At 65.0% G+C, this 51,456-nt stretch carries 43 protein-coding genes and 1 pseudogene; 22 read left to right on the top strand and 22 right to left on the bottom strand.

Annotated elements, in window-relative coordinates; genetic code table 11:
- Positions 1 to 37: 37 nt before the first annotated feature.
- From ligD to LB515_RS26400, 5 genes are all read right to left on the bottom strand, one after another.
- A complete protein-coding gene (gene ligD, locus LB515_RS26380; protein ID WP_224709450.1) occupies positions 38 to 2,530 on the bottom strand; it encodes a DNA ligase D in 2,493 nt (830 codons plus the stop codon).
- A gap of 262 nt (positions 2,531 to 2,792) precedes the next feature.
- The gene (locus tag LB515_RS26385) at positions 2,793 to 3,017 is read right to left on the bottom strand and encodes a hypothetical protein (protein WP_027165877.1); all 225 of its coding nucleotides are present in this window, start codon (positions 3,015 to 3,017) and stop codon (positions 2,793 to 2,795) included.
- Between the two features lie 96 nt (positions 3,018 to 3,113).
- On the bottom strand, positions 3,114 to 4,334 hold the full coding sequence (locus LB515_RS26390) for a GNAT family N-acetyltransferase (RefSeq protein WP_224709451.1): 1,221 nt from the start codon (positions 4,332 to 4,334) through the stop codon (positions 3,114 to 3,116).
- 9 nt (positions 4,335 to 4,343) lie between these two features.
- The gene (locus LB515_RS26395) at positions 4,344 to 5,651 is read right to left on the bottom strand and encodes a hypothetical protein (RefSeq protein ID WP_224709452.1); all 1,308 of its coding nucleotides are present in this window, start codon (positions 5,649 to 5,651) and stop codon (positions 4,344 to 4,346) included.
- Complete coding sequence (locus LB515_RS26400) at positions 5,648 to 6,832, bottom strand: glycosyltransferase family 4 protein (protein WP_224709453.1); 1,185 nt, start codon at positions 6,830 to 6,832, stop codon at positions 5,648 to 5,650. Before LB515_RS26400 ends, LB515_RS26395 begins: the two co-directional genes overlap by 4 nt.
- Before the next feature lie 356 nt (positions 6,833 to 7,188).
- Here LB515_RS26400 and LB515_RS26405 point away from each other — a divergent pair, with 356 nt between their 5' ends.
- Together LB515_RS26405 and LB515_RS26410 are read left to right on the top strand one after the other, a co-directional pair.
- Entirely contained in the window at positions 7,189 to 8,376 is a 1,188-nt protein-coding gene (locus LB515_RS26405; protein ID WP_224601360.1) for a DUF1972 domain-containing protein, read from the top strand.
- On the top strand, positions 8,373 to 9,644 hold the full coding sequence (locus LB515_RS26410; RefSeq protein ID WP_224630188.1) for a glycoside hydrolase family 5 protein: 1,272 nt from the start codon (positions 8,373 to 8,375) through the stop codon (positions 9,642 to 9,644). Before LB515_RS26405 ends, LB515_RS26410 begins: the two co-directional genes overlap by 4 nt.
- A gap of 22 nt (positions 9,645 to 9,666) precedes the next feature.
- On the opposite strand, the gene LB515_RS26415 is transcribed toward LB515_RS26410, so the two are convergent.
- Positions 9,667 to 11,040, bottom strand: a complete 1,374-nt coding sequence (locus tag LB515_RS26415) for a VpsF family polysaccharide biosynthesis protein (RefSeq protein ID WP_224709454.1) — start codon at positions 11,038 to 11,040, stop codon at positions 9,667 to 9,669.
- A gap of 1 nt (position 11,041) precedes the next feature.
- On the bottom strand, positions 11,042 to 13,135 hold the full coding sequence (locus LB515_RS26420) for a GumC family protein (RefSeq protein WP_224709455.1): 2,094 nt from the start codon (positions 13,133 to 13,135) through the stop codon (positions 11,042 to 11,044).
- A gap of 239 nt (positions 13,136 to 13,374) precedes the next feature.
- Between LB515_RS26420 and LB515_RS26425 the strand changes: the two genes are divergently transcribed.
- The 3 genes from LB515_RS26425 (at position 13,375) to LB515_RS26435 (ending at position 17,168) form a co-directional block, all read left to right on the top strand.
- Complete coding sequence (locus tag LB515_RS26425; protein ID WP_224709456.1) at positions 13,375 to 14,907, top strand: formyl transferase; 1,533 nt, start codon at positions 13,375 to 13,377, stop codon at positions 14,905 to 14,907.
- Positions 14,904 to 16,166 carry an FAD-dependent oxidoreductase gene (locus LB515_RS26430; protein WP_224709457.1) on the top strand — a complete coding sequence of 421 codons (1,263 nt, stop codon included), beginning with the start codon at positions 14,904 to 14,906 and terminating at the stop codon, positions 16,164 to 16,166. The genes LB515_RS26425 and LB515_RS26430 overlap by 4 nt, the downstream gene beginning before the upstream one ends.
- A 504-nt stretch (positions 16,167 to 16,670) precedes the next feature.
- Positions 16,671 to 17,168 carry a GNAT family N-acetyltransferase gene (locus LB515_RS26435; protein ID WP_224610244.1) on the top strand — a complete coding sequence of 166 codons (498 nt, stop codon included), beginning with the start codon at positions 16,671 to 16,673 and terminating at the stop codon, positions 17,166 to 17,168.
- 68 nt (positions 17,169 to 17,236) lie between these two features.
- On the opposite strand, the gene LB515_RS26440 is transcribed toward LB515_RS26435, so the two are convergent.
- Together LB515_RS26440 and LB515_RS26445 are read right to left on the bottom strand one after the other, a co-directional pair.
- A complete protein-coding gene (locus tag LB515_RS26440) occupies positions 17,237 to 17,989 on the bottom strand; it encodes an ATP-binding cassette domain-containing protein (protein WP_224709458.1) in 753 nt (250 codons plus the stop codon).
- Positions 17,982 to 19,133: a hypothetical protein gene (locus tag LB515_RS26445; protein WP_224709459.1), complete on the bottom strand. Its 1,152-nt coding sequence runs from the start codon at positions 19,131 to 19,133 to the stop codon at positions 17,982 to 17,984. The genes LB515_RS26440 and LB515_RS26445 overlap by 8 nt, the downstream gene beginning before the upstream one ends.
- Before the next feature lie 131 nt (positions 19,134 to 19,264).
- On the opposite strand from LB515_RS26445, the gene LB515_RS26450 reads away from it, so the two are divergent.
- A complete protein-coding gene (locus LB515_RS26450; protein ID WP_224630194.1) occupies positions 19,265 to 20,266 on the top strand; it encodes an aldo/keto reductase in 1,002 nt (333 codons plus the stop codon).
- A 39-nt stretch (positions 20,267 to 20,305) separates the two neighbouring features.
- On the opposite strand, the gene LB515_RS26455 is transcribed toward LB515_RS26450, so the two are convergent.
- The 4 genes from LB515_RS26455 to LB515_RS26470 all read right to left on the bottom strand — a co-directional run bounded on the left by LB515_RS26455 (position 20,306) and on the right by LB515_RS26470 (position 22,836).
- Positions 20,306 to 20,533, bottom strand: a complete 228-nt coding sequence (locus LB515_RS26455; RefSeq protein WP_140631530.1) for a hypothetical protein — start codon at positions 20,531 to 20,533, stop codon at positions 20,306 to 20,308.
- Between the two features lie 115 nt (positions 20,534 to 20,648).
- A complete protein-coding gene (locus tag LB515_RS26460) occupies positions 20,649 to 21,278 on the bottom strand; it encodes a glutathione S-transferase family protein (RefSeq protein WP_224709460.1) in 630 nt (209 codons plus the stop codon).
- 137 nt (positions 21,279 to 21,415) lie between these two features.
- On the bottom strand, positions 21,416 to 22,516 hold the full coding sequence (locus LB515_RS26465; RefSeq protein WP_224709461.1) for a flavin-containing monooxygenase: 1,101 nt from the start codon (positions 22,514 to 22,516) through the stop codon (positions 21,416 to 21,418).
- A gap of 86 nt (positions 22,517 to 22,602) precedes the next feature.
- Positions 22,603 to 22,836 carry a hypothetical protein gene (locus LB515_RS26470; RefSeq protein ID WP_224610248.1) on the bottom strand — a complete coding sequence of 78 codons (234 nt, stop codon included), beginning with the start codon at positions 22,834 to 22,836 and terminating at the stop codon, positions 22,603 to 22,605.
- Positions 22,837 to 22,948: 112 nt separating this feature from the next.
- Between LB515_RS26470 and LB515_RS26475 the strand changes: the two genes are divergently transcribed.
- The 5 genes from LB515_RS26475 to LB515_RS26495 all read left to right on the top strand — a co-directional run bounded on the left by LB515_RS26475 (position 22,949) and on the right by LB515_RS26495 (position 28,374).
- Positions 22,949 to 23,548, top strand: coding sequence for a DUF922 domain-containing Zn-dependent protease (locus LB515_RS26475; protein ID WP_224709462.1), 600 nt, complete (start codon positions 22,949 to 22,951; stop codon positions 23,546 to 23,548).
- Between the two features lie 455 nt (positions 23,549 to 24,003).
- Positions 24,004 to 25,080, top strand: a complete 1,077-nt coding sequence (locus LB515_RS26480; protein ID WP_224637241.1) for an ABC transporter ATP-binding protein — start codon at positions 24,004 to 24,006, stop codon at positions 25,078 to 25,080.
- Positions 25,081 to 25,116: 36 nt separating this feature from the next.
- Positions 25,117 to 26,442, top strand: coding sequence for an ABC transporter substrate-binding protein (locus LB515_RS26485; RefSeq protein WP_095768332.1), 1,326 nt, complete (start codon positions 25,117 to 25,119; stop codon positions 26,440 to 26,442).
- Between the two features lie 185 nt (positions 26,443 to 26,627).
- A complete protein-coding gene (locus LB515_RS26490; protein ID WP_411969169.1) occupies positions 26,628 to 27,479 on the top strand; it encodes a carbohydrate ABC transporter permease in 852 nt (283 codons plus the stop codon).
- Position 27,480: 1 nt separating this feature from the next.
- Complete coding sequence (locus LB515_RS26495) at positions 27,481 to 28,374, top strand: carbohydrate ABC transporter permease (protein WP_224709464.1); 894 nt, start codon at positions 27,481 to 27,483, stop codon at positions 28,372 to 28,374.
- Positions 28,375 to 28,419: 45 nt separating this feature from the next.
- Here the strand turns inward: LB515_RS26495 and LB515_RS26500 are convergent, their stop codons facing one another.
- The gene (locus tag LB515_RS26500) at positions 28,420 to 29,862 is read right to left on the bottom strand and encodes a LuxR C-terminal-related transcriptional regulator (RefSeq protein WP_224709465.1); all 1,443 of its coding nucleotides are present in this window, start codon (positions 29,860 to 29,862) and stop codon (positions 28,420 to 28,422) included.
- Between the two features lie 166 nt (positions 29,863 to 30,028).
- Here LB515_RS26500 and LB515_RS26505 point away from each other — a divergent pair, with 166 nt between their 5' ends.
- Positions 30,029 to 30,280 (top strand): DUF1127 domain-containing protein, encoded by a 252-nt coding sequence (locus tag LB515_RS26505; RefSeq protein ID WP_224610260.1) that lies wholly within the window; start codon positions 30,029 to 30,031, stop codon positions 30,278 to 30,280.
- A gap of 3 nt (positions 30,281 to 30,283) precedes the next feature.
- Here LB515_RS26505 and LB515_RS26510 read toward each other — a convergent pair whose 3' ends face one another.
- Positions 30,284 to 30,703: a VOC family protein gene (locus tag LB515_RS26510; protein ID WP_224709466.1), complete on the bottom strand. Its 420-nt coding sequence runs from the start codon at positions 30,701 to 30,703 to the stop codon at positions 30,284 to 30,286.
- 259 nt (positions 30,704 to 30,962) lie between these two features.
- Here LB515_RS26510 and LB515_RS26515 point away from each other — a divergent pair, with 259 nt between their 5' ends.
- Positions 30,963 to 32,171: an MFS transporter gene (locus LB515_RS26515; RefSeq protein ID WP_224709467.1), complete on the top strand. Its 1,209-nt coding sequence runs from the start codon at positions 30,963 to 30,965 to the stop codon at positions 32,169 to 32,171.
- A gap of 47 nt (positions 32,172 to 32,218) precedes the next feature.
- On the opposite strand, the gene LB515_RS26520 is transcribed toward LB515_RS26515, so the two are convergent.
- Positions 32,219 to 34,450, bottom strand: coding sequence for a cation:proton antiporter (locus LB515_RS26520; RefSeq protein WP_224709475.1), 2,232 nt, complete (start codon positions 34,448 to 34,450; stop codon positions 32,219 to 32,221).
- 431 nt (positions 34,451 to 34,881) lie between these two features.
- Between LB515_RS26520 and LB515_RS26525 the strand changes: the two genes are divergently transcribed.
- Complete coding sequence (locus tag LB515_RS26525) at positions 34,882 to 35,100, top strand: hypothetical protein (RefSeq protein ID WP_140840561.1); 219 nt, start codon at positions 34,882 to 34,884, stop codon at positions 35,098 to 35,100.
- 103 nt (positions 35,101 to 35,203) lie between these two features.
- The gene (locus LB515_RS26530; protein WP_095768325.1) at positions 35,204 to 35,986 is read left to right on the top strand and encodes a DUF2270 domain-containing protein; all 783 of its coding nucleotides are present in this window, start codon (positions 35,204 to 35,206) and stop codon (positions 35,984 to 35,986) included.
- 102 nt (positions 35,987 to 36,088) lie between these two features.
- On the opposite strand, the gene LB515_RS26535 is transcribed toward LB515_RS26530, so the two are convergent.
- Both LB515_RS26535 and LB515_RS26540 read right to left on the bottom strand, forming a co-directional pair.
- Positions 36,089 to 36,688, bottom strand: a complete 600-nt coding sequence (locus LB515_RS26535) for a sulfotransferase family protein (protein WP_140845458.1) — start codon at positions 36,686 to 36,688, stop codon at positions 36,089 to 36,091.
- A 22-nt stretch (positions 36,689 to 36,710) separates the two neighbouring features.
- The gene (locus tag LB515_RS26540) at positions 36,711 to 37,610 is read right to left on the bottom strand and encodes a VOC family protein (RefSeq protein ID WP_224709468.1); all 900 of its coding nucleotides are present in this window, start codon (positions 37,608 to 37,610) and stop codon (positions 36,711 to 36,713) included.
- Between the two features lie 145 nt (positions 37,611 to 37,755).
- Here LB515_RS26540 and LB515_RS26545 point away from each other — a divergent pair, with 145 nt between their 5' ends.
- Together LB515_RS26545 and LB515_RS26550 are read left to right on the top strand one after the other, a co-directional pair.
- Positions 37,756 to 38,055 (top strand): hypothetical protein, encoded by a 300-nt coding sequence (locus tag LB515_RS26545; RefSeq protein ID WP_095768322.1) that lies wholly within the window; start codon positions 37,756 to 37,758, stop codon positions 38,053 to 38,055.
- A gap of 460 nt (positions 38,056 to 38,515) precedes the next feature.
- A complete protein-coding gene (locus LB515_RS26550) occupies positions 38,516 to 40,201 on the top strand; it encodes an alpha/beta fold hydrolase (RefSeq protein ID WP_224709469.1) in 1,686 nt (561 codons plus the stop codon).
- A gap of 86 nt (positions 40,202 to 40,287) precedes the next feature.
- On the opposite strand, the gene LB515_RS26555 is transcribed toward LB515_RS26550, so the two are convergent.
- Complete coding sequence (locus LB515_RS26555) at positions 40,288 to 41,118, bottom strand: aldo/keto reductase (protein ID WP_224709470.1); 831 nt, start codon at positions 41,116 to 41,118, stop codon at positions 40,288 to 40,290.
- Between the two features lie 147 nt (positions 41,119 to 41,265).
- Positions 41,266 to 41,862 (bottom strand): TetR/AcrR family transcriptional regulator, encoded by a 597-nt coding sequence (locus tag LB515_RS26560; protein ID WP_095768319.1) that lies wholly within the window; start codon positions 41,860 to 41,862, stop codon positions 41,266 to 41,268.
- 486 nt (positions 41,863 to 42,348) lie between these two features.
- Between LB515_RS26560 and LB515_RS26565 the strand changes: the two genes are divergently transcribed.
- From LB515_RS26565 to LB515_RS26575, 3 genes are read left to right on the top strand one after another with little or no spacing between them, the layout of a single operon-like run.
- Positions 42,349 to 42,849, top strand: coding sequence for a (2Fe-2S)-binding protein (locus LB515_RS26565; RefSeq protein ID WP_176477075.1), 501 nt, complete (start codon positions 42,349 to 42,351; stop codon positions 42,847 to 42,849).
- Complete coding sequence (locus LB515_RS26570) at positions 42,846 to 43,829, top strand: FAD binding domain-containing protein (protein WP_224709471.1); 984 nt, start codon at positions 42,846 to 42,848, stop codon at positions 43,827 to 43,829. The genes LB515_RS26565 and LB515_RS26570 overlap by 4 nt, the downstream gene beginning before the upstream one ends.
- A complete protein-coding gene (locus tag LB515_RS26575; protein WP_224709472.1) occupies positions 43,826 to 46,120 on the top strand; it encodes a xanthine dehydrogenase family protein molybdopterin-binding subunit in 2,295 nt (764 codons plus the stop codon). Before LB515_RS26570 ends, LB515_RS26575 begins: the two co-directional genes overlap by 4 nt.
- 159 nt (positions 46,121 to 46,279) lie before the next feature.
- On the opposite strand, the gene LB515_RS26580 is transcribed toward LB515_RS26575, so the two are convergent.
- Both LB515_RS26580 and LB515_RS26585 read right to left on the bottom strand, forming a co-directional pair.
- Complete coding sequence (locus LB515_RS26580) at positions 46,280 to 46,969, bottom strand: outer membrane protein (protein ID WP_224709473.1); 690 nt, start codon at positions 46,967 to 46,969, stop codon at positions 46,280 to 46,282.
- 251 nt (positions 46,970 to 47,220) lie between these two features.
- Positions 47,221 to 48,393, bottom strand: a complete 1,173-nt coding sequence (locus tag LB515_RS26585; RefSeq protein ID WP_224529526.1) for a helix-turn-helix transcriptional regulator — start codon at positions 48,391 to 48,393, stop codon at positions 47,221 to 47,223.
- A 152-nt stretch (positions 48,394 to 48,545) separates the two neighbouring features.
- On the opposite strand from LB515_RS26585, the gene LB515_RS26590 reads away from it, so the two are divergent.
- Positions 48,546 to 49,613 carry an AraC family transcriptional regulator gene (locus LB515_RS26590; RefSeq protein WP_224709474.1) on the top strand — a complete coding sequence of 356 codons (1,068 nt, stop codon included), beginning with the start codon at positions 48,546 to 48,548 and terminating at the stop codon, positions 49,611 to 49,613.
- Positions 49,614 to 49,837: 224 nt separating this feature from the next.
- Positions 49,838 to 51,456 (top strand): annotated as a pseudogene (locus LB515_RS26595) (hypothetical protein); the annotation flags it as partial.

The following is a 51,456-nucleotide window of genomic DNA, read 5'->3' on the forward strand; positions in this document are numbered from 1 at the left end:
CGCGGCCACCTCTCCCCCACTTTGTGGGGGCGAGGAACTAGCGCTCAAACACAGGCAAATCCCGCGCCGCCTCGTCGATCTCCGCCCAGGGATCGCCGGATGTCTCCAACAGCCCCGGCAGCGAGGCGTAATTCAGGTCCTCCGGCGCGTCGATCGTCTCCAGGTCGATCCAGCTCACCGGCGTCGAGGCCGGCAGATTGGTGCGGGCCCGCAGCGAATAGGGCGCGGCGGAGGTGTGACCGCGGGCGTTGCGGTGGAAGTCGATGAAGATGCGCTTCTTGCGGTTTTCCTTGCCCATCGTGGTGGTGAAGGTGTCGGGCGCGCTTGCCGCCAGCAAAGTGGAAATCGCGCTCGAAGCTTGGTGCAGCTTCTTCCAGTTCTGCTTTCGGGTCACCGGCACGGTGATGTGGATGCCCTTGCCGCCGGAGGTTTTGGCGAATGGGACCAGTCCCAGGCTCTCCAGCCCGGTCTTGATGTGGACCGCGGCTTCAACCACCTCGCGCCAGGAAATCCCCTCGCCCGGGTCGAGGTCGAAGACGATCTGGTCGGGCTTGTCGAGTTTTGACCGGTGCGTGCCCCAGGTGTGGAATTCCACCACGCCGAATTGCGCCAGCGCCAGATAGCCCTTGGCGTCCTCGACCGAGAGATAGGTTTTTGTCTCGCCTTCCGAATTGATCGACTCGAACACGGCAACTGAAGGCGGCATGCCGGTGAAGGCGTGGCGCTGGAAGAAGCAGTCCTGCGGCTTGCCGGTCGGGCAGCGCACCAGTGACACCGGTCGGCCGATGATATGCGGCAGCATGAAATCGCCGACCAGCGCGTAATACACCGCGATGTCGAGTTTTGTTGGCCCGGTCCTGCCGAATAGCCGCCGCTCCGGATTGGTGACCCAGATGGTGGCGAGGTCGGATTCGGCGATCAGCCGTTTTCGCTTGACCGGCACCGGCGTGGTCAGCCCGCCGATATCGCGCAACCCGCGGAAGACGCCGTGCCGGATCGCATTATCGGCGGTGCGGTTCGAATAGCGGACGCGTGCCGACAGCAGCGGCTTCACCCAATGCATCTCGCGCATGATCTCGCGCGGCACGCCTTCGGGCGGGGTCGCGCCGGCGGTCAGCCGCTCCAGACGGGCGAGCAGGTCCGTCGCCATGTCTGCGTCGAAACCGGTGCCGACCTTGCCGCGATAGTGCAGTTCACCATTTTCGAACTCAGCCATGCCGAGCGCCGCCAGCCCTTCCGCTTGGTCGGAGACGGTATAGCCGGCGATGACGAAATCATCCGTCTTCTGCGCCTTGGCCTTGGTCCAGTTCTTGGTGCGGCCGCTCTGGTAGATGGCGTCGGCGCGCTTGGAGACGACACCTTCCAGCCCAAGGTCCGAAGCCTGATCGTACAGGCCTTGGCCGTCGCCCTCGACATGATCGCTGTACTGGATGGCGGAATTGGCGGGCTGACCGGCGAGCAGCTCGGCGAGCAGGGCTTTGCGCTTCTGCAGCGGCACCTTGCGCAGATCCCAGCCGTCGAGATGGAGCAGGTCGAAGGCGTAGAAATGCAACTTGGAGCCGGCGCCCTCGGCCAGCGCGTCCTGCAGCAGCGCAAAGCGCGAGATGCCCTTGTCGTCGAGCACCATGATCTCGCCGTCGATGATTGCTTGGCCGATCGGCAGCCGCGAAAAGGCCTGCGGCAGATCGCCATAGCGTTTCGTCCAGTCGATGCCGCCGCGGGTGATCAACCGCACCTCGCCGCCTACGACATGTGCCATGGTACGGTAGCCGTCGAACTTTATCTCATGCAACCAGAGCTCGCCCGTGTCCTCGGCAACGCTCGTGCCGCCCGGCGGCTTAGGCACCTGGCTGGCGAGTTGCGGCTCGACGCGGGCGGGTGGCTCAGCCCTAATTGCGCCGGGCAGCACGCCCGGTTTGAGCGAGCCGGCTTTCGGCGGCAGGCGCTCGCGCTTCCTCGGCTGCGCCGCCAGTTCCTCGATGCGGCGGCCGGTCTTCACGCTTTCTGGGCGCGCCTCGAGAATGTCGAGCTTTGTATCGGAGGCGAGGTCGCGCTCTTTGAAGAGCAGCCAGTTCTTCTTGTTCTCATCCTCGCCCGGCCTCGGCTTCAGCCGGGTCAGCATCCAGCCGCCATTGAGTTTTTGCCCGGCCAGCCGGAACTTGAACGCGCCGGTCCTGAGGCTTTTCTCGACATCCTCCATCGGCGCCCAGGTACCGGTGTCCCAAACGATCATCGGCCCGCCGCCATATTCGCCCTCGGGGATGACGCCCTCGAAATCGATATATTCGATCGGATGGTCCTCGGTCTCGACGGCGAGGCGCTTGTCGGCCGGATTGAGCGAGGGCCCGCGCGGCACCGCCCAGCTTTTGAGCACGCCGCCGACTTCCAGGCGCAGATCGTAATGGTCGGCGGTGGCGTGGTGCTTGTGAACGACAAAGCGGTTGCCGGCACCGGCGGACAGGGTGCCTGCCGGTTCGGGGGTGCGGGAGAATTCGCGCTTCGCGCGGTAGGGTTTGAGATTGGCGGGCATGAGTCAGACGCCGAGGCGCAGAGCGGACAGTGGCAACCGCCTCGTTCCTTCGCGCCCCCCTCTGTCCTGCCGGACATCTCCCCCTCCAGGGAGATTAGCAGACCGCGCGTTCGCGCTTCCCTTACAACGTCGGCGATTGGCGAAAGCCGGCGTGACAGCCAATCTCCCCCCTAGAGGGGGAGATGTCCGGCAGGACAGAGGGGGGTGCTGTCCCGCCAGCATCTCGGATTTTTCTACATCGATGCGGAGCAAGGGAGCGGGATCAATCGTCGGCGGCTGGCGTCAGCTCCAGCTCCGCCGGCGTCAGCCCTTGCCTCAGTTGCGAAAGCCGGAACTCGTCGACCCAGTAGGCCTCGCCGTCGACCAGCACGCGGGCGCTGTAGGAGCCGCCGGAGAAGCGCTGCGCGGTGACATAGACCTTGTGGCGCTCAAGCGCGGTCTTCACCGCGGCGCGGCGGGACTTTTCTCTGGCGACGGGACTGGCCATGGCCTCACTCGAGCACGCTGCCGCTCCGATAGCGGCTGCCCATAAGGATGGCGGAGAGCGGGATGTGAGTCAATTTGCCGGGTGAAGGCGGCCCATTCACCGCCCCGCACGCAGCCGTCGCCAGCGCTGCATCGCCTCCTGCGCGACCTTGAACAGGCGCGGGTTGGCGCGCACGAAAGCCACGCCCCAGCCACGGTATTTGATGGCCTCGCTCGCCGCCATGCCCTTCGGCGTGATGCCGTAGCAAAGTTCGGACAGAACCGACTTCACTGCGCCCATATGTTCCTTGTAGCTCTGGTTGCCGACCGACAGGTCGAAATAGTCGAACCCCTGCCCGCGCCCCCATCTGATCAGCTCGCCCATGATGCAAAGTCCCGGCGAGACATTGGGAACCGCACCCTGGTCGATCGCGACCAGCAGCGCGTGCAGGGTGCCCAGATGGACCGCCAGATATTGGACCGCGACCATCACGTCGCCAGCGCGCAGGCCAAAGATCCGCACCGAACCGTCGGTCAGGCCGCGATGCGCGGCCTTGCGGTAGAAATCGATGACCGGCGGCTGCGCCAGCAGATCGAAGCGGCCGAGCTCGCGAAAACGGCTGAGCCGCATCTCGACCAGCTTGTCGAAGGTGGAATCCACCAGGGCTGGCGTGTCGGCCTCGACCAGGGCCAGGCCGCCATTGCGATCGAGCCGGCGCAGGTCCTTGTTGAGCGCCTTGACGAAGGACGGGCGACAGATGCGCTTGACGACGGTTTCGGCATCGCCATCCATGGCGATGCCGTAGTGGGAATGTATGGAATCGCGCGCCGGAGAAAGCAGCGCCAGGGGATTGGCGATGCCGCCGATCTGTTTCGGGATACCGACGATGTGGATGCGGTCGGCCGGCGGCAGCACGGCAAGCACCGCCGCCCATGCGGCCTCGGCTGATTGCCTGGTCCAGGGCGTCGCGTCGGCGAGCAATGGCGCGGAATAATCGCACACCCCGCAGCTCAGCCACTCGATCACCCAATGCTGGAATGCGCGGCGCCGCATCAACGGCACCAGCATCCTCGGCTCGCCCGTGGCGGCGTCCCTCACCTCGACGATGGCGAGATCGGCTTTTGGCGGCACAAGCCCTTCGACGATCCCTTCGGCCCAGGCGAAATGCTGGTGGCCGGTGCACACGCCCTCTGTCTCGAGACGCCGCCAGAGCGGCTTGACCGCTTGGAGGCTGGTGTGCAGCTGCGCCACATATGCGCCGCCGGCGGCGTGCACCGCGGCCTCATCGCCGGCCAAGCCGGTCGTCATCGCGGCCATCGGCATTGCCTGGCTTGCCACATCATTCTCCTATCGTCTCTGGACTGCCAGCGTGGCCGCATGGCGCCAGGCGCCGAACACGGTGGGGCGCTGCTCGTTCGGGTGCTTGGAGTTCCACATACGGTGAGCAGCGAAATACCATGAGGCCACAAGCACGAAGATCTCGGAGACCGCGGCGCCGGCCAGCGACCATGTCGACGGGGCGACGGCCAACAGAATCCCGATCGTCGCCAGCCCGATAATCGCGCCGGCCATGGTGATGAAGGCGACGATGCGGAAATCGCCAAGGATCTCGAGGACCACGCGCGGCATGATATAGGCCATGATCGGCACGAAGTTGGCGATGGCGAAAAGCCCGATCAACCCGACCGAGGCATGCTGCAGTGCCTGGGATTTGATCATCGGCAGGATGAACAGGATGCCGCAACCATAGGCCAGGCTGCCGAGCCCCATGACGAGCGCCCAGATCTTGGCCTGCGTCCACACGCGGTCGAACTCCTTGTTGCGCACCAGCTTTGCGAGTTCCGGCTGGGTCATGTTGGAGAAGGCAAGGCTGGAGATGCGCAGCGGCGCAAACAGCACCAGCACCGCCGCCAGCGGCGCATAGGCCGCGGGTCCGGCGATGCCCGCGACCAGCAGGGCCAGGCATTGCCCCTGGATGTTGGTGGTTGTGGCGCTGAACCCCGACCAGCGAAGCTGCGGCCAGAGCTTTGCATAGCGCCGCAGGGTCGACGCACGAAAGGAGATGCGCAGCCTGCGGCGCGCCAGCCTCACCAGCACGGCGATGCCGACCACATTGGCCACGGCAAGCGCGTAGAAGGTGACCTGAAGCGCGTCCGCGAAGAACCAGATCGCCGCTCCTGCGAGCAGTATGCCCGCAATCGTGAACGCGGCGTCGCTGATGGAGACGACGAGCTGCATGCGGCGCGCGAAGAAGGCGGTGCGCATATGGCTGCGCAGCGACCAGGCCCCGACGAAGCAGGCGGCGCCGATGCCGCTCGGGTCGCCCAGGAGGCGCATCAGCAGCCCGGTGCCCAATCCCATCAGCAGCGCCACCACAAGCGCCGCCGATCCGAAGGTCACGTCGTAGGCGTCGACGCCGGCGCTGTTGGCGCTTTTGCTCATCCATATGGTGGCGGGAACGGCGGTGAGCGAGCGGATATAGGACAAGCCGACGCCGCCCATCACCATGGCCAGCGCGAAGAGCCCATAACCTTCGGCCGACAAAAGATGCAGCAGCGCGATGTTCAGGGCGAAATGGAAACCGCTCTGCATCGCCTCGCCGCCGATCATCAACATGAGGCGCCGCACCAGATGGGCCGGGAAGGTGAACTTCACGGGCTCGTCTCCGCCTCGCGGGCGACACGCGCCCGCCCCTGCCGCGGCGGCGTCGCCTTCAGCTTGTCGGCCACGATCGCCACGATCGCGGCGGCGGCGATCGGCTCGCTGAAGAGCGCCTCGTAGCGCGCGCGACCGGCGGCGGCGAAGCCGCGCCACAGATCCGGCCGCAGGATGATCTCGCCGAGCTTGCCGGCGAGGGCGGCCGCGTCGCCCGGCGGCACATGCCAGCCGGTCTCGCGGTCGGCCACCACTTCCACCAGCCCGCCGATCGCCGAGACCAGCGGCGGCCGTCCCCAGCCCATCGCCTCGATGGCCACGCGGCCGAGCGATTCCGGGCGGCGCGACGGCACCGCGACGATGTCGGCCCAGCGATAATGGTTAGTTGGGTCGGAGACGAAAGGCAGCACCTCGACATGCCCTGTCAGGCCCATGCGCCCAACCAGCTCGGCCAACGCCTGCTCGCGCTCGACGCTTTCGAAGGCGCCACCGACGAGGCGGACCTCGACACGGTCGCGCAACGCAGCGGGGAGCGAGGCGACGGCTTCGAGCAGCACCTCCTGCCCCTTTATGCGGTTGACGCGGCCAAGCAGCAGGACCTTGAGCGGCCGGTTGCCGTCATAAGTCATCGGCAGTGCCGCGACGGGACCGGCAACGCCGTTATAGACGACATGCGTGCGCCTCCCCTTGGCATCGAGGGCCGGCGGATCGCCGAAGGTGGCGCGCGTTGCGCGCGAGTTGAAGATGAGATCCGCCTTGCTCCAGCGCATCAAGGCGACAAGCACCTTGCGCAGGACGCCCTCGGGAATCTCGTGGATGTGCAGCAGCGCCTTGCGCGGCAGAAGACGCGCGGCCAGCGCATAATCGGCGATGATCGAAGTGTTGATATAGGTCAGGTCGCTGCCCCGCATACGCCGCCAGGCCCGCCAGAGCGCCGCCGGCAATCGCGCCATCTCTACGGTGGCGAGCTTGAGCATCGCCTGGCGCCTGAGCACCCAGAGCGGCTCGAACACGATGCGGCTGGCATGCGGCTTGAGGATATCGACAATCGGTCCCTCGCGCGGCAGCACGACCTCGATCTCGGCGGCCGGAAAAGCGGCGCGCAGCGCAGCCACGCTCTCCGCGAAGCTGCGGTCCGAACCATAGAGCTCGTAGCCCTGATGAACGCAGGCTATGCGCATTGCTATCTTTCCACCTTGCACCCCGAGTCCGCTCAGCACCGGACCTTTCAAAGCGCGGAAGGAACTTCATGCCAAATCCGCACGCCGCTCTACCCCGGCGATGGCCACTGCAGGCCGGGAGCAAGGATCATGCCGGGTCTCGAATGTCCGGCCGCGACCCACGAACCCCAGCCGTGCCCCATATCGATACAGATACGTCGCGAAAGTTGACCGATGATGAAGCAAGCCATGTAGCTTGAAGAGAAATTTTACACCTTCATGTGAATATTCGCCCTGGGGGTACCCTGGCACGGAAGTTGCTGGGCGTGTCATTGCCGTAACAACAACTATGACCGGACCCTGGGGATTCCTTTATTTTGAAACCGGAACGACCTTCCACCCTGATCGAAAAGCCTTCGATCCTGATCCTGGGGACGCGCGGCATTCCGGCTTCTCACGGCGGCTTCGAGACTTTCGCTGAGCGCCTGGCGCTTTTCCTGGCCGGACGCGGCTGGAAGGTCGGCGTCTACTGCCAGAAGGAGGTCGAGCGCGTCGGGCAAAGGGTGACGAGCGAGACCTGGCGCGGCATCGAGCTCATCACCATCGAGGTCGCCTCCAAGGGTCCCCGCGCGACACTGGAATTCGATTGGCAATGCGTGCTCGACGCCGCCAGGCGGCCGGGCGTGTGCCTGGTGCTCGGCTACAATGGCGCGGTGTTCCTGACCTGGCTCAGGCTCATGCGGCGCAAGATCTTCACCAATATGGACGGCATCGAGTGGCGGCGGCCGAAATGGGGGCCGGCGGCGCGCAGTTGGTTCTGGCTCAACGAATGGATCGGCGCCTGGCTCTCGCATCGGCTCATCGCCGACCACCCGGCGATCGCCGACCATCTGGCAACAAGGCGGCCACGCGGCGCAATCGCCACGATCGCCTATGGCGCGGACCCGGTGACCTCAGCGCCGGAAGAACCCGTTCGCGCGCTCGGGCTCGAACCCGGTAAATACCTGATCTCGATCGCGCGGATCGAACCCGACAACAACATCCTGCCGATCATCGAAGCCTTCCGCAGCCGCGATCGCGGCGACATGAAGCTGGTGGTGCTCGGCACGCTCAACGACGACATTCCCTACCACCGCGCCGTGCGCGCGGCGGCAGGCAGCACGGTGATCATGCCGGGCGCGATCTACGATCAGGCGACGGTGCAGGCGCTGCGCTATCATGCGCGCGCCTATATGCACGGCCACACGGTGGGCGGCACCAACCCCTCGCTGGTCGAGGCGCTTGCCGCCGGCAACATGGTGATCGCGCATGACAACCGCTACAATCGCTGGGTCGCCGGCGAGGCGGCGATTTACTTCAGTGATACCGACAGCCTGAGCCAGCGGATCGACGAGGCGCTGGCCGACGACGCGCTGGTGGCGCGCTGCAGCAAGGCGGCGCGAACGCGGGCCCGCGAGGCTTTCCGCTGGGAAGACGTGCTCATTGCCTACGAGAAGGAAGCGCTGCGGCAACTCGGCGTCACCACCGCCGCGCCGGCGAAAGCCGACCGCGCCAAGCACGCATGACCGGCTGGTCGCGCCGCCGGCTCCTCGGCGCGGCGCTGGTCGCGGCAATAGCGCCGCTGGCGAGCGCGCTTCCGCCACTGTCATCTCCAGCGCGTGCCGCCGGGGCATGGCCTTTCAGGCGCGGCGTCAATACCTGGCCCTGGTTTGCACTGACGCGCGAATTTCCTGCACCCCGCACCGACTATGACTGGCCGCCTTTCCAGTCGCAGCGGCCGGTGCCGACGCCGGCCGACCTTGCCCGCCTGCGCGCCAGCGGGCTCGACTTCATCCGCCTGCCTGTCGATCCGGGGCCGTTCCTGGCCGCCGACGCGGGCCAGCGCGCCGACCTCATGGCAATGCTGAGCGCGGCGGTCGAGGCAGCGCTCAGCGCCGATCTCGGCGTCATCGTCAATATACAAGCCAACGGCGCCACGCATTACTGGAATCCCGACCGCATGTATTCGAGCACCGCGGCGCCGGAATTCGCGCGCTACCAGGTCTTTGTCGGCGAAGTGGCCGGCATGCTGGACGATATGGCGCCCGGCAGGATAGCGCTGGAGCCGGTCAACGAGCCGCCGCAGGACTGCTCCTCCGGGCTGTGGCCCAAGGTGCAGGCGGCTCTGCTGAGCGCGGCTCGGGTCTCGGCGCGCAACCTGCCGCTGCTCGCCACCGGCGGCTGCGGCTCGATGGTGCGGGGCCTCGCCGCGCTCGATCCGGCGCCGCTGGCGGCCTTCGAGCCGATCCTGTTCACCTTCCACTTCTACGAGCCCTACCTGTTCAGCCATCAAGGCGCGCCGTGGATGCGCGAGCCGGTCTACCGGGCGCTGAACAATGTGCCGTGGCCAGCCTCCGCCGGGACGCTGGAAAGAACGCTGGCCTCTGTTAGGACAAGGATGGCGCAGGATTCCGAGAGGTCCGACGAAGCCAAGAAGGCCGCCTATGCCGAGACAGAGAAGGTGCTAAAGGTCTATTTCGATGCGCAGCCCGACCGCCGCTTCATCGACCGCTACCTCAAGCAGGTGAGTGACTGGGCGCAGACCCATGGCATCGCGCGCGAGCGCATCATCATGGGCGAGTTCGGCGCGTTGCGAACCGATGCACGATACACAGCCGCGCCCAACCCGGACCGCGCCCGCTACATCGGCGATGTCCGGCAGAGCGCCGAGGCATTCGGCTTTCCCTGGGCATTCTGGGACCTGTTCGACGGCATGGGCATGATGGACGACACCACGCGCGCGCTCGATCCCGCGATGGTCGAGGCGCTCGGGCTGAGGATGCCGCGCGCTTGACTTGCTGAATCACCAAACCGCGCTAAGGGTTTGGTTTCCATCTGGCGGCGAATGCGTAGCGAGACTCGCCGCGTTCCTTCGCCTGCGTCCTTTGACGCGCAACAGGCCTCGCCGGCCGATAAAGCGCCAGCGCGATGACCACGAATTTGGTCATCAGCGTCGTCTTGGAGGCGATGCTTTCGGAGGTGTTGAGCAGGATGAGCCAACCCAGCATCGGCAGCCAGATGCCCGAATGGCAGCGGCGCGCGACCTCGTGCATGAACAGCGCGAAGCCGAAGAAGATCAAAAGCGTGAAGAACGCTCCCTGGTAGAGCGTCAGGCGCAGGATCGGGTTCTCGATGCCTTGCTCAAGGCCGGTGATGCGGCGCATGCTGTCGAGCAGGTCGACATCGGGCCCGACGATCAGGTCGCGCAATTCCAGATGCCTGAAGAGATCGAACATCTCGACGCGGGCGTTGGCGCTGCCGCTGTCGGAGACGAAACGTTCGAGCAGCGCGTCGAAGAAGCCGTAATAGCCGGCAAGCGCGATGGCCAGCGGCAGCAGCGCGGCGAGCACGATCGCCAGCGCGGCGCCCAAGAGGTTGACGCGTCCGGTGCTGAGCTGCGCCAGGCCCTGGATCAGCAAATAAACGCCGCTGAGCAGGATCGTCAGCACCATGCCCGAGCGGCCGCCGAAGGCGACCAGTGCGCAGAACTGCAGGCCGACAAGCGCCAGCCTGAGCGGCGTCGACAGGGAACGCGAGCCGGATAGCAGCGACAGCACATAGATCGAGGTGACCGTGGCATTGGAGAGCGGGTGCCCCTGCAGCGCGGTGGAGCGCAGATCGTTGACGAACACCGCGCCGTCGAACCTGTAGGGGAACACCAGATGTTTGGTGCCGAACTCGAACAGCGCCAGCAGCGCGTTCGCCGTCATGACGACATGGATGACCGCCTGCAGCCAGGCAAAGGTTTTCTCGTCATCCTCGCTCAGCAGCAGCACGATCAGCGCCGGGGCGACGAAAGTGTCGATCATGCCGGCCATGCCGGGGCGCTGCCTGAGGATGACGACGAAGAGAAGCACGGTCGAGATCACCGCCATCAGCATCGTGGCCGGCCGCCTGTTCGTGACATGGATCACATAGCCGACCGGATTGCCGAAGATGCAGGAGCGCCAGACGAAGACGAGCACGAAGAGATAGGTGGAAGGGTGGATCTTGCTCAGCGGACTGCCTTGCAAGCCGTCGTAATTATAGCCTGCGAGCCACAGCATGCCGCCGGAGACGGAAAACAGAAGCAGCACCGCGATAGTCAGGCCAAGACGGGTCAGCGTGTCGACTGGGACAGTGCGCGGGCCCGCCATGCCATAGCCCGAAGCCGAAACAGGCCGGGCGGTACCAGCCAGGATCGAGGCCATGTCAGGCCGCCTCGTCGACCAGCATGGCGCCGGTCGGCAGCCGCCCCATGACGGAGACCGCTTCCGAGGTCGCGGCGACGTCGCGCATCGGCGTCGCATTCAGCCTGGCGACGAGTAGGATCTCGTCGGCCATGGCGACCAGCGGCAGGACGTTGAGGTCGTCCGCCAGCGCGCCGCCGTCGATGACGACGAGCTCGAAGCTGTGATTGGCCTCGGCCAACATCCGATGGGCGAAATAGAGCGCCTGCGCTTCCTGGAACACCGCGGTCGGCCGCCCCCGGCTGACCAGCGCCACGGAACTGCCCGGTGCATAGCGGCTGACCGCGTCGAGCGGATATTCGCCGCGCAGCACGTCGAGCACGCCGGGCTGCGGGTCCTTCTGGCCCTTGCCGGCGTTGATGTCGATGAACAGCACGCGGCGCCCCCTGGCCGCCGCCGCGTTGGCGAGCTGCCATGCCACCCTCGACCGCTCAGCCTTATCCTCAGGTGGCGACGCCACCAGGATGGAGGGTACCAGCGGCCAGTCCGGCGGGCGCCTGGTGGCGGCGGCGATGCGCTGCAGCGCGAGCCCGGCCACGGCGTCGGTCTTCTGGGCGGCAGCGCCGGAGCGGCGGCGCCCCCTGCCCGGCAGAACGCCCAGCACCGGCGCCTCGATGGCCGACTGCATCTGGTTGGCGGACAGCACGGTTGGCGACAGATATTCGGCGATCAGCGCCATGCCGATGCCCAGCGCCAGCCCGCCGAAGATGGCGCCGAAGATAAGCAGCCCCTTCGGCGGCCAGCTCTTCTTCAGCGCCGGCATCGCCTCAGAGATGATGCGGGCATTGGTGCTGTTGACGTTGGTCTGCTCGCGCGTTTCCTGGGCGCGTTGCAGGTAATTGGCGTAGACGGTGCGCACGGCATCGAGATCGCGCTGCAGCTCGCGCAGCCTCACCGAGGCCTGGTCGGTGTCGAGCGACTTGCCTTTCAGGGACGCCACCTTGGCCTCCAGGGTCTTCTGGTTGGCCGACGCGCGCTCGTAATCGGTCTCGGCGGCGGTGACGAGGCGGCCGAGCTCACGCGAAATCAGCTTGCGCAGATCGCTGAGCTGCTGCTGCGCGGAGATCATCGAGGGGTGGCGTGGCCCGAGCTCGGTGCCGAATTGCGATATCTGGTCGACCAGCGTCGCCTCCTGCGCCCTGAGGCTCGCAATGACCGGCGAGCGCATCGCCTCGGAGGTCGCATCCGGCGCGCCGCCCTGCCGGCGCAGCTGGTCGACCTGCGCCTTGAGCTGCGCGGTACGGGTCTGGGCGGCTGTCAATTGCGTGTTGAGGTCGGTCAGTTCCTGATCGCTGACCAAATTGCCGGCCGCCATCACCATGTTGTGCTCGGCCTTGTACGTCTCGACGGCGTTGGCAGCCTGCTCGACGCGCTTGCGCTGGTCTTCCAGCCGGGCGCTGATCGCGTCGGAGGCGTCGGCGGCGGCCTTCGAACGCGCTTCGGCCTGGTCGTCGAGATAGGCCTGCGCGATGGCGTTGGCGAGTTCGGCCGCCAGGTCGGCGCTCTTGGCCGTGATGATGATGTTGAGCACCAGCACCTTGTCGTCTCGCTTCACCGCCAGGCGGCGGCGCAGCGCGTCGAGCGTTTCAGCCGTCCTATCGCCGTCGCTGGCGCCGAAGAACATGCCCAGCCAGCCGCCGAGCCCGCCCTGCCCGTTGAAGTCCGGGTTCTCGGTCAGGTTGGTCGCCTTGATGGCGCGCAGCAGGACGCCGTTCGATTGCGCCACACTCACTTGGCTTTCGACCTGAGTGATGCCGCCATCGGGCGAGATGCGGCTGGGATTGACATCGTTGGTGACGACCTGGAGGTCTTGCGGATCGATGATGATCTGCGCCGTCGAGGAATAGAGCGCCGGTGTCAGGAACGCGTAGATCAGCGTCGCGATAGTGAGCAACGCGACGGTGGCGAAGATCAGCTTGCGGCGGCGCAGCAGGATGCGGCCGAGATCGCCAAGCTCGACCGTGGCGGGCGCGGGCGCAGGCGCGTGATAGGCCGGCGCCGGCGCGATCGCCTCCGGAGCGTTCTGCTGAGGCACCATGAGCAGGGGTGATTGCAAAGGTCGCTCCGAGAACGCTCCATCGGCCGGCAAACGAGAAATGCGGCGTTGGTCTAGCTATTCCCGGCAACGATTAAAACACTGTTAATTATGTTCATAAATTGAGGCCGCTCTGGCACGAAGTTTGCACCAACGCAGTAGAATCTAAGTGCAGCCTTAATTGGAGACATCGTGCGCATGCGGCGGGAATTTGATCTGGCCAGCCGGGTCGGCGGCACCGGATGTGCCCGGAGCTGGCGATGCGCCTGACCCTGCGCCTCGACGGCGATTGCGTGCGCGCTTTTCATGTGGCGCTGGCCGAGCGGTTGTCGCTGCTGCCCGGCGTGGAGCTTGCGGTCGACGGCCGTCCGGCGGCGGGCGGCGTGCCGCGCGAAGCCGAAGCGCTGTTCCAGCTTGAGACGCTGATCCATCGCCTGCCCGCCAATGGGACGGCCAGGCGTGTGCCCCTTTCGGCACTGGCCGGCCATGCGAGAGCGTCCGCGCCGGCCGACCTCACTATCGATCTCATCGGCGACGTCGAGCCGCAGGGCAGACGGGTCTGGCGGCTCGCCTATGACGGTGTCTGCGGTGAGCAGACCCTCCTGGCGCTGATCCTTGCCGGCCGCACGCCGCTGGCTCGCCTGGAACAGAACGGCGCGACAGTCGCCGAGGGACGGCTCGGCACCGAATATCATGGCATCGCGCTGGCTTCCTTCCAGGACATGCTGGCGCGCAGCGCCAGCATGATCGTCGCGGCGGTCAACGGCGCCGCCCGCTCATCGCTTCCGGTGCTGCCCGAACCGCCATCCGAGACGGCGCCGCCAGCCATGCCGTCGGCCACGAAGCTCGGTGTGCGTGCGGCCAAGGCGACGGCACGCCGCATCGTCCAGCAGATCTACCATCTGTGCTACAACGCCCCGCATTGGCGGGTCGGCTGGCGCGAGACCGGCGGCAAGGATCTCTACGAGCTGCGCGCCCATCCGCAATCCGGCTGGCGCGATTTGCCGGACGACGGCAGCCGCTTCTACGCCGACCCGTTCCCGGTGCTTTACCGCGGCCAGGTGACGCTGTTCGTCGAGGACTACATCCACCGCACCGGGAAGGCGATCCTGTCGGCAGTGGCGTTTGGCCCGTCCGGCCCAGTCGGCACTCCGAAGCCGGTTCTGGAGCTGCCCTACCACCTGTCCTACCCCTTCGTGTTCGAGCGCGACGGCGAGATGTGGATGGTGCCGGAAAGCTCGGCCAACCGGACCGTCGACCTCTACCGCGCCACCGCTTTCCCGGGCGGCTGGGTCACGGAAGCGACGCTCCTGTCGGACATCATCGCCAGCGACGCCACGCTTGTCGAGCATGGCGGGCGCTGGTGGATGTTCGCCACGGTGCGCGACGGCGGCGGCGCCTTCTCGGACCAGTTGCATCTGTGGTCGGCGCCGGATTTCCGCGGGCCGTGGACGCCGCACCCGAAGAACCCCGTTATGATCGACATCGCCTCGGCGCGGCCGGCGGGCCGCATGGTCAGCCGCGGCGGCCAACTCCTTCGCCCGGTGCAGGACTGCCGCAGGAGCTATGGCGCCGCGCTCGGCATAGCGCGCGTCACTCAGCTTGACGAGAGCGGCTTTGGGCAGGTCGTCGAAACGATCCTCAACCCCGGTGCCGGCTGGGCCGGCCGCAAGCTGCACACGCTCAACGAGGCGGGCGGGCTGGAATTCATAGATGGTTCGGCAATGGCGCCGCGCTGGAAACGCACACAGATACAGGACCCCATGCCTACGGCCGGTGGAGAAAAGACATGAGCATCGCAGAAGATCGCGAAACGCCTGCCGTGCCGGCCGTTCGGACCGAGGTCGAAGTAGCGATCGTCGGCGCGGGACTCGCCGGAACCGTGCTGGCGCTGTCGCTCGCCAAGGCGGGCCGCAAGATCGCGCTGATCGATCCGCATCGTATCCACCATGACGAATTCCGGGCCGAGAAAACCCGGGCGGAGCAGATGGGACTGTTCGAGAAACTCGGCCTCGGCCCGGTTTTCAGGTCTCTCGTCACCCCGATGACAGACGTCCATGTCTTCCGCTTCGGCCAGCTGTTCGAGCGCAAGCAAAACTGGGAGTACGCCTTTTCCTACACGCCGCTGGTCAACGGCCTGCGCGCGGCGCTGCCTCCGCAAGTGCCGCTGACGATCGGCAAGGTCGCGGAGGTCTCGACGGGACCGGACCGGCAGCGGCTGGTGCTCACCGACGGCTCCGTGATCGATGCCCGGCTGCTGGTCGTGGCCACCGGCTATAGCGAGGCGGTGCGGCGCGCGATCGGCGTCGAGCGCGTCGAGGAATCGAAGGCGCATTCGCTGACGTTGGGGTTCGATCTCGCGGTCACGCCGCAGGAATTCGGCTTGTCGTCCCTCACCTTCTACGGAAGGCGGATCGCCGATCGCATTGCCTTTCTTACCATCTTCCGGATCGGCGAGCGGATGCGCGCGAACATGTTCGTCTACCGGACCGTCGCCGATCCGTGGGTGCGGTCGTTCCGTGAGGATCCGCAAAGGATGCTCCTGGAGTTGATGCCGGAGATCGCGGCTCGATGCGGCAACTTCGCCGTCGCCAGCGAGGTCGAGGTGAGGCAGGTCGGCCTGACAACGACGCAGGGCCATCGGCGCGACGGTGTCGTCTTCATCGGCGATGCGTTCGCCACGACCTGCCCGGCGCAAGGCGACGGCATCCACCGGGTACTGACCGATGTCTATTGCCTCAGCTCGACGCATATCCCCGCCTGGCTCGAGACGCCCGGCATGGCGGCCGACAAGATCTGCGCCTTCTACGACGATCCTGCCAAGATCGCCGCCGACGCCAGGGCCATGCGCGCCAGCATCTATGCAAAGCGGATAACCACCGAGACGGGGCTTGAATGGCGGCTGCGCCGCCTGCGCAACAACACCGCGCGGCGCTTGATGATCTTTGCCCGTCGATTCCGCGAGGCGGGAAAATCGGGTGACGCCGGACCTGGCCCAGAGGGAACTGCTTTCGAGCAAACCAGCAAGGCACCGGCCGGCCTGGGAACATGATCGTGAGCGATCTTACCAATCCGTAAGTCGCGGTCCCTGGCAAAGCCGGTTTAGATCGTGGCGAGCAGTGTCTCCTGCTCGGCGGGACAGCACGCCCGTCGCTCCAATGGCCCGCTGCCACCTTTATCGGTTCGGCGGCGGGCTATCGAATGGCGACTCTCACAAAGCGGATTATCCTACGAGGACCCGGTGAAGGTCGCGACCGACAAAGCCAGCATGCGCTCCAGCGTCTACGCCAGGCGCATCGCCATGGAAACAGGGCTCGAATGGCGGCTGGGCGCGCCTGCGCAACAACACCGCGCGCCAGCTTGTGATTCTGGGCCGCAAGATAAGCCGTCGCGAAGAATTGCCGGCGCCGAGCGCGGCGTAAAGCGGAGATCCCAAGCGCGGATAGGCTGGCGGGACAGCCCCCCTCTGCCCTGCCGGGCATCTCCCCCGCAAGGGGGGAGATTGGCTGTACCCATCGCTTCGCCCTATCTTCAGACTCCAACAAGGATGGCGACCATGACCCGCATCCGGGCGATGACGAGAAACGACCTGGCCGATGTGTCGCGGCTGCTCGGCCAATCGTGGCGGCGGACCTATGCGCCGATCATGGGCGACGAGACCGTGGCCAGGCTCTCCGATGAAAGGCACGCGCCGGAAAGGCTCGCGGCTGAGCTCGATGACGAGGACAAGATGTCCTTCGTCGCCGAGCGCGCCGATGGCTCGATTGCCGGCTATGCGATGGCGGCAATGGACGGAAAAGGCGATGTGATGCTGCAGCGGCTCCACATCGAGCCGCAGGCCTTCGGCAGGGGTCTTGCGGTCGACCTTCTGCATGCGGTGCTTGCCGCGCATGCCGGCATCCCCAGCATCGCGCTGGAGGTGATAGAAGGCAACGACCGCGCGATCGCCTTCTACCGCAAGCACGGCTTCGAAGTGGTCGAACGCCGGGAAGCGGCCCACGGCGTCGGCGGTCACGCCTCGCTGATCATGCGCCGCATGCTGCCGATGGCTTAGAGCTTTGTTTTGCCGCAATTCCAGGCGGAAAACCGCTCACACTTTTCCTGGAATTGCTCTAGTCTAGATCAGGCGGCGGCCCGCATGCGCAACGCTTGCATGACGCTTTCCTCAAACACCCCAGGCGCCCTGGCCGCTTCGGCCAGCTGAGCCGCATCCCAGCTTCGGCTCAGGCTGCCGTCGGCCATCAGCACCGCGCGATTGCAGAGTGCCGGCATGGCCTCCACCACATGGGTCGAGATGATGGCGGCATGCCGCCCGCTCGCGCAGAGCGCGGTGATCACGCGTTTCACCTCCCAGGCGGCGACCGGATCGAGGCCGTTCAGCGTCTCGTCGAAGATCAGAAGTGGTGGCCCGCCGAGAAGCGCTGCGCCGATGGCGATCTTGGCTCGCGTGCCGAGCGAATATTCGGCGATCGGGCGGTCGATCCAGCGTCCAAGGTCTAGTCGCTCCAGGAGATCGCCGCCCGGCAGGTCGCCGCTTGGCAGGTCGTTTGGCGCGCAGCCACGGATCGAGGCGACGAGCTCGATATATTGACGTCCCGAAAGCGGCGCCGGCAGTTCGTGCGGCTCGATGGCAAGGCCGAAGCCGGCTTTGGCGCGTTCCGGCGCGGCGGCGAGGTCGATGCCGTCGATCACCACGCTGCCTCCGATCAACCGGATCTGGCCGGTGATCGCCCTGATGAGCGTCGACTTGCCCGAGCCATTGGCACCGAGCAGGCCGACTATATCGCCCCGATGGAGCGAAAGACCGATGCCGCGAACGACAATGCGCCCGTGATAGCCGGCGCTGAGCTCTTTAACGGTGAGGACTTCAGCCATTGCGATATCTCTGTCGGGTTCGGTGCCACAAGAAAAACACCAGCGCCGCCAGGCCGATCAGAACGGTACGGCCATATTCGAGCGTCTCGTAGCCGGCATAGGCGAGCGCGCCGGCGAAGCTCAGCATTGCGACGAAGGGCGTGTTGAGGAAAAAGGCGCCGAACACCGCATAGGCGCCGTTCAGCACCAGTAGCCAAAGGCCGCTCGCGACCGGCACCGACCAGGCCGACGGTTCGGCCGCGAGCGCCGCGCCGGCCGGCAGCAGGAAGAAGGCGAGCGACAATTGCAGCGGCAGTCGCACAAGCCGCAGCCATACCCGTGTAAAACCGATGGGCGCTGTGCGCAGCACCGGCGAGCCGAGCGGCTGGCAGCGCAGGCTGAGCATGAAAACAAGAATGCCGCCGGCCAGGCCCGCGACGGCCGCAGGCCCAGCCGTATGGCCGGCCAGGCTGGCCCAGGCGCCAAGAATGGTGGCGAGCCCGAGCAGCAGGCTGGCGGCCGCCAGCTTCCAAGACGGCCGTATATTGCCGGCCGGCAGTTTCCAGGCCCAGCTGGAAAGCCAGCTTGGACGCGCCCGGTCGAGGCGACGCAGCCAGGGCCTTCCGACCGGCGCCGCCTCGCTCGCCGCCACATCGACGAGAAGGCGTGGCCGCCGGAGGCGCCAAAGGCCTGCCGTGCCGAAGCTCAAGGCAAACAGGGTGGCCGCGCCCAAGCCCCAGGCCGGTGCCAACGGCTTTCCGATGACGGCGCAGGCGAAGCCGACCGCCGTGGCGATCATCAGCGTGAGTGGAAGGCCGAGCGCGAAAGCTCCCACCGCCGCCATGCGACGGCGCTCCGCCGAAGCGAGCGGCAGTGCCTTGAGGAAGGGGGCAAAGGCGCGAGAAAGGCAAAGGCGCGACATTGCATTGCCCGCCAGCCATCCCAGCGCGGCGAAAGCGACTGGCAGTCCAAGCATCCACAGAAGCTGGTCGTGCCGCAGCTTCGGACCCGCGGCATGCAGGGCGACGACGATATCCGCGATCGCATAGGCCAGAAGTCCACCGCCGCCAAGCGCAATCCAGGCGAGATCGCGGCGCCGCGTTGCGCGTAGGCCGGCGACCAACTCGCGCCAGAGCAATATTAGGACAAGCCTGTCGTGCCGCATTGGCCGTCACCACAGTGGAATCGCCACCGGCAAGGATGGCGACGATTGCGCCGCCAATAGGGCCAGCGCTGGACGCATTCACGTCCGGCCCTATAATTTAGCCGGATCGAAAATTCGGCGGAGCAAGACGCATGAGCCTCGGCAAACAGAAACTCGGCAGCCAGGGACTCGAAGTCTCTGCCATCGGCCTCGGCTGCATGGGGATGAGCCAGGCCTATGGCCCGGCCGACGAGGCGGAGTCGATCGCGACGATCCACCGGGCGATCGAGCTCGGCTGCACCTTTCTCGACACGGCCGAGGTCTACGGCCCCTTCGCCAATGAGGAGCTGCTTGGACGCGCGCTGCAAGGCCGGCGCGATCAGGTGACGATCGCGACGAAGTTCGGCTTCCGCATCGCCGACGGCAAGCAGGCCGGGCTCGACAGCCGGCCCGAGCATATACGCGAGGTGGTCGACGCTTCGCTCTCGCGACTTGCCACCGACCGCATCGACCTCCTCTACCAGCACCGCGTCGACCCCGCCGTGCCGATGGAGGATGTCGCGGGCGCGGTCGGCGAACTGGTGGCGCAGGGCAAGGTGCGCTTCTTCGGCCTGTCGGAGGCGGGCATTGCCAACATCCGCCGCGCGCATGCCGCGCATCCGGTCTCGGCGCTGCAGAGCGAATATTCGCTTTGGGAGCGCAACCTCGAGCCCGAGATCATCCCGGCTCTGAAGGAGCTCGGCATCGGCCTGGTGCCGTTCGCTCCGCTCGGCCGCGGCTTCCTCGCCGGCGACGTCAGGCGCGCGGAGGAGTATCCCGAAGGCGATTTCCGCCGCGGCGATCCGCGCTACCAGGGCGAGAATTTCGACCTGAATGTCGCGGCGGCCGCCACGGTGCGCGACATCGCCGCGGCGAAGGGCGTCAAGCCCGGCCAGATCGCGATCGCCTGGCTGCTCGCCAAGGGCCCGGATTTCGGCATCGACATCGTGCCAATCCCCGGCACCAAGCGCCGGATCTATCTGGAGGAGAACGTCGCGGCGGCCGATATCGCGCTCGACGCCACCGAGATGCTGGGGCTCGACATGGCACTGACGCCCGACAAGGTGTCAGGGCCGCGCTACAACGAGCGGACGATGTCTCTGGTGGACCGGTAGAAGCTGGCTAATCTCCCTCGGGAGGATTGGGCAACGGCCCTATTTTTTCTTGCAGTCCGACATCGCCTCCATCGCCTTCCTCGCCTCACCCTCGCTGGCGTATTTCTTCTTGCCGAGATCGACGACAAGCGTGCCGTCGGGCTTCTTCGGCACGATCTCGCACTGCTTCGACACGGCGTCTCTGGCGACCCAGTATTGCTCGGCTGCCATGACCGGTAGGCTCATGATGCCGGTGGCGAGGATTGCGGCGAGGATGGTGCGAACCATTGCGGACCTCCATGGCTCTGGTTGGAACGCAACGCGAAACAGGCGGGCGCCGATTGGGCGACGCACGACACGCTGCCTTTGGAAAACGCCCTGTCCGCCGCTGTGTTCCGGCGGCTCAGGCGTGCGAATGCGGATCGATGCTGTAAGGATGCACAGGATAATCCGGGCCGATCGTCTCGCTGACGCGTCCCATCCAAGCATCGACAGCGGGATAGTCGGCGAGCGAGAAACCGCAGTCCTCGGCTCGGTGGCTGTAGGCGTAGACGGCGATGTCGGCGATGGTGAGCGCGTTGCCGACCAAGAATTGCGTGTCGGCCAGGCTGCGCTCCAGCGCGCCAAGCGCGCGCACGCCCGCCTCGCGCTTGCCGGCAACCATCGCCTGGTTACGCTCCAGCCGACCGGTCAGCGTCCAGTAGCGCAGCGAGCCGATGACCGGCTCGATATGGTACTGCTCGAAGAACAGCCATTGCATCACCTTGGCGTGGGCAAAGCGGTCCGACGGAAGGTAGGGTGTGCCCTCGGCGAGATAGGCGAGGATCGCGTTCGACTCGGCGATCGCCTCGCCATTGTCCAGCCCGAGCACCGGAACTGCGCCTGCCGGGTTGAGCTTCAGGAACGTCTCGGTGCGGCACTCGCCCTCGAAGATCGAGATGATGCGGGTGTCGTAGGCGATGCCGAGCAGCCCGAGCAGGACGCGAACCTTCCAGGCATTTTGCGACGGGAGATAATCGTAGAGCGTGAGCATGGAGTGCATTCCTCGCTGGTGGATTGGCTTGCCATGCGGCGAATGACGGCGCCACCCGATTCAGGCGGGGCGCAGATCAACGCAGAAAGGTCTCCGCCGTGACGGAACTCGGCCTATCATGGTGGCCGCGTGAACCCTCACCGTCTCGCAATATCCTTCGCCACCGCCTGCGCCTCGATGCCGATTTCGCGCAACAGGCCGGTGACCGGATTGTAGAAGCCGACGAGATAGACGCCGAGCTCCTCCGTCGCGCGGGCGTTCACGCCGCTCTTGTCCGGCCTGAGCTCCGCCGGCAGGAAGCCGTCATAGGCCGGGCGATAGCCGGTGGCGAAAATAGCCGCGTCGAATTTCTTCTCCACCCCGTCGGCGAATTTCACGCCGTCCCCGGTGAAGCTTGCGATGTCCGGTGCGATGCCGATCCGGCCGGCCTTGATCGCCGCCACCGTGCCGACGTCGATCACCGGAATGCGGCCGGCTTCGATCCCCTGCATGATGCCCTGCCGCGGCCGCACGATGCCGTATCTCTCCAGCCTGCCCAGCGCCAGATCGAGGATCTTTGGGAACACCCAGTCGTTCAGCGCCTGCGGCATCGGCCGACTGGCGATCCCCACCATCTGGATCGGCACGCCGAACAGCTGGCGTGGCACGATGTGGACGCCCTTCCGCACCGAGATTGTGGGCCTGGCACCGCTTTCAGCCAGGTCGAGCGCGATCTCCGCGCCCGTATTGCCCATGCCGACGACCAGCACGTCCTTGCCGACATAAGGCGCGGCCTCGGTATAGGCGGCGCTGTGCAGCACCTTGCCCTTGAAGGCTTCGATGCCCGGGAAGTTTGGTGTGATCGGCTCGGCATTGTTGCCGGTGGCCACCACCACTTTGCGGGCATTGAACAGCCCGGCATCGGTCTGGACCAGCAGACGCTCGCCTTCACGGCTGACCGATTTGACGGTGACGCCGAAGCGCGGCCTGAGCCCGAAACGCCCGGCATAGGCATCGAGATAAGCGACCACCTTCTCGCGCGGCACGTAGCGCGGGTGGCTTTTCGGGAACGGCACGAAGGGCAGCGACGAGAAGGATTTCACCGTGTGCAGGTGCAGCCGCCGGTAATGCCGCCGCCAGGCGGGCGCCACCTCATTGGCCCTTTCAAGGATGATGAAGTCCTGCCCCGCCTGTTTGAGGCAGGCAGCAACGGCGAGCCCGGCAGGACCGGCGCCGACGATGACGACATTGGTATCCAAATGGCTTTCCTCCCGCCAAAGCGGCAAAAACTATGACAGGAGGAGTTCGAGGGGCAAGTAGGGAGAAGCACCTACAGGCAGCCGCCCTACTCCATCGCGCCCGGCGCCTCGGGCTCATCCTCAGGCGGTTCGAGGATCTCGATCAGTTTCGCCACACGGGCGCCGGGCATGGCGCGGCCTTCATTGACCAGCGCCTCGTCGGCGCCGATCCAGGCGAAGGCCTCGCGCAATTCCTCGAGGCTGGCGCCGGTGAGCGCGATATCGGCGATGACGGCCTCGTCGACCGGTCCAAGCACGGAAATGATCTCGTTGCGGGTCATCTGGTCCTTCCCCATGGGTCGATTGCCCAGGAAAACGATCGACCGGTGAAGCCGGTTCCGAAAATCCGCGGGCCGGCTTCTACCAAACGAGGCCCAATGCTATGGCTCGCCCATGAAGCCCGCCCTCCTCCTCGCCGCCCTGCTTTCGTCCACGCCGGCGCTCGCCGATTGGAAACCTATCGAGAAAATCGAGACTTATGCCGTCCCGGGCGAAAGCGCGGAGCAGCTCTATCTCTCGATCGGCAAGAAAGGCCCGGTGATCGGCAAGGATTCGGCCGGCAACGAACGGCGTGTCATCGCGCACACTTTCTTCAAGCTGACCTGGCAGCGCGACTACCAGCCGCAAGGTGGCGCCTGCGTGCTGAGGACAGCGCGGCCGAAGCTGATCGTCACCTATACGCTGCCCAAGCCGGCGCGGAAACTTGGCTCAGCCTTGCAAACGCGCTGGGACGCCTTCGCCGCCGGGCTGATCGCGCATGAGAAGGTGCATGGCGCCGGCATCATCGACATGGTGGACAAGATCGTCGCCTTCAGCACGGGCCTCACCGCCCAGAACGATCCCGGCTGCAAGAAGGTCCGGGCGGAGCTGACAGCCTATCTCGACCAACTCTCGAAGGCGCAGCGCCAGGGCAGCCGCGATTTCGACAAGATCGAGTTCGGGCAGGACGGCAACATGCTGAAGCTGATCGCGGCGTTTCTGGGCGGAGGCTGAGAACGAAGGCAAGAGCGGCAGCGACAGCCCCGCTCCCTGCGCCATGGCGGAAGTAATGCGCGCGTCCTGGATGGATCACGACCAATCCCGTTGGCGATGTAAATCGGCAGGATTCGGCTTTTCTCGGACACGCTGAAATCTATTACATTAACGATGTCTAATATCCACCGGCGGCGTTTGAAGATCAATCGGCCGCCCTCCGGCGACTGGCTGGATCCACTTCGCTTCAGCGCAGCCTTCGCTCAAACTGTCTTCAACGATGGTAGTAAGCAAAGGCGCGCCGCCGCTTTACAGGTGGATGTGGTAGCGCTACCGTTTCACAGTCGCGTGACCCCGGGGGAATAGGGGCAAACGTCGCCGACGCCAGTGGTGGGTGCTTGCCGGCGCCCGTTTCAGCCACACCTTGATTGGAACGGCTCCCCGCGAGATTCGCAGGGACCATCGGGAGGAGTTCGATGGCGTCTGTCGCGATTGGCGATGTCTACAAATCGTTCGGGGCCACCCAGATCCTGCATGGCGTCAGTGTCGACATAGACGACGGCGAGTTCGTCACGCTGGTGGGGCCCTCAGGCTGCGGAAAATCGACCCTTCTCAGGATGATCGCCGGCCTGGAAAAGATTTCGCGCGGCCATATCTCGATCGGCAGCCGTATCGTCAACGACGTTGCGCCGAAGGAGCGCGACGTCGCCATGGTCTTCCAGAACTACGCGCTCTATCCGCACATGACGGTTGCCGAGAACATGGCGTTCTCGCTCATGCTCAAGGGCGTCCCGAAGGCTGAAAGCGATGCCGGGGTGAAACGGGCGGCCGAAATCCTCGGGCTGGTGCCGCTTCTGTCGCGCTATCCCCGCCAGCTTTCGGGCGGCCAGCGCCAGCGCGTCGCCATGGGCCGGGCAATCGTGCGCAATCCGCAGGTGTTCCTGTTCGACGAGCCGCTCAGCAATCTCGACGCCAAGCTGAGGGTGCAGATGCGGGCCGAAATCAAGGAACTGCACCAGCGGCTGAAGACCACGACGGTCTATGTCACCCACGACCAGGTCGAGGCTATGACCATGGCGGACAAGATCGTGGTCATGCATGACGGCCTCGTCGAGCAGATCGGACCGCCGCTCGAGCTCTACGACCGGCCAAACAACCTGTTCGTGGCAAGCTTTATCGGCTCGCCCGCCATGAACCTGCTCAAGGGCGCATTCGCCAATGATGGCCCACCGTTGTTCAGGGGTGCAGGAGGCATTTCCGTGCCTTTGCCGAAGCCTCTCTCGATTGGCAACGGCGAAGCCATGGTGCTCGGAGTACGACCCGAGCATCTGCGGCTGGCCGACGACGGCATTCCAGTCAAGGTGGCGGTGATCGAGCCGACCGGGTCGGAAGTGCAGATCATCGGCCGCACGGTCGGCGGGGAGGACATCGTCGCCAATTTCCGCGAGCGCCATTCCTTCGCGCCGGGAGAAACCATTCGGCTGTCGGTCGACCCCGGTCCGATCCACCTGTTCCACGGCGAGACCGGCAAGCGAATCGAGACGGCGCGATAAAACCAGGCAACGGCAGAGCAACAGGAGGAAACGAGTATGAAGTTCACCAGACGCGATGTAATCCGCACGACCGCAGCCGCGGCGGCCGGAGCCCTGGGCAGCCGCTTCGTCGGCTCGAGTGCATTCGCCCAGGAAGGCGTAACCTACAAGCCCGAGGAAGGCGCCAAGCTCAGGCTGCTGCGCTGGTCGCCCTTCGTGCAGGGCGACGAGGATCAGTGGCTGAAGAATACCAAGCGGTTCACCGAGGCGACGGGCGTGGAGGTGCGCGTCGACAAGGAAAGCTGGGAAGACATCCGTCCCAAGGCGGCGGTCGCCGCCAATGTCGGCTCCGGCCCCGACCTGATGTTCGTCTGGTTCGACGACCCGCACCAGTATCCCGACAAGCTGCTCGATGTGACGGAACTCGGTGATCATCTCGGCAAGAAGTATGGCGGCTGGTACGACGGCCCGAAACAATATGCCACGCGCGAGGGCAAGTTCATCGGCTTGCCGCTGGCCACCATCGGCAACGCCATCGTCTACCGCGAAAGCTGGGTCAAGGAGGCAGGCTTCTCCGAATTCCCCAAGGACACGGCCAGTTTCCTGGAACTTTGCAAGGCATTGAAGGCGAAAGGCCATCCCGCCGGCTTCACCCATGGCCACGGCGTCGGCGACGGCAACAATTACGCGCATTGGCTGCTGTGGAGCCACGGCGGCCAGATGGTCGACGAAGCCGGCAAGGTGACGATCAACAGTCCGGAGACGCTCAAGGCGATCCAGTATGCGCAGGAGCTCTACAAGACCTTCATCCCCGGCACCGAAAGCTGGCTCGACGTCAACAACAACCGCGCATTCCTGGCCGGGGAAGTGAGCGTGATCGCCAACGGCATCTCAGCCTACAACACAGCGAAGATCAACAAGGACAAGGACCCGAAGCTGGCCGAGATCGCCAAGGACATCCGCACGACCAACATGCCGATCGGTCCGGTCGGCAAATCGGTCGAGCTTTTCCAGGTGACCACGGCCGTCATCTTCAACTACACGCCCTACCCCAATGCCGCCAAAGCCTATCTGCAGTTCATGTTTGAGGACCCGCAAATGTCCGACTGGATCACTTCGTCGGCAGGCTATTGCTGCCAAACGCTGAAAGCCTTCGACAACAACCCGGTTTGGAAGGCCGATCCTAACAATGCAGCCTACGCGAAAGCCTCGGCGACGCTGCGCCCCAACGGCTATGCCGGGCCGCTCGGCTATGCATCCGCCGCGACAATGGCTGACTACGTGCTGGTGGACATGTTCGCCAAGGCGGTGACGGGCCAGGCGACGCCGCAGGAAGCGATGGAGGAGGCCGAAAAACGCGCCAATCGCTACTACCGCGTCTGATCCTGGCGCAGTTTGAAGCAGGATGACCGCGCTTCGCGGCTTACTCGAGCCAAGCGCGGTCAGCCACAGTTCCACCCGCATAACAAGGAGCCCGCGCCATGGCCGTGCCGTCCGTTGCCGTTCAGACGCGCCCGTCGATCCGTTCGAGGCTCGCCGAGAGCAGGAACGCTCTCGGCTTCGGCTTCATGCTGCCGGCGGCGGCGCTGCTCCTGGTCTTTCTCACCTATCCGCTCGGGCTCGGCGTCTGGCTCGGCTTCACCGACACGCGCATCGGCCGGCCGGGCATCTTCATCGGCGTCGAGAACTACGAATATCTGTGGAGCGACAGCGTCTTCTGGCTCTCGGTGTTCAACACGCTGCTCTACACGGTCAGCGCTTCGATCCTAAAATTCGTGCTCGGCCTCTGGCTGGCTCTCATCCTCAACGAGAACCTGCCCTTCAAGTCGTTCTTCCGCGCCGTCGTGCTGCTGCCCTGGGTCGTACCGACGGTGCTCTCGGCCATTGCCTTCTGGTGGATCTACGACTCGCAGTTTTCGATCCTGTCCTGGGCGTTGCAGCAGATGGGCCTGATCGACCACCGCATCAATTTTCTCGGTGACCCGACCAATGCGCGCGCCTCGGTCATCGCGGCCAATGTGTGGCGCGGCATTCCCTTCGTCGCCATCACGCTGCTTGCCGGACTGCAGACCATTCCGCAATCGCTCTACGAGGCCGCTACGCTCGACGGCGCCAGCCGGTGGCAGCTGTTCCGCTACGTGACCCTGCCGTTGCTGACGCCGATCATAGCCATCACGATGACGTTTTCGGTTCTGTTCACCTTCACCGATTTCCAGCTGATCTACGTGCTGACCCGCGGCGGGCCGGTGAACGCCACGCATTTGATGGCGACATTGTCCTTCCAGCGCGGTATTGCGGGCGGCCAACTGGGCGAAGGCGCGGCAATCGCGGTTGCCATGATTCCCTTCCTGCTGGCCGCGATCCTGTTCAGCTATTTCGGACTGCAACGGCGCAGATGGCAGCAAGGCGGCGGAGACTGACATGGCCGCGATCAAGGAAGTCGAGCGCCTGGAGACCGACGAAGGCGGCATGGGATACCTGCAAAGCCTTCCGCGACGGGTGGTGACGGTCTACCTGCCGCTGCTGGTGTTTCTGATCGTTCTCCTGTTCCCCTTCTACTGGATGACGATCACGGCGGTTAAGCCCAACGTCGAGATGACCGATTATGTGAACTACAATCCGTTCTGGGTCGTTCATCCGACGCTGGAACACATCCGTTATTTACTCTTCGAGACCTCCTATCCAGGTTGGTTGCTCAACACGATCATCATCTCGACCGCCGCAACTTTCCTGTCGCTGGCGGCTGCCGTGCTTGCCGCCTACGCCATCGAGCGGCTGAGGTTTTCGGGGGCGCGGCAGGTTGGCCTCGCCGTCTTCCTCGCCTATCTCGTGCCGCCCTCTATCTTGTTCATTCCGCTGTCGGTGATGGTGTTCAATCTCGGTCTTTACGACACGCCGTTCGCGCTGATCCTCACCTATCCGACCTTCCTCATCCCGTTCTGCACCTGGCTTCTGATGGGCTACTTCCGCTCGATCCCCTTCGAGTTGGAGGAATGCGCGCTCATCGATGGCGCGAGCCGCTGGCAGATCCTCACCAAGATCGTGCTGCCGCTGTCGGTTCCCGGCCTGATCTCGGCCGGCATCTTCGCTTTCACCTTGTCCTGGAATGAGTTCATCTATGCGCTGACCTTCATCCAGTCTTCGGAGAAGAAGACGGTGCCGGTCGGCGTGCTCACCGAACTCGTTCGCTCCGACGTCTATGAATGGGGCGCGCTCATGGCCGGCGCGCTGATCGGCTCGCTGCCGGTGGTGGTACTCTATTCCTTCTTCGTCGAGCACTATGTTTCATCGATGACGGGCGCGGTGAAGGAATAGAAGTGCATCAGCGCCTGGCACGTGGCGTCGGGCTCGTGACCGGGGCTAGCAGAGCGGCACCAACTTCGCCGCTTCGCGGATGGCTCGTGCGGCGCCCGGATTGCTGACCGGATAGCCAGAGATGAAGCCCTCGACCGAGAAGCTGGGGAATTCGGAGCGCAGACGGTCCGCGATGGCTGCGGCCTCGCGAGCTTCGCCTAGTGTTGCGTGGGCAAGCATCAGGAAGATCAGCACGTGCGGCGAATCCGGCGTGCTCCGTCGCAGCGCGGCTATGGCTTCCCGGTGCCTGCCGGCCGTGAACAGGACGCGCCCCTGCATGCCGAAATACCAGGGCGGGGCAAGCGGATTGAGTCGCATGGCGCGCTCGATGAGCGGGATGGCTTCCGCCGGATCGCCGGCGACCAGTGCCTTGCTGCCGGCAAGCAGCGCCAGCGTGTCGGCATGGTTGGAACCGTATTCGAAGGCGCGCCGGTGTGCCCTTTCAGCTGCCTCCAAATCGCCCAGGCAACCCATGAGGTCGCCGAAGCAGTTGTGCGCAGTGCTATCGCTCGGATCGAGCCGCAGCGCATTCTCGGCCGCCCAGCGCCATTTGGCGATCGAGGCGCTCAGATTGTCTCCGAAGCCGTTGCATGCCTCGATCGAATAGGCGTAGGCAAGTTCGGTCCAGGCCTTGACCAGGGTCGGGTCAAGTTCGAGCGCGCGTGAAAACAGCCTGATGGCTTCCCTGTTGCCGCTGCGGCTGAAGGTGTTGTGCTGCTCGACGCCCAGCAGATAGCAGTCATAGGCGCGCAGGCTGGCCGGCGGCTTGCGAAGGATTGCATTGCGGCCGACCGTGGCGATCGCTCCGAAACAGCCGGCAAGCACGTTGATCACGCTTTCGGTCAAGCTGTCCTGCAGCGCGAAGATGTCCTCGACGGGCCGATCGAAGCGTTCGCTCCACAGGCTGACGCCGGTTCGCGCATCGGCCAGCTCCATCGTGAGCCGCACTCGCTGGGTGTCGGCGCGCAACTGACCGGACAGAAGATAGGCCGCGCCCAGGGCCTTGCCGTCGGCGGTGAAATCGGCCGGCTTGCTGCCCAGCGCCTTCATGGTGTGGAAGGCAATGACCGGCAGATCCGCGTAGCGCGCAAGGTCGATGGTGATGTCGGATGACAGCCCGCGAGCAAAGCGGCGCCATTGCTCGTCGGCGCTCAGGCATTCGATGGGAAATATCGCAAGGACCGGCGAAGTGTCGGGCACGGTCGGCATGGCTGTGACGGCGTTGATATGCATGGCAAGCGCGACCTTGCTGCGGACGCCGAGCTTTTCGTAGATCGCGGCGAGATGGGTGCGCACGGTGGATGGCGCGATGAACAGCGCCTCGCCGATCTCGCGATAGGTCAGGCCAGCCGCGAACCTTTCCGCCACCGCACGCTCGCGCTCGGACAAGGCCGGCACAGGCTGGCGCGCTGAAAGCGCGGCCGGTATGGACGCAGCGTCGTGATTCATCTCAATTCCCTGCCCGCGGACGGCGACATTATCAACGCCCCGCCCCCCGCAAAATACTACAAATGCAGGACCCAAAACACTGCATGCAGCCGATGGATCGACCGAGCGTGGCGGTTCAGGCTCCCGGCGTGCCCTCGATGAGGGCCGTTCTTCCGAGGAGCCAACGATGAAACCCATATTGAACACGATTTCCGATTTTTACGGCGCCGTGCAGCTCGACCTCCGCGACCCGCCGGCCGGAGAAAGCTTGACGCGTCATCCCGGGGTGTTGGGCCTTTTAGCCGTGTGGCACGAACGAGCCTGCTTCCGCGAGGAGCTGGCGCTCAAGGCGCGCTATACGCCATATCTGATCGGCGATATCGGTCTGACCATGGACGAGGTGCGGGAGGAGCTCGCTAAACCGTTCTGGCGCCGATAGGCCTCAGAAACTCACCACCACCGCATCCGCGTTCCGCTTGGCCTCGCCATGAAACACCGCCTCGATGTTGTTGCCGTCCGGATCGAGCAGGAAGCAGGCATAGTATCCGGGATGGTAGCGCCGTTCGCCCGGCGCCCCATTGTCCTTGCCGCCGGCGGCGAGCCCGGCCTGGTAGAAGGCATCGACCATGGCGCGGTCCTTCGCCTGGAAGGCGAGATGGTGACGGCCGGTGAGCACGCCTTGGGCGGAACGGCTGTCGGGGGTCGAGACGAACAGCTCGTCGGCCCAGAAATGGTCCTCAGAGCCACCGCCGATGGGGATGCCCAGCACTTCGAACAGGCTGCTGTAGAAACGCCGGCTGGCCTCGATGTCGCGCACCACAAGGTGAAGGTGATCGATGAGCCGGCCGCGATAGAGTTCCATGGAATGCTCCTGGTTGAGAGGGTAAATCTAGATGGGACGGGTGTGCGGTCAATGACGGGTACTGCCGGCTGCTGACACTTCAGCCACTCGCGGGACAGGGCCTGGGACAACGAAATCGGCCCTCAAAAAAATCCGGATAAAAAATGCAACCAGATTGTAGGATCGGCTCCCGCTCCGGCGTCCTTCGGACGCAAGCGGCCCGGTGGACTGGAAAAACCGTGCCGCATCAAACAGGATGCCTTACGGCATGGAGAAAACCATGAACCATTCCTATCGTTGGGTCATCGTCGCGGCCGGCGCGCTGATGACCTGCGTGGCGCTCGGCGCCATGTTTTCGCTGGCGATCTTTCTGGAGCCGATGTCGCTCGACACGAACTGGTCGCGCACCGGCATTTCCAGCGCCATGACCTTGAATTTCCTGGTGATGGGTCTGGGCGGCTTCGCCTGGGGCGCGATCTATGACCGGGTCGGCGCCAGGCCCGTGGTGCTTGCGGGCGCGGTGCTGCTTGGACTGTCGCTGGTGGTGGCGAGCCGGGCGACCTCGCTGCTGGTCTTCCAGCTCAGCTACGGCGTCATCGTCGGGCTGGCGGCCAGCGCCTTCTTCGCGCCGATGATCGCGCTCACCACCGCCTGGTTCGACACCAACCGAAGCCTTGCCGTCTCACTGGTCTCGGCCGGCATGGGCGTGGCGCCGATGACGATCTCGCCCTTCGCCCGCTGGCTGATCACCGCCTATGACTGGCGCACCGCCATGTTCGATATCGGCGTCATGGCCTGGGTGCTTTTGTTGCCCGCCGTCTTGCTGGTGCGCCAGCCGTCGGCGGCGGTCGCAGCCAGCGACGGCACGCCGGCGCCGGTCACCGACGATCCCGGCATGAGCGTCGGCCAGGCGCTGCGCTCGCCGCAATTCATCGTGCTGGGCCTCACCTTCTTCGCCTGCTGCGCGGCGCATTCGGGTCCGATCTTCCACATGGTGAGCTATGCCATGTCCTGCGGTGTGGCGCCGATGGCGGCCGTGACGATCTACAGCGTCGAGGGGCTGGCCGGCCTTGGCGGGCGCGTGCTCTACGGCGTGCTCGGCGACCGGCTGGGCGTCAAGCCTGTGCTGGTCACCGGGCTTGCTATCCAAGGCCTTGTGATCGCCGCTTATCTCACCGTCGGCCAGCTCGAGCAGTTCTACCTTCTGGCCGTCATCTTCGGCGCCACCTATGGCGGCGTGATGCCGCTTTACGCGGTGCTGGCGCGCGAATATTTCGGCCTGCGCATCATCGGCACCATCCTCGGCGCGGCCACGATGCTCTCCAGCCTCGGCATGTCGCTCGGGCCACTCGCCGGCGGCATGATCTACGACGCCACTACCAGCTATCGCTGGCTGTTCATCGGCTCGGCGCTGATTGGGCTGGGCGCCGCCGGCATCGCGATCGCCTTCCCGCCGCAGCCGAGCCGGCAGAAACTGCAGATGGCGTGAGAACTGCTGATGGTCTCCCCCCTTGTGGGGGAGATTAGCCAGTCCTCTCACCCGGTCCCCGTGCCCGTGCGTACCGCCTCGCGGTCGCTCTCGTCGCGCTTTACCCGCTCGTCGGAGATCAGCACCACTGGGCATGGGCTGCGCCGCAGGACGGCCGTCGTCGTCTCGCCGAAGATCAGCTCCTCGCCCTGGCGCCGCGCCACGCCCATGACGATCAACGCCACGTTGCGGCCTGCCTGGCGGGCGATGGCGTCGGCGGCGGCGGCTCTGCTGCGGATCGCCGTCTCGATCTCGACGCCGTAGCGGTCGGCAAGCGCGACGATGTCCTTCAGCACGGCTTCCCTGCGGCGGTGTGAGACGGTGTCGCGCAGCTCGTCGCGGCCGGCCCGTGCGACATAGAGCGTCTTGACGGGCGCGCCGGTGACGGCGGCGACGGCCAAAGCCAGTTCGGCGCCGCGGCGGGCAACGGCCGTGCCGTTGACCGGCACCAGTATCTTGCCCGATCGCGGGCCGAGCCGAGGCATCTGGCGGCCGGCGGTGGCCGGCTTCAACACCAGGCAGAGCGGCCCGTCGAAGGCGCCGGCGACCTCGTTCAGCCGATGCGAGAAGGCCCCCTTGGAAGTGACGGCGCGGCCGAGGCCGACGAGCAGCATGCCGTAGCCCTTGCGCGCCTCCTTGGTGACAGCTTCGGCCGAGAGCTCCTCATGCTGGCGGCGGGTGACCGGGGCCTCGCGCACCGGCGTCTCGTCACCTTGCTTCGCCGCCTCACGGCTGTCTTCGGCGCCTTTCTCGATTTCCTCCAGATGCAACCCTTCGGTCGGTTCGGCATCGGTCTCGCCGCTCGAATGCAGCACCGTCGTCGGCTTGCCGGCGCCGATGACGCCGGCGAGATAGGCGGCGAAGCGTCCGACGACGCCCTCGTCGACCACAACCAGCAGCCGCTCCAGATTGGCGACGAATCCGCGCTGGTCGATCTCCTCGCGCTCCAGTCTTTTCTGCTCGCCCTCGCCCATCGGCAGGCGGCGCAGCGCCCAGCGCAATGTCGGCGGCATGGCCAAGGTGGTAATGACCGCCATGGTGACGATCATGGTGAAGAGGTTGTGCGACAGCACGCCCATCGACAGGCCGATCGAGGCGACGATGACCTCCGTGGAACCGCGCGCGTTCATGCCGCAGCCCACCGCGACGCCCTCGGCGCGGCTCATGCCGGCGAACTCGGCGCCGATGAAGGCGCCGCCGAACTTGCCGATGCTGGCGATGATGACCAGCGCCACCGTCAGCAGCGCAAGCTGAGGATCGAGAAGCACAGTGAGGTCTGCGGATAGTCCGGCGACGCCGAAAAACACCGGCATAAAAAGGGCGGTGATGATGCCACGCAGCTGCCCTTCGATGTGGCGCGACAGGATTGGCGACTCGCCGACCAAGATGCCTGCGACGAAGGCGCCGAGCACGGTGTGCACGCCGATCAGATCGGTGATTAAGGCCATGGCGCCCATGATGGCGAGGATGACGGTGACGACCGCATATTCGGAGCGGAAAGTGTCGTTGGTCCAGCGGATGGCGTCGAAGACGATGCGGCGCCCGAGCGTGAAGGAAAACGCCATGAAGAGGGCGACGCCGGCAACCGTGAAGGCCAGGTTGCCGATCTGGATCCGCCCCTGGGTGGCGATGCCGATGGTGATGGCGATGATCACCCAGCCGATCGTGTCCTCGATGATGGCCGACGAGACGATGATCTGGCCGAGGTCGCGGCGCATGAAGTTCATATCGCGCACCACCATGGCGACGATCTTGACCGAGGAGATGGAGAGCGCGGTGCCGAGGAACAGCCCGGCGACGATGCGTTCGCTGCCTGCGGCAAGCAGCGTGGCCGGCATGAACTGGGCGGCGACGAAGCCGAGCGCGAAAGGCACCGCCACGCCGGCGGCCGAAATGGAAAAACAGGCGCGGCCGACGCGGCGCACGAGCCGCAGATCCGTTTCCATGCCGGTGAGCAGGAGCAGCATCAACACGCCCAGCTGGGCGATGGCGTTGATCATCGACTTTTGCGAGGCGTCACCGGCAAAGACCAGCCGCTCGGCCGCCGGCCAGACCCAGCCAAGCAGCGAAGGCCCAAGCAGGATGCCGCCGATCAGCTGTCCCATCACCGCCGGCTGGCCCAGGATTTCCAGAACCTCGCCGATGCCGCGACCGACGACAAGGAGCAGGATGAGTTCGGCGACGAAAATGCCTTCCGAGGACATGCCGGTCTTCTCGGCGGCGAAGGCGACGACGGGCATCAGCAGAAGCGCAGCGGCGGCTAACACGACCGACCGGCGCCGATTGAGTATTTTGGACAAGCTGTCTCCCCTCGATTTCGCGTCATAACGGTTTGGCCGGTGGTTCGGTTGCACGGCGTCGGAGCTGCCAATCTTCCCGTCGTGGGAAAGATGTCCGGCGGGACAGAGGGAGGCGCGAAGGAACGCGGCTTCACAGCCAGAAGCGTTAACATCTGCAGGTCCGACATCGGACATGCAGCAAGAGAGACAGGCAGAAGTTGGTGCTCTACGGCGCCCCCCTCTGCCCTGCAGGGCATCTCCCCCACAAGGGGGGAGATCAGCAGTTCCGGCGCCGTTTCCTACAATTCTAATCAAATGCCGCCGCGGATTTTTGCTTCCCGGTAAAGCGACTCGGCGATGTTCGCGCCGTGGCGGGCAATAAGGAGAAGCTAATGAAAAGCGACTTTGCCGCCGCCCACCTGCACCTCGACAGGGCCTGCCATTACCTGCGCGGCGACGATGAAACGAGCCGCGCGGCGCTTGCGGCGCTCGACCTTGTGATCGAGGCAGTGGCGGCAGCCCAGCATGCCAGGCCGATGGCCGATGTGCTGCCCTTTCCGCGACGCGCGAACGGTGGTGTCTCCCGCTTGCAACCTGACTTATCCGCCTGAAAAGGCGGGAACATTCCGGCCGGCCGCACGTTGAAGCGACAGGGGTGTGGCCGGTCGATGTCAAGGCGAGGACCGGCCATGGCGGCGGGAGGCGCCCGGCAGAATGGCCCAGACGAATGCCGCAAAATCCACAGATGCAGCTGTGGCAAGGCCGACAGAGGCGGCTGCGCCGGCAAGATCCACCGAGAAGGCCGCGCCGCCGCGCGCTTCCGACACGCTGGCGCTGAAGCTCAGCTCCCCTGAATTCACCACGACGCTGTCGCATTTCCATCGCGCCGAGATCGCGCGCATGGCCGGCTGGCGCGACCGGCTCGACCGCACCAGCAACTGGGCGATCACAGTGGTGGCGGCTATGCTGTCGGTATCGCTGTCGACGCCCAGCGCGCATCATGGTGTGCTTTTGTTCGCCATGCTCCTGATCACGCTGCTGTTGTGGATCGAGGCGAGGCGCTACCGCTTCTTCGACGTCTACCGCGCCCGTGTGCGGCAATTCGAGCGCTACTACTTCGCGCAGATCTTTTCGCCGCAGCCGGACTATGCTTCCAACTGGCTCGCGATCCTCGGCGAAGGCCTGCGCTCGCCGCGTTTCCTGATCACGCAGCGCGCGGCGCTGATCCGCCGGCTGCGCCGCAACTACATCTTCATGTACACGATCCTGCTGCTTGCCTGGATCCTGAAGATCACCACGCCGAGCCTGTCGCGCGAAGGCTCTCCCATCGGCTTCGGCGCCTCGCTCGTCGACACGTTCCGGGTGGCGACGCTCGGCCCAATCCCCGGTGTCGTCGTCGTGTGCGGCGTGGCCGGCTGCTACCTCGCGCTGCTCGCCGCAGCGTTCCTGGTCCGCGCCGATGACGGCGAGCTGTCCTTCGGCGACGTGCATGTGTGAGGGAAGGGAGTAGGGAGTAAGGAGTAAGTTTGCGATGGGAGTTCGCGGCGTCTACGTGGCCTGAGACTCTTGACCTACTCCCCTACTCCCCTACTCCCTCACCTACAGCGACAGCGCCGTCCGAAACTCCTGGGTCGAATTGCGGGCGGGATAAGGCTCTTCCGGCACGGGAACGCCTAGATGGGCGCAAAGCGGGGGCCAGCCGTCGCCGAGCTTGTGGACCAGCAGACGTTCGGCCGGCACGGTATTCAGCACCGCCTCGACATTGTCCCGATAGATCGCGATCGCGTGGGCGCGATCCTGCGGGCGGCCGTCAAAAGCCTGTTTCGAAATGAGCGAGATGCCGAGCGACTCCTGGTCCGTGCTGCCGACGATCGCCGGCAGGATGGTTTTTTCGAAACTCTCCCACCAGCTTTCAGGCGAGCGCCAGGTCAGGATGACGCGCGCCTGCGGATAGATTTCGATCAGCTCGCGCCAGTAATGCGCCGAGGGCCAGTCGACGCAGGATTTATAACCAGCAAAGAGCTTGTCCCAGTCGGGCGCGGCGCCCTTGGCCAGCGCCCGCCAGAGCAGCTTCTGCTCCTCATGCGCCATCACCTCCGACATATGATGGCAAGGGCCGAAACCCAGCATGGTCAGCGCCTCGCGCATCGAATCCGTCCCGGTCCGGCCGAAGCCGGTTCCAATCACCTTGAGCGACATTTCCCCTCCTCCTTCGTTGCGATCAATCTCCCTGGACCACGAGCCGCAGGCGGTTGCCTTCCGGATCGGCGGTCGAGATAATGCGACCGTCCCCTTTCACCGGTATGTCGGCCGCTTCGAGCCTGCGCTCCACGGCGGCGAGCTCCTGCGCGGAGCCAAGCTCGATGGTGAAATGGTCGAGGCCGGCTGCACCCGGCGGCGGCTCGCGCAGCTCGTCGCGCGCCCAGATGTTGAAGGCCGCCATATGGGCGCGGCGCGCCGTGCCGCAGTCGAACATGCCGAAAGTCCGGGACTGGATATGCGGCCGGAAGCCGAGCACCCCGAGATAGAATTTCATCAGCATCTCGGGCGCGCGGGCGCGCAAATGGATGTGGCCGATAAAGGCTTCCTGCGCCATCTTCGGCTCGATATGGCCGGAATTGCCGAGGTCGCGCAGCAAGCCCGATACGTCCAGCGGCTCGAGCCCCGAATGCCCGCTGCCGTCGGTGGCAATCAGCGTCACGCGGCCATTGGGCGACACGTTGCGGCGCAGCAAGCGCTGCGGCGTGTCGAAGCAGATCTCGATGCCGTTACCGGAGGGGTCGGAGACATAGAGCGATTCCGAAACCAGGTGATCCTGGGCGCTGAACCGTAGGCCAGATGCCTTGAGGCGGGCGGCCGTATGCGCGAGATCGCGGCGGCTGGTGATATGGATGGCGACGTGGAAGAGATCGCGCGCCTTCTGCGGCAGCGGTGCCTCCGCGCCGGCATGGAGCACGATCAGCGTCCGGCCGCCGGCGCCAAGCTTCGCCATGGTGGCGTCCTCGCCAAGCAGCGCCAACCCAAGCGCGTCGCGCCAAACATTCAAGGCCGCCGGCACGTCGGTCACCTTGAGATGGACCGGCCCGAGACGGGTCACCGGAGACAGCAATCCATCATCCATCGTCGTCTGTCCGATTGCGGCCAATGACATATTAGCTGTGAATGAATTGCCTGTCGCGCTCCAAGTTCGGGTTGACCCCTTCCCGGCGGGCGGCGACTATTGCGACGGCCGGTTTTCTGGAATTGGTTCAGCAGGAGGAGATCGCATGGACGAGACCGAACAGTGGCGCAATATGGCGAGCGCGCCGCGGGACGGCAGCCGCATCCTGGTGACGGTGCGTTCCTCCGAGCAGGGGCCGGCCGAGGTCGACATGGCCTACTGGTCGCGCGCCGACCAGTTCGGCGAGGAAGGCTGGCGGGCGTCGGACTCCTCGCCCGGCCGCATCGTCGAATATGCAGAACCGGAACTCAGATGCTGGATGCCGCTGCCGACCGCAGGACGCGGGACAATGCCCAGCCCGTGGGAGGGAGATGACGTGCCGCTGGTGGACGGGGAGGGAATTTAAGGTCAAGCCCGCCGTGGCTCGGAAGGCCGGCTTTCAAAGCCGAAAGGAGGCGGGTCCTCGCCCGGCATGCCGGCGAGAGAGCGCTGCACGGGCCGACGCTGCCACGGCAAAAAGCCTGCTCACGAGCATTGGTAGACTTATCCTGGGAGCGCCGGGCAACCGTTGCGCTAACTGCTGCTCCAAGTACCGCGCCTGGGCGATGTCGTGACGAAAGATTGCGGGTGGGCCTTGGAGCCGGTAGAAACCGTCATCTTGCCGGAAGGGCCAGTCGGTCGGTCTGAATGGCAGCATTGAGGTTCTCCCATGTTTCAGGTTCGGCCAACTCTCTGGCGCGACCGTGATAAAGCTGGAGATGGCAGCGTGATCGAAACGTGAAAAAGACCGCTTGGGACAGATAGCGGTTGAATTACCAGGGGCGAAGCGAAAGAATTGCCATAATCGTGGCCGGGGCCGAAACTCAATGAAAGGGCCTCATCTTTATCTTCTGGGCGGATTTGATCTCGCCGGTACTGGCGCGGCTGCTCCAACCTTGAGCCGCAAGGCACGGGCGATGATGGCCTATCTCGCGCTGCAAGCCGGACAGGCACAATCGCGCGAGAAGCTGGCCGCCCTGCTCTGGAGCCTGAATGGCGAAACCCAGGCCCGGATGAGCCTCAGGCAAGCCGTTTCGGCCATCCGAAAGGCCATGCATAAGTGCGGCAGCGGACGGTTTCTGACAGACGGCGTCAGTGTCGGCCTGTATCTCGACGAGATCGACTTCGATGTCGCCCGGTTCGAGACGCTTGCGACAGGATCGTCGCCCGAACACCTCGAGCAGGCACTCGTCGTCTACCGCGGCGACCTGCTCGACGGTCTTGGCGTGAAAGAGGAGCCGTTCGAAGATTGGCTTCGAATTGAACGCGAGCGCCTGAGAACGATCGCGGTTGCAGCGCTGGACAGGCTGGTGGCGCATTACAGCGCGTCGAACGACCTTTCATCCTGTGCGCGGACGGCTGCGCGACTGCTCGCAATGGAGCCTCTGCGCGAAGATATCCACCGGGCATTGATGAGGGCCTATGCCGCGCAGGGCCGCATCAACCTTGCTCTTAAACAGTATGAGCTCTGCCGTGAGGCGCTGGAGAGAGATCTTGGGCTGCAGCCAGAATTGGAAACGCGCCAACTGTACGAGGCTCTGCGGACACGCCGGATGAGTTCATCGCCTCACTCGACACGTCCGGTTGCGGCCGCCGAGCCGGCGGCCGGTTCGGAGGCAAATGCCGGTGGGAGCCTTTCCGGCGGCGAGCCGATGCCACCGACCACCCACTACGTCAAATCGGCAGGAATCAACATCGCCTATCAGGTGACCGGCGAAGGGCCGATTGACCTCATATACGTGCCCGGCTGGGTCTCCAATCTCGACCTTGCCTGGGGCTCGCCGCGCTTCGCGCATGTGCTCAAGCGGCTCGGCACCTTTTCACGCCTGATCCGATTCGACAAACGCGGCACCGGTCTATCCGACCGCCATGTCGGCCTGCCGACGCTGGAAGAGCGCATGGAGGATGTGCGTGCGGTGCTGGACGCAGTCGGCTCCACCCGAGCGGTGCTGTTCGGCAGCTCGGAGGGCGGTCCGATGTGCATGCTTTTCGCCGCCACCTATCCCGAGCGTACGTCCGCGCTGGTGCTTAACGGAACCTACGCCAAGGGCACTTGGTCAAAAGAGTATCCCTGGGCCAGAACTGTGGCGCAGGTGGACGACGACGTAGCGGCCGTCGAGAGACAATGGGGCAAGCCAGCCGACATGAGCAACGCAGCGCCGAGCCTGACCGAAAACATGGTCGAACGCGAATGGTTCGCCGCCTATCTCAGGAATTCGGCCTCGCCCGCCGATGCAATCGCGCTCTGGCGCTGGGGTACCGAAGTCGACGTTCGCGACATCCTGCCGGCGATCCGCGTGCCGACGCTGATCGTGCAGAGGACGGGCGACCGCTGGGTACGCCCAGAGGAAGGGCGTTACTTGGCAACCCACATCCAAGGCGCCAAATACGTCGAGCTGGCCGGCAGAGACCACGTGATCTGGGGTGAAGATTGCGACAGTCTGGTTGACGAGATACGAAGCTTCGTCACCGGATCCACATCCCGAAAGACCGTCTCTGCGCTCACCGGATGAGCGGCGGCATGTCGTCGGCAGAACTGCTCATTTCCCCATCCGTGAAGATTGGCGGTTCCGACGCCGCGCCAAAAGGAGCGCAGCTCTCAGAACAAGAACGCCGCCGTGGCCGGATCGGGTCCCGTCCGGCCGTCGGCCGAATCCAGACCGCGAACGGTCTGCATGTCGTCCCCGTCCAGCTCGAAGCCGAAGATGTCGAAATTGCCGGCGATGCGCTCCCGGTGGATCGACTTCGGAATGACGACCAGCCCCTCCTGCAGGTGCCAGCGGATGATGACCTGCGCCACCGACTTGTCGTGCTTCTTCGCGATCTTCTCCAGCGTCGGATCGGCCAGCAGCCGGCCGCTGCCCAGCGGGCTCCAGCTCTCGATGCGGATGTTGTGCCTGGCGTGAAAATCGCGCTTGTCACGCTGCTGGAAGCGCGGATGCAATTCGATCTGGTTGACGACCGGCGTCACGCCGGTCTCGCCGATGATGCGCTCCAGATGGTCCTGGTTGAAGTTCGAGACGCCGACAGACTTGATACGGCCGGCCTTCCGCAGTTCGACCAGCGTCTTCCAGGCCTCGACATATTTGTTCTGGCTGGGCACCGGCCAGTGGATGAGAAACAGGTCGATCTGGTCAATGCCGAGCTTCTGCATCGTATCGTCGAAGGCGCGCAGCGCCGCGTCACGCTGATGCGCGCCGTTGCGCAGCTTGGAGGTAATGAATAGCTCGGCGCGCGGGACGCCGGCAGCACGGATCGCCTCGCCGACGCCTTCCTCGTTGCGATAACCCTCGGCGGTGTCGATCAGCCGGTAGCCGGCCTCGATGCCCCAGCGCACAACCTTGGCCGTGATCTCCGGATCGACCTGCCAGACGCCCAACCCGATCTGCGGGATGGTGGCGCCGTCGTTCAATTTGAGCTGTTCGGGCATGGGAGGTTCCTTTTGGAAGGGAGAGTGGTGCCGACTATGTAGGCCACGGGTCGGGGAATGCCAGTCAGGGAAAGGTTGGCGAGACAGCAATCCCTCTGTCCTGCCGGACATCTCCCCCACGAGGGGGGAGATAGCAGTTCCCGCGCCTCAGCCCCTCGCCCCGAACCGCAGCCCATCCATCAAGAGCTTCACCAGCCGCCCCGACCGCTCGCGCCAGTCTGGCGTGTTCGGCGCCGAGTAGATGCCGCCCAGCGCATGCATCACATCGGAGGCGTCGACGTCGGCGCGGATTTTTCCCGCGGCGGCGGCGGCCTCGATCAGGCTTCGCATGGCGCCCGAGACGCGGCCGGACGTGTCGGAGAACAGCGTCGAGTTGGTGGTGAGCAATAGGCGCAGGCTGGTGGCGAGGCCGCGCTTGGTGGCGATGTAGTCGACGAAGCGCTGCATCCAGAGCTCCAGCGCGACATCGGCAGGATGCTCACGAGCAAGTTCCTCGGCGGCGTGGCAAAGTCCTTCCACCTCGCGGCGATAGACGACCTCGACCAGATGCTCGCGGGTTGGGAAATGGCGATAAAGCGTGCCGATGCCGACCCCTGCCCGCTTGGCGATCTCCTCCAGCGAGGCGTCGACGCCATCGGTGGCGAAAGCCTGCGCCGCCACCTCGACCAGCCTGTCGCGGTTGCGTTGCGCATCCGCGCGCAGCGGCTTTGGCGCATGCGCGTCGCGCTTCGCTTCAGCGGTCATTTCCTGGTCAGGCACTTTTTTCTCCACCGAACGCAATATGGGGGGTTGAACCATGACCGGCCAGATCCCACGTAAATAAACGGAGGCACCTCCGTTTTAGTGGAGTGCTTTTATCATATAACCAGGGGAAGCGGTATGTCACGTAGAGAAGGACGGGAAGCGCACCCTGGTTGGTGGAGCGCGGCGATGAGGCTGCTGATCTCCCCCCTTGCGGGGTCCGGCAGGACAGAGGGGGGTGCTGTCCCGCCGTCATATCAATCGATAACAAGCGCTCCCTTCCGGCAGATTTCTCTTCGCGAACATAAATCGCAAAACGCCTCGTTCCTTCGCGCCCCCCTCTGCCCTGCCGGGCATCTCCGCCCCCCTCTGCCCTGCCGGGCATCTCCCCCACGAGGGGGGAGATTGGCAGCTTCCACGCCTTGCCCCTGTCCTCCCAAGCCCCATTTCCATCCGCTCAAGCGTCCAGCAATCGGAGCCCGACGCCCCATGAATGACCAAGTCACCATCAGTCCCACCACCCTTTCCCTCAATCTCACCATCAATGGCCGGACCCAAGCGCTGGAAATCGAACCGCGCGTGACGCTCCTCGATGCGCTGCGCGAACGGCTCCACCTCACCGGCACCAAGAAAGGCTGCGACCAGGGCCAGTGCGGCGCCTGCACCGTGCACGTCGACGGCGAGCGCGTGCTGGCCTGCCTGACGCTCGCGGCCCAAGTCGAAGGGCGCTCGATCACCACTATCGAGGGCCTTGCCGGAGAGGACGGCACGCTGCATGCCGTGCAGGCCGCGTTCCTCGAGCAGGATGCCTTCCAGTGCGGCTATTGCACGCCGGGACAGATCATGTCGGCGGTGGCCTGCATCCGCGAGGGCCATGCCGGCTCCGACGAGGAGATCCGCGAATACATGGCCGGCAATCTGTGCCGCTGCGGCGCCTATCCGCACATCGTCGCCGCCATTCGCCAAGCCGCACAGGAGCTGCGCTCGTGAGAGATTTTTCCTATCTACGTGCCGACAGCGTCGAGGCCGCGCGCAACGCCGCCGCTCTTCCCGGCGCCATGCTGCTTGCAGGCGGCACCACGCTCATCGACCTCGCCAAATGCGGCGTCGCCGAACCCTCGACCGTCATCGACATCAGCCACATCGAAGGGCTCGACGCCATCGATGTCGCCGCCGACCGCGCCGTGATCGGCGCGCTGGCCAAGATGAGCCATGTCGCCGACCACACCTCCGTGAAGAGCTGCTTCCCGGCCGTATCGGAAGCCCTGTGGCAGGCGGCCTCGGCGCAGTTGCGCAATATGGCGACCATCGGCGGCAACCTGATGCAGCGCACGCGCTGCCCCTATTTCCGCGATCCGCAAAACTTCCCGGCCTGCAACAAGCGCGCGCCCGGCAGCGGCTGCTCGGCAATTGGCGGCGCGACGCGCAGCCATGCGGTACTCGGCGTCAGCGAGGCCTGCATCGCCACCTATCCGGGCGATCTCGCCGTGGCGCTCGTCGCCTTCGACGCCGAGGTCGATCTTGGCGGGCGCAAGCTGAAGCTCGAGGACTTCTTCCTTGCGCCGGGCGCCACCGCCGAGCAGGAGCACGACATCCGCCCCGGCGAAGTGATCACCGCAATAGAGATCCCAGGCTCGGCCGCGGCCAGACGCTCGACCTACATCAAGGTGCGCGACCGCCAGTCCTATGAGTTCGCTGCGGCAAGCGCGGCGGTCGGACTGGAGCTTGAAGGCGACGGCCGCACCGTGCGCGACATCCGCGTCGCGCTCGGCGGCGTCGCCACGAAACCGTGGCGGGCGCGCGCCGTCGAAGAGGCGCTGAAAGGCAAGCCGCTCGACGAAGCCACGATCCGCAAGGCGAGCGAGCTAGCCATGGAGGGCGCCGTCGACCATGGCGCCAACCACTACAAGATTGCGCTGGCGCCGCGCGTGATCGCGCGCGCCATCCTCAAATTGGGAGAGACGGCATGACCGTTCATGACATGAAACACGCCGCGTCCGACAGCGCGCGTCTCGAAGCGGTCGGCGGGCGGCTGTCGCGCGTCGACGGCCCGGCCAAGATCACGGGCGCAGCGAAATATGCCTTCGAGCAGCAGCTCGAGGGGCTGACGCATGCGGTGCTGGTCGGCGCAACGATTGCCGCCGGCAAGGTGACGGCGATCGACGCCCGCGCGGCCGAGACCGCGCCCGGCGTGCTCGCCGTGCTGACGCCCGACACCATCATGGAATTGAGGGGCGCATCGGACTGGCTCGGCAACCCGCCGTCGCAGCCGACCTACGCGCCGCTCGTGCGCGAGGTCACCTTTTCCGGCCAGCATGTCGCGGCGGTGGTGGCCGAGACATTCGAGCAGGCGGTCGCCGCCGCGGCGCTGGTCAAGGTGTGGTATGACGAGACGCCGGCCATCGTCGACCTGAGCGACGGCAAGGCGGGCGACGGCATCCCGATCGACGCCATGACCAAGGAATGGGGCGACGCTGAAGCCGCTTTCGCCGAAGCGCCTGTGCGCATCTGCGCGGCCTACAACACGCCCCGCGAATTCCAGGCGGCGATGGAGCCGCATGGGCTGATCGCGCGCTGGGAGGGCGACGAGCTGACCATCTGGGAGCCCAGCCAATGGCTCGACGGCATGGCGCGCACCTATGCCGAGTGGTTCGGCCTGCCGTTCGAGAATGTGCGGCTGGTCTCGCCCTATATCGGCGGCGGCTTCGGCTCCAAAGCGCTGGCGCTGGCGCACAGCGCGGTGGCGGCGGCTGCCGCCAGGATGCTCGACCGGCCGGTGAAGCTGGTGCTCACCCGCCCGCAAAATTTTACGTCCTATGGCGGTCGCGCGGCGACGCGTCAGACCGTTGCGATCGGCGCCGACAGGGATGGCAAAATCCAATCGATCGTGCATCGCGGCGTCAACGAGACGGCGATCGACGGCATGTGGGTTGAGCCGCTCGGGTCGGTCACCTCGATCATGTATGCCACGCCCAACTTCTCCTCGAAGCAGAATGTGGTGCGGGTCAATACGGTGGTGCCGGGCGCAAAACGCGCGCCGGGCGAGAACCCGAGCGCCTTCGGTATCGAAAGCGCCATCGACGAGCTTGCCTATGAGCTCGGTATCGATCCGCTGGAGATGCGGCTGATCAATTATGCCGAGCAGGACCCGCATGCGAAGAAGGCGTGGTCGACACGCCAGTTGCGCGAGGCCTTTGCCGCCGGCGCGGAAGCGTTCGGCTGGGCGAAGCGCAGCAACGCGCCGCGCTCGATGCGCGACGGCCGCCAGCTCATCGGCTGGGGTGTCGCGGCCGGCACCTATCCGGTGCGGCGCGCCCATGGCGAGGCGGTGGTGAAGCTGCTTTCCGACGGTTCGGTCGAAGTTGAAAGCTCGTCCATCGACATGGGCCAGGGCACTTACACGATCCTGGCGCAGACCGCGGCCGAGACGCTTGGCGTGCCGGTGGAGCGGGTGTCGGTGAAACTCGGCGACTCGCATTTCGCCCGCGCCGGCGTCACCGGCGGCTCGCGACTTGCCGGCGTCATGACCGGCGCCGTCCACAAGGCGGCAGGCCAGGCGCTGGACGAGCTGATCGGGCTCGCGCTTTCCGACCCGCGCTCGCCGTTCCAGAAGCTGCAGGCGAACACGCTGCAAGTGAGGGATGGCCGTATCGCCTCGCCGCGCGGCGAAGGGCCGGACCTGTCGATCGCCGACTTCATGATGGCGATCGGCCGCGACCAAATCGAAGCCAAGGGCGACACGCTGCCGGCCAGCACGACGCCGGAAGAGCGCTACAAGAACTACACCACTATAGCCATGTCGATCCCGCACACCGAGGGCGACTATTCGCGCCATTCCTGGTGCGCGCATTTCGTCGAGGTGCGGGTCGACGAGGATTTCGGCACGGTGCGCGTGTCGCGCGTGGTGTCGGCGCTGGATTCGGGCCGGCTCTACAACCCGAAGCTGGCGGAGAGCCAGTGGAAGGGCGGCATCATCATGGGCATCGGCCAGGCGCTGCTCGAGGAGGGCATCGTCGATCGTCGCCACGGCCGCATCGTCAACGGCAATTTCGCCGACTACATGCTGCCGACCAATGCCGATATCCCAGACATCCAGACCATCTCGGTCGGCATCCCCGACCCGCACTCCTCCGCCCTTGGGGGCAAGGGCGTGGGCGAACTGGCAATCGTCGGCATCGCGCCGGCGATTGCCAACGCAGTGTTCCACGCGACAGGGAAAAGGGTGCGGGATCTGCCGATCACGCTGGAGAAGCTGATCTGAGGTCGACGCCAGCGACGGCCTCCGCCCTGGCCGGCGGCAGGTGTCGCGCCGACGGCCGAGCGCGCGCCGTCATCGTCTCGGCCCGCGCCGGCGGGCGTGAATGCCTTTACGGCACGAACAAACCCCGGCGCGAGGCCGGGGTTTGTTCGGCCTGCCAGATCAGAACTTGTAGCTGAGGCCGACCCGCAGATCGTGCGTCTTGAGATCGATGTTCGCAACCGTGCCAGGACCGAACAGCGGCACCGAAACATCCTTTTTGCCGAAGTCGGAGTAGCGATATTCGACGCGCGCGATCCACCTGTCGGTGAAAGCGTGCTCGACGCCGGCTCCAACCGTCCAGCCAAGATGGGTCTCGTCGTGGATCGGTATTGAACCGCTGGTGGCGATCACAGTCATTTCATACTTGGCCGCGGCCACGCCCGCGGTGATGTAAGGCAAGGTCCGATCGAAAGCGTAGCCGGCCCGCAGCCGCGCCGAACCCGACCACTTGAGTTCGGTCTTGAGCAACGCACCGGCACCGGTGAAGGTCCCCACCCCATCCACATTGCTGTAAGCAATGTCCGCCTCGGCGCCGAGCACGAAGCGGTTCGCCATTTCCTGATCGAAGCCGACATGGATGCCGCCAATGAACCCATCCGGGTCGAGGGGCGCGTTAACGTCGGCACCCCCAGGGCCAGCGTCGGCGATGAAGAGATTGGACTTTCCGGCGACGTAGCCGAAGTGAGCGCCAGCATAGAGGCCGGACCAGTCGTAGTCGGCGGCAACGGGCAAGGTTTCATTGATGTCCGCCGCCGACGCGATGCCGACAGGTGCCAGAATGAAGGCTGTGGCGAGAAGAACCGTTTTCACTGTTTGCTACCCCAATGTTGCTTCCCCAGCCGCGAAATGCTCGGCGGCGATCCAGGTGTCGTCGAGGTTTTGCATTGTTCGCCAGCGGCGTCTTGGGCTGAGCCGCACCTGAATTGTCCTGGAGAGCGCCGCAACGCTTTCCCGGTCAGTGTGGCCATACAGCCTCAGTCGATTGCCGGTCTGGACGCAGCGATTGGGTGTGAGTCTACCTGGCACCGCCCGGCGCCGACGAGGAATTCGGCGCGGCCAGCTCAGCGGCGGGCGGCAGCCTGATCAGTTACGAAAGGCATGCCTATGTCCGAAATCAGTTTGACGAGATCGGCTTGGCGCCTCGTGCCGGTCTTGGCGAATATCCGGTTGAGATGGGTCTTCAACGTGTTTTCACTGATGCCGAGCAACGAGGCGCTCCTGGACGCGGGCAATCCGCTGCCGATCCGCAGGAGGACCCGTGCCTCCGCGGGAGTAAGATCGAACAGCGTCGTGAGAACGGCCTCCGGCAGCGGAGAAGAGGACGTCGTGGTCGATACGAAGACGGCAGCGCAGGCGGGCCGGAAAGCCGCGCGCGCAGTTCCTTCGGTCAGCGGCAACACATAGGCTACGGCGGGCGGTTGACCCGGCGCTGAAACGGGCAGCCCTATGCCGCGAGAGCCAAGCGAAGCATCTGCGCCGGCAGCGCTGGCTAATGCTTCCGCCAAAGCGCGGGCGACCACCGGATTCTGCGGTTGGAGCAGGCCCTTCCTGGAAAGAATGGGACCCTGCCCGGAAAACATCCGGTCGGCAGCCCCATTCGCATGGAGGATTGCTCCGTCGGCGCCGGCAAAAACGATAGGCACGGCGAGATGGTCGAGCGCTTCGCGATAGAAATTGGCGGTAATGCGGGTCTGATCGAGCAGATCTCCAATCAGGGAAGCGCGACGCAGATGCGGCGAGAGCAATGCCAGGAACCGCTGCTCTTCAACGGTTATGATACCCCTGTTGGCACGCGTGGTGCAGCCCATGAGACCAATCCGGTCCGGCGTGTGAACGAATTTGGTGATGCAAGCCTCGCGCAATCCCTGCGGTCCGGCCCAATTCTGGAAGAACGGCGTTTGCTGGAGCTCGGCCTCGCTCATATGCGACAGCGTCGCAACAGGCGTGTCGATGTCGCCAACGACCGCGGCCTTCAATCCGGGAATTTCGTCAAAGTCATAATCCTCCTGGAGCGCGCGCATTTGCACCGGATCCCAAGCTGATTGAGCCGCGAAACGGCCCTGATTGTCAGCAGTGCTGGCCAGCGCGACAGTGGTATAGGCAGCGTCGACAGCTTCGGTGACACGGGTCATCACTCCGGTCCAGCCTTCCGGATTCAAAACGCAATCATAAATTTCACCGATAATCGAATAAAGGACTTCGCTGCCCAGCCTCTCCACCACGCCCCCTGACATGCCCTGCCCCGCATGAGGGATGAGCGAAAAAAGATGAATACAGCAACAAATTGACAGCCGCCCGGCGCAAAAACGCCGATCCGTCTGGAAGGATTTCGCGACGTCATACTTTGGGGTGACGCCACGCCTGGTTGAACTCGATTAAGGGTCTAATGCGATCGGTCGAACGCCGAGCGATCAATGTCGCTTGTTATTCCCGGATTGGAAAGCATCGCGTTCGACAAATTTTTGAAGCTGTGGCTTTTCGAGGTGTTCGATTGTCGCGAAAGACGGTGTTTTCATCGGCTCAGTTGCCCTCGCATCTCAATGAACGCGATCGGTTTTCCCTCTGGCAGGATATCCATGTCGCGGAGATATGGTCGGTTGAATACGGCATGTCCGCAGACCTGCCTTTCGAGGCGGCGATAGAAGCCACGGCTGTCGGATCACTGGTTCTCGGCCAGATGTCCGGAACGATCAGGCATGCAACGAGGAAAGCAAGCAACATTGCCGACGACGGCAATGACGGATATCTCCTGCTGATCAACAAGGCCGACACCGTTTTGACCGGGGCGCAGGTCGGCCGCGAGTACGGCGTCGGCAAGGGAGAAGCGGTCCTGGTCACGGCATCGGAAGCACTGAAAATGGTCGGTGCCGACCGGAATGTGTGGTCGAACGTGGTGGTCCCACGCGCCGTCCTCGTACAGGCCTTCCCACAGATCGATGACAGGCTGGCGTTGAAGATCGGCGCCGAAAACGAGGCTCTCGATCTTCTCAAGCGTTATTGCCAACTTCTCGAGACCGGCCCGCCCCTCGTCTCGGCCGATCTCAGCATGCACGCAACGGACGTGATCGTCGATCTGATCGGTCTGGTGACGGGCGCGAAAGGTGAGGCTGCCGAATTGGCCGGCCTGCGCGGCCTGAGAGCGGCCAGGCTGCGGGCGGTCCTGGCCAACATCGCAGACAATTTCGCCCATCCTGGCATCTCTGCGCAGGGCGTCGCAAAGGAACTCCGTCTGTCGACGCGCTATATTCACGACATCCTCCAGGAGACGGGTATCAGCTTCTCCGAGCGTGTGCTCGAGCTGCGCTTGCAAAGCGCACATAAGATGCTCGCCCAAAGACACAATGACGGTATGCGGGTCAGCGAAATTGCGATGATGAGCGGTTTCAGCGACGTGTCCTACTTCAATCGCTGCTTCCGCCGTCGCTTCGGCTATACGCCGACGAGCGCCAGATAGATGCGGACGGCTCCGGCAATGGCCAGGCGACGCGATTCAGGTTCCCTCTGCGCCGAGGCAATAGGCGACGCTGACGCGATCGATGATGCAGAACCACCACGACGCGCAGAAAGTCCATGGCACTTCTCTCCAGTCCAATTCCGGTGCTGTCCCGCCCAAGACAGTATCTGGCTCCAATGACATATCGACCTCAGGGCGAAACAACAGTCATCTCAGGGGATTGAATGCTGCGGAATACAGTTGCCGGCCGCAAGGCCACGCCAACTTCGACCGCGCTGACGAGATACCTCAATCCTTTACGCAATCCTCAGCATATGGCCAGCGTCAGTTCGCTCGCGCTGATGATCGCCACCGCGGGAGCGATGCTGCCGGCAGCGGCGGCGGACGCGGTCTGGAGCGGCGCAACGTCGAGCGATTGGTCCGATCCCGGCAACTGGACTCCGAATGGGGTGCCCGACGCAGCTACTTGGGTTACGCTCGGCACGCTCACGCCGAACCCCACCGTGATAAGCGGGCTTAGCGCCAACGGGCTCGTGGTTTTCGTGGGGAGGAATGCCGGTGACGTCGGTTTGCTGACAATCACCAACGGCGGAACTCTTAGTGATTCACAAGGGGCCGTTGCCCGATTCGCAGGCTCTACCGGTACGGTCATGGTGGACGGCGCGGGATCGGCATGGCTGCATGCCGACGATTTCTATGTCGGGGCCGAAGGCACCGGGACGGTCTCCATTCTCAATGGTGGCTTGATCAGCAATGTAGGAGGCATCCTGGGCGACAGCGACGACGCCGTTGCGGTCCTGTCCGTCGACGGCGCGGGTTCGACCTGGACCAACAGCTCAACCTTGGCGGTTGCGCGTTTCGGCACCGGCACGCTCAACATTTCCAATGGCGGAACGGTCAGCGACACCGATGGGTCCATCGGCAAGGGCATTGCTTCGAACGGCACGGTCTCGATCGACGGCGCCGGCTCCACCTGGACCAACAGCGGCTCGCTGACCGTGGGCGACAACGGCATTGGCCATCTGACAATCACCAACGCCGGTTCAGCCACCACCGCGATCGGTACGATTGGTTGGCATGAAGGCTCCACCGGCACGGCGACGGTCGATGGCGCCGGTTCGACCTGGACAAACAGCTCCAAGCTGATTGTGGGCGATTTCGGTAAAGGCGCCCTGGCGATCAGCCAAGGCGGCGCCGTCAGCAACGACACGGCCTACGTCGGCAACTCGGCGGGCTCGACCGGCACGGTGTTCGTCGATGGCTCAGGCTCGAGCTGGACAAACAATTTCGACCTGTTCGTCGGCAACCAAGGCACAGGCACCTTGGCGATCTCGCATGGCGGCACGGTCAACAATGTCTCTGGGACTATTGGCGCGGAGGCAGGCTCGACCGGTATGGTGTTTGTCGACAACGCGGGCTCTACTTGGACAAACAGCGGATCGCTGACCGTCGGCGATTTGGGCACGGGCACGCTGGGGATCTCGCACGGCGCCGTCAGCAACGGCTCTGGGGTTATTGGCGCGAATGCCGGCTCGACCGGCATGGTGTTCGTCGACGGTGCCGGCTCGACCTGGACCAACAACTTGAGCCTCACTGTCGGCTATGCCGGCGCTGGCACGCTGAATGTCTCGAACGGCGCTGGGGTGACTAGCGACTCGGGCTATGTTGGCTTTTCCTTAGGTTCTGCTGGCGCTGTGACGGTAAGCGGCCTGGGCTCGACCTGGACCGCCGGCTTGGAGCTTCTGGTCGGCGGCTCCGGCACCGGTGCGCTAACGATTTCGAACGGCGGGGCGGTAAGCAGTGGCGGTGGCTTTGTGGCGTTCGGCAACGGCGTTGGCACGGC

This window comes from Mesorhizobium sp. CA15 (genome assembly GCF_020165215.1).
GTDB lineage: Bacteria > Pseudomonadota > Alphaproteobacteria > Rhizobiales > Rhizobiaceae > Mesorhizobium.

Bases quoted from the DNA above. Each gene is read 5' to 3' on its own strand.
- ligD (WP_224709450.1), bottom strand. From the start codon at position 2,530: ATGCCCGCCAATCTCAAACCCTACCGCGCGAAGCGCGAATTCTCCCGC.
- LB515_RS26385 (WP_027165877.1), bottom strand. From the start codon at position 3,017: ATGGCCAGTCCCGTCGCCAGAGAAAAGTCCCGCCGCGCCGCGGTGAAG.
- LB515_RS26400 (WP_224709453.1), bottom strand. From the start codon at position 6,832: ATGCGCATAGCCTGCGTTCATCAGGGCTACGAGCTCTATGGTTCGGAC.
- LB515_RS26410 (WP_224630188.1), top strand. From the start codon at position 8,373: ATGACCGGCTGGTCGCGCCGCCGGCTCCTCGGCGCGGCGCTGGTCGCG.
- LB515_RS26415 (WP_224709454.1), bottom strand. From the start codon at position 11,040: ATGGCCTCGATCCTGGCTGGTACCGCCCGGCCTGTTTCGGCTTCGGGC.
- LB515_RS26425 (WP_224709456.1), top strand. From the start codon at position 13,375: ATGCGCCTGACCCTGCGCCTCGACGGCGATTGCGTGCGCGCTTTTCAT.
- LB515_RS26430 (WP_224709457.1), top strand. From the start codon at position 14,904: ATGAGCATCGCAGAAGATCGCGAAACGCCTGCCGTGCCGGCCGTTCGG.
- LB515_RS26435 (WP_224610244.1), top strand. From the start codon at position 16,671: ATGACCCGCATCCGGGCGATGACGAGAAACGACCTGGCCGATGTGTCG.
- LB515_RS26440 (WP_224709458.1), bottom strand. From the start codon at position 17,989: ATGGCTGAAGTCCTCACCGTTAAAGAGCTCAGCGCCGGCTATCACGGG.
- LB515_RS26445 (WP_224709459.1), bottom strand. From the start codon at position 19,133: ATGCGGCACGACAGGCTTGTCCTAATATTGCTCTGGCGCGAGTTGGTC.
- LB515_RS26450 (WP_224630194.1), top strand. From the start codon at position 19,265: ATGAGCCTCGGCAAACAGAAACTCGGCAGCCAGGGACTCGAAGTCTCT.
- LB515_RS26455 (WP_140631530.1), bottom strand. From the start codon at position 20,533: ATGGTTCGCACCATCCTCGCCGCAATCCTCGCCACCGGCATCATGAGC.
- LB515_RS26460 (WP_224709460.1), bottom strand. From the start codon at position 21,278: ATGCTCACGCTCTACGATTATCTCCCGTCGCAAAATGCCTGGAAGGTT.
- LB515_RS26470 (WP_224610248.1), bottom strand. From the start codon at position 22,836: ATGACCCGCAACGAGATCATTTCCGTGCTTGGACCGGTCGACGAGGCC.
- LB515_RS26475 (WP_224709462.1), top strand. From the start codon at position 22,949: ATGAAGCCCGCCCTCCTCCTCGCCGCCCTGCTTTCGTCCACGCCGGCG.
- LB515_RS26480 (WP_224637241.1), top strand. From the start codon at position 24,004: ATGGCGTCTGTCGCGATTGGCGATGTCTACAAATCGTTCGGGGCCACC.
- LB515_RS26485 (WP_095768332.1), top strand. From the start codon at position 25,117: ATGAAGTTCACCAGACGCGATGTAATCCGCACGACCGCAGCCGCGGCG.
- LB515_RS26490 (WP_411969169.1), top strand. From the start codon at position 26,628: ATGCTGCCGGCGGCGGCGCTGCTCCTGGTCTTTCTCACCTATCCGCTC.
- LB515_RS26495 (WP_224709464.1), top strand. From the start codon at position 27,481: ATGGCCGCGATCAAGGAAGTCGAGCGCCTGGAGACCGACGAAGGCGGC.
- LB515_RS26500 (WP_224709465.1), bottom strand. From the start codon at position 29,862: ATGAATCACGACGCTGCGTCCATACCGGCCGCGCTTTCAGCGCGCCAG.
- LB515_RS26505 (WP_224610260.1), top strand. From the start codon at position 30,029: ATGAAACCCATATTGAACACGATTTCCGATTTTTACGGCGCCGTGCAG.
- LB515_RS26510 (WP_224709466.1), bottom strand. From the start codon at position 30,703: ATGGAACTCTATCGCGGCCGGCTCATCGATCACCTTCACCTTGTGGTG.
- LB515_RS26515 (WP_224709467.1), top strand. From the start codon at position 30,963: ATGAACCATTCCTATCGTTGGGTCATCGTCGCGGCCGGCGCGCTGATG.
- LB515_RS26520 (WP_224709475.1), bottom strand. From the start codon at position 34,450: ATGCCCGTCGTCGCCTTCGCCGCCGAGAAGACCGGCATGTCCTCGGAA.
- LB515_RS26525 (WP_140840561.1), top strand. From the start codon at position 34,882: ATGAAAAGCGACTTTGCCGCCGCCCACCTGCACCTCGACAGGGCCTGC.
- LB515_RS26530 (WP_095768325.1), top strand. From the start codon at position 35,204: ATGGCCCAGACGAATGCCGCAAAATCCACAGATGCAGCTGTGGCAAGG.
- LB515_RS26535 (WP_140845458.1), bottom strand. From the start codon at position 36,688: ATGTCGCTCAAGGTGATTGGAACCGGCTTCGGCCGGACCGGGACGGAT.
- LB515_RS26540 (WP_224709468.1), bottom strand. From the start codon at position 37,610: ATGGATGATGGATTGCTGTCTCCGGTGACCCGTCTCGGGCCGGTCCAT.
- LB515_RS26545 (WP_095768322.1), top strand. From the start codon at position 37,756: ATGGACGAGACCGAACAGTGGCGCAATATGGCGAGCGCGCCGCGGGAC.
- LB515_RS26550 (WP_224709469.1), top strand. From the start codon at position 38,516: ATGAAAGGGCCTCATCTTTATCTTCTGGGCGGATTTGATCTCGCCGGT.
- LB515_RS26555 (WP_224709470.1), bottom strand. From the start codon at position 41,118: ATGCCCGAACAGCTCAAATTGAACGACGGCGCCACCATCCCGCAGATC.
- LB515_RS26560 (WP_095768319.1), bottom strand. From the start codon at position 41,862: ATGACCGCTGAAGCGAAGCGCGACGCGCATGCGCCAAAGCCGCTGCGC.
- LB515_RS26565 (WP_176477075.1), top strand. From the start codon at position 42,349: ATGAATGACCAAGTCACCATCAGTCCCACCACCCTTTCCCTCAATCTC.
- LB515_RS26575 (WP_224709472.1), top strand. From the start codon at position 43,826: ATGACCGTTCATGACATGAAACACGCCGCGTCCGACAGCGCGCGTCTC.
- LB515_RS26585 (WP_224529526.1), bottom strand. From the start codon at position 48,393: ATGTCAGGGGGCGTGGTGGAGAGGCTGGGCAGCGAAGTCCTTTATTCG.
- LB515_RS26590 (WP_224709474.1), top strand. From the start codon at position 48,546: ATGCGATCGGTCGAACGCCGAGCGATCAATGTCGCTTGTTATTCCCGG.